We start from the raw sequence: 57671 nt of genomic DNA, 5'->3' as shown, positions 1-57671 counted from the left end.
CGGATCGAAGGCATGACCTATGTCGAGATCGCCGAAAGGCTCGGCATATCGCCGAAAACGGTCTTCAGCCACATGGTTGTCGCACTTGAGCGCCTCGAAGCATTCCAGCAAGACGAGCCATAATTTATTCTTCCGGGCACTTTCGACCCCGGTTTTTGGTGTCGCCACTCGTTTACTCACATGACTGGCTATCGGGATATGCGATGAACGATCTTCCGGACAAAGGCAAAGACGCCGAAAGGACACACGAGGCTGCGACCTGGTTCGCTCTTCTCCTTGATGAGAACGCGTCGACAGCGGACTACGAGCGGTTCCGCACTTGGCTTCTCGCCGATGAGAGAAATGCGCGCGCCTATGCGCGCATTGAAAGGGTTTGGGGCCATGCGGCGGTGGAGCAGGCACGGCCAGATGATGCTGTCTCGCGCCGCGGCTTCTTAAAGATCACGAGTGGCATCGTGCTGTTGGCTGGAACCGGCGGAACGGCTTGGCATATCGCGACACGCCCTGATTCCTCCACAGGCACGGGTGAGATTCGCAGCCTGACTCTCGCGGACGGATCGACAGTCGAACTTGGCGCTGCGAGCGCGATCTCGGTGGACTTCACAGCATCCATACGTCGCATCGTGCTGCACGGCGGCGAAGCCTTTTTCTCCGTTGTGCCCGACAGTCGGCGTCCTTTCAGGGTCGAAGCCGGCAGCCTTGCCGCGACGGCCCTCGGCACCGCCTACGCCGTAGCGATTGCGCCCGAGCGCACGAGTGTCGCGGTTACTGAACACAATGTGAGAGTGGAAGCAGGCGGCAGAAGCGTCGATCTCTCGCAGGGCGACGCTATCGACTGGCAAGACGGGGTACTTGGCAGCCCGATCATCGGAGATGCGGAAAGCCGCGTGAGATGGCGCGAACGGCAACTGGTCTTCCTCGCAAGACCCCTGGGCGAAGTTATCGCGGAGGTGAACCGCTGGCGCAAGGGACGGCTCTTCATTCCCGACGCCGCACTCGCCGCCAGAAGAGTGACCGCCATTCTCGACGTCAACGACATTGACGGCATCGATGCGACGCTTGAGCAGGGATTGCCGATCTCGCTGCAGAACTACACATCGCTTCTGACCATCGTCACGACCCGAAAATAATTTTACCGCAACACTCAGGTTTTTGCGTCCGCCATTCGTAAAGCACGCAGCCGGTCTTGGGAGGAGCCGGGAAACAAGCATTTTGCGGGGGCAAAAGTCATGACGTATAAGATTGAATTTCATGGAAAGTCGCTGGCTCGGGGCACGGCGTTGGCAATGATCGGGTGGCTTGCGGCAGCAACCGCCGGCACTGCCCAGGATGCAGCCACATCACACACATTCAGTATTCCCAGCCAATCAGTGGCCTCCGCCCTCGTCCGTTACTCCGCCATAACCGGCTCCAATATTGTCTATGACGGAACCCTGCCTGCCGATGCGCGCAGCCGCGCCATCCAGGGTCAGCTTTCGGACCGCCAGGCACTGCAGCAGCTCCTTTCCGGCACGGACTTGCGCTACACATTCGGCGCCAATGATACGATCACGATCATCGCGTCCGGAACAGTTGCTACCGACACCAGCGGCGCAACGGCACTTCAGCCGATCTTGCTGAGCGGCGGCGCTGCACCGGGCAGCTACGATGCAACCGAGAGCTCTGTCGGAACCAAGACCGATACGCCGCTGCGTGACGTGCCGCAATCGATCCAGGTCGTCAAGCGTAGCGTTCTCGAAGACCAGCAGGCGACGAGCCTGACCGAAGCGCTCGAGAATGTGTCGAACGTCCGCGAGAGCTCAACAGCCGCCAACCGCGCGCCATCCTACGTGTTACGCGGCTTCACAGCGAACAGCTACGCCGTTGACGGCGTGATGCTTGATGGCGCGGTCAACAATCCGGAGAACAGCACCGAACCCGACATGGCCGGCATAGAGAGAGTGGAGGTCCTGAAAGGGCCAGCCTCTGTTCTATATGGCCGTGGCCAGCCCGGTGGCCTGATCAACATCGTCACCCGCCAGCCCACCGAAGAACTGACAGCGGAAGCCAAGACGCAAGTCGGCAGCTACGGCTTCCGACGCGCCGAGGCGACGGTCAGCGGTTCCCTCAATGCAGACGGCTCGCTAACAGGTCGCCTCACGGGTGCAGCGCAGCGCGATCAGGGCTTCGTCGAGGAACGGCAGGCCAGCGAAAGACAGTACATCGGCGGCGTACTGCAATGGTCTCCGGATGACGATACCCTTGTCAATCTCAGCGTCAGCCGGACTCATCAGGATCAGCCTTATGACCGCGGTTTGGTCGTAAGCCGCGACGGCGAGATTCATATCCCCTATGATCGGTTTCTCGGCGAAGACTGGTCCATGGTCGACAATCACAAAACACAGATTGCTCTCACTGCCGAGCACCAGGCTCTCGATTGGTTGAAGCTCCGAGGCTCCGTTCGCTATAATGGGTCGTTGTCGCGAGATACCGGGATCGATTTGCGAGACCTGGCAGCAGATGGGCGGACGCTCTCACGCCGCTACAACCATCGCACCCAAGATCTCAGCAATCTCGATCTGCAATTCGAGACGGTCTTGAATTTCGATACTGGCGATATCGGCCATACGGTTCTGGCCGGCGTCGAGCACACCCGCTCCAGTTTGGATTTCTGGCGCGAACGCGGTAACATCGCGTCGATCGACATTTACGACCCTGTCTACGGGGCGCCGATGACGCCCACGAGCGGCCTCCTGGATTACACGCAGGAAATGGTCGCCAGTTCAGTCTATCTGCAAGATCAGATCGACCTCAGCAATCAATGGAAATTGCTGGCGGGCCTGCGCTACGACTATTTCGACCAGGACAATACCGTGCGCGTGGGTGATCCCGAACCGTCGGTCAGTGACGGCGCTCTAACGTGGCGGACTGGTGTTGTCTATCAACCGACCGACGCGCTTTCCTTCTACACCAGCTACGCCACGAGCTTCATGCCGCAAAGCGGTCTTGGCGAGAACAACACGCCGCTCGATCCGGAAAAAGGCTGGCAGATCGAGGCCGGCGTCAAGGCTGACCTTATTCCCGATCGGCTTTCCGCAACGTTCTCCGTGTTCCACATCACCAAAAACAATGTTGCCGTCTCTGTGCCGGGCGAAGATTATTCGCGCCTGACGGGTCAGCAGCGTTCGCGCGGCGTTGAATTGGATGTGGCCGGCGAGATCATGCCTGGTTGGCAGATTATCGGCTCGCTCGGCTATCTCGACGCCCAAGTCAGCAGAGACAGCGATGCGTCCATCATTGGCAACCGCCTCACCGGTACGCCGCACTGGAGCGGCAGCCTGTGGACGACCTATGAGTTCCAGACCGGCAAGCTCGAAGGCCTGAAGCTGGGCACCGGTATCACCGCCACAGGCGAACGCCCCGGCGACCTGGAAAACAGCTTCTTCGTCGATGGCTACTACACCCTGGATGCGTCACTCGCCTACAAGATCAACGAGCATCTGGACTTCTCGCTTATCGGTCGTAACCTGACCGACCAGCGCTACATCGAAACCACGGCGGGCAGAACAGACAACTACGCGGGCAGGCCGATCAACGTCATGGCATCCCTGAAGGCGAGTTTCTGACGGCTTAAAGGGAGCCGTTCCTCCCCTCCCAACGGCTCCCTTTTATACGCCAACATTCCATGATCCGCCCGTTATCAGTCCGCCTGTGCGCGGACACGCAGCGATCTGCGGGACGAAAGACCTCAGCGACGAACGGGCGGCATCCCGGTGACACGTTCCCAGAACTCATCGGCCCGTTTTTCAAATGTCGATGCGCCGCGCGCGTCGCTCTGGTAGAAGGCTCCTCGGGGGATCCCTTCCGCGTAGATCTGCTCGACCCAGCCTCGGGCATCATCATGCGGAAACTGGTATCCGACATGGCCGAGCGAAGCAGCCCCCTTGTAATGCGCATCACGCAAATGCAGCGGGACGCTTTCCGGGGGCTGTGAGGCGACGTATTGGAGAGCAAGCCCCAGGCCTCGGGAAGCCGAACTCGACTTAGGCGCACGCGCCAGATGAAGGGCGGCATGTGCCAGAATTGTCTGCGCTTCCGGATATCCGATTTTCTCAACCGCCTGTGAGGCCGCCACCGCGGTTTGGAGCACCGAGTTATCGGCCAATCCGATATCTTCCGACGCATGAATCATGATGCGCCGGGCGATGTAGCGCGGATCCTCGCCGCCGTGGATCAGCCGTGCGAGCCAATAAAGGGTCGCGTCCGGATCCGAACCGCGCATGGATTTGATGAAAGCCGAGACGATGTCGTAATGGGCATCACCCGAACGATCGTGATTGATAGGGGCCGACGCGTAGGCTTCGTCGATCATGTCATCTGTGATGACGATGTCTTCCTCGCCAGCGTGACCGACGGCCAGGCTCTCCAATGTGGTGAGAGCCCGGCGGGCGTCTCCACCCGAACGGCCGGCAATCAGCCGGACCATATCGGGCGTCAGGACAATCGGAATGTCGGTCGCGTGCAGATGATCGACGCCGCGCCGGACGACCTGCTCCATCTCGCCAAGCGTCAAAGGCTCGAGCCTGATGATCGTCGAGCGAGAGACAAGAGCGGGTGTCAGGACATGGAACGGATTGCCAGTCGTGGCGCCGATGAAGTCGACGAGCCCCTCTTCGCAAAGCGCCAGAAGATCGTCCGTCTGGGTCGCCGAGAAGCGCTGAACCTCATCGACGAAAATCAGGGTTGGATGGATGCGGGCGTCGTCCGCGATACGGCGGATATCGGCAACGCCCGCCCGTGTCGCATTGAGAGGTCGGAACGTCTTGCCGAGCATGTTGCCGACGGCGCGGGCGATCGACGTCTTGCCGAGGCCGGGAGGACCGTAAAGTATGATGCTTCCCAGCCGGCCGGCCGCAATACGCCGGCGCAGGATGGAGCCAGGAGCAACAACGGCTTCCTGGCCAATGATGTCGTCGAGCGTCGCTGGCCTCAGCGCCGCGGCAAGAGGTTGCGGATTCATCCGCGCAGCAGTGTCAAACAGGTCGCTCATCAGGTCATCCGGCGGATCGGCAATCACTCATCCGTGGCTCGTCAGCCATTTTGCCGCTCACAACGAGCCGTGATTGGCAGATGCCCGGTTTAAGATGAAGATGCCGGATCCGCAAGGCATCTGGCGCAAGGCCGATATCGCGCAGCACCTGCCCGACACGCTTTTGCCTGCGATCCGGTCCGTGGACTTCCAACACTTCCAGCAAAAGCGCGACAGATGAGGCGAAGGCCTATCCTTGATCAGCAATCACGCACTTGCTGCCCCAACTGCTGCAGTAGCTTGAAGGCGTCATATCTCCGCATGTGAATATCGGCCGCCGGGCCCGCGGATGACGTGAACGTTCCGTCGACCATCGTCAGCATGCTCATCGCTTCGCGAACATCGCGATAACTGCCACTGGCGACCGCGCCAAGAATGGCTGCGCCCAGCAACACCGGTTCATCAGCCGTTGTCGCGACAATGGGCTTGCCACAGGCATCCGCCAGAAGCTGACGAACAAAGGCCTGCTGCCCGGCCCCGCCGCTGATGACGACCGTATCGATATCGACACCCGCCTGCGCCTGCGCGTCAATGATCTGCCTGAGCCCATAACCGATGCCATAGAGTCCCGCCACATAGAGCCGGACGAGGCTGTCGATCTCGCGTTCCATGCCGAGGCCGGCGATCAGCGCGCGTGCGTGCGGATCGGCCAGCGGTGCGCGGTTGCCCAGAAATTCAGGGACGACGTGAAGACCTGTAACCAGCGAGGTGGCATTGGTCCCCGCCGCACCGGCCGCGAGGTCGGCAAGCATGACGGGGAGCGGTTGGCCTTTGTCTTTTGCGATCCGCGTCGCTTCCGCCGCGGCAGGATGAAAGGAGAGAAGCTGCTCGATCGCAGCACCCGCAGCACTCTGGCCGCCTTCATTGAGCCAAAGCCCGGGAACCATCGCAGAGTAATAGGGTCCCCAAACGCCCTGCACGAAGGCCGGTTCGACAGTCGATGTCATCGTGCAAGATGAGGTGCCGAAGACATAGCCAAGGTTCGCCGTCGGCCCATCGCCAAAGCCGACGGTCCCGATCCCGCCGGCATGGGCATCGATCAGTCCAGCAGCGACCGCTGTCCCCGGCAACAGCCCGAGCTCCGCTGCCGCAGCCGGCGTCAGACCGCCGCCAAGCGCCGAGCCCGGCTCGACAATCGTCTGGCCGATGCGGGCAAACCCTTCGTCGGCCAGTGAGCCGAGGCCGATCTCTTCGAAGTATGTCGGATCCCAGCGCTTCTCGTGAGCGAGATAGGTCCACTTGCAGGTCACCGTGCAGGTGGATCGCGAGAGGTCACCGGTGGCACGCCAGGTCAGGAAATCGGCGAGGTCGAAGAACTGCCACGCCGCGTCGAACACGTCAGGCCGGTTCTCCTTCAGCCAGAGCAGCTTGGGCGTTTCCATCTCCGGCGAGATGCGGCCGCCGACATAGCGCAGGACCTCGTGGCCGAGCGCATTGATCCGCTCCGCCTGAGAAACCGCCCGGTGATCCATCCAGACGATGATGTTGCGCTCCGGGTCTTCCGAAGGGCCGACCGGCAAGGGCTTGCCCTGGTCACCTAGAACGACGAGCGAGCAGGTCGCATCGAAACCCAGTCCGACGACGGCTTTAGCGTCTACGCCGGCATCTTGAACGGACTGGCGTACGGCCTCGCAAACCGCGCGCCAGATCTCGTTGCTCGACTGTTCGACGATCGATCCCGCCTCGCGATAAAGCGTGATGTCGCGCTTGGCGGAGGCCAGCATCCGCCCGCCGAGATCGAACACCCCCGCGCGAGCGCTTCCGGTGCCGACGTCAACGCCGATCACGTAGCGCGGTGTTTGGACTTCGTCGCTCATGGTCTCTCATCTTTCTGGCATGAATGGCTGATGCCCGCGCGTCGCGCGGAGATCACGGTCTTTAGAGGTCAACGCTATTCGGGAGGATCACGAGGTCGCGGATGGTGACGTTGCGCGGCCGCGACAGCATGAAGAGCACGCAGTCGGCGACTTCCTTGGGCTGCATCAGGCTGCCGTTGGCAAGCGCCTCTTCCATCTTCGCCTTCGGCCAATCATCAAGCAGGGCGGTGACAACAGGACCCGGCAGGACAGCGCCGACGCGAACGCCGTGCTGCGCCACCTGGCGGCGTGTCGAATGCACGAATGCCTGCACCGCGAATTTGGAAGCCGTATAGATCGGCTCCCAGACAACTGGCACGACACCGGCGATCGAGCTGGTGAACAGGATGTCGCCCGACTTCTGGGCGATCATGTGCGGCAAGACGGCATGAACGGAGCGGAAGGCGGCGTTGATGTTGAGGTTCAGCATCCGATCCCAGGCGTCCGGATCGCCCTCGGCGACCTGCCCACCGATATAGGCGCCGGCATTGGCGTGGAAGATGTCGAGCCTGCCGGCGATCTCCAGTATCCGGGGAAGGATGCCAGAGAGCTGCTTGCCGTCGAGAAGATCGACGACGAGAGGGAATGCGCGTTCGCCGAACTCCTCACAGATTTCATTCAGCTTGTCCTTGGCGCGGTCGATGAGAACGACGGTAGCACCTTCGGCGTGCAATGTGCGGGCGCATTCGAGGCCGATGCCGGAGGCCGAGCCGGTGATGGCGGCAACTTTGCCTTTCATGAGGTCGGTCATGAATTTACTCCTTGAAGTTTGATCAGGCGCGTCCGTGGCTGACGCGGGAACGGCGGGCGAGCGAGTCGACGATGACGGCAATGGCGAGAACGCCGCCAGTGATCATGTATCGCAACGAAGAACTGAGGTTGAGCAGCGTCAGACCGTTGGAGATCGCCTGGATGACGATGATCCCGAGCAGCGCGGAATAGGCGCTACCGCGACCGCCAAAGAGGCTCGTGCCGCCGATCACGGCTGCGGCGATGGCGTTGAGGTTGACGTCACCCGTGCCAGCCTGCTGGCTCGACGAGGCAAGACGCGATGCCGACAGGATGCCACCGATGGTCGCGAGCGTCGAGCAAAGCACGAAGGCGCTCAGATAGATGCGGCGAACGTTGATGCCGGCGCGCCGCGCGGCTTCGCGATTGCCGCCGACCGCGAACATCGAGCGTCCCCATTGGGTGCGCGTCAGCCCGTAGTTCAGGACCACCGCGATGGCGACGAACAGGCCGAACATCCACGGAATGCCGCGACCGAGGTTGAGATAATAGACCGCGAATTCGAGTGCCGCGGTCAGCACGACCGCCTTGATCGCGGTTGCGGCGAAGGGCTGCGAGGACAAGTTGACGGCAGCGCGCTGCCGGCGCGTCCGCAGGCCCTTGGCGATGATCACGGCGCCTGGGACCAAAGCGAGCAGATAAGACAGCCAATCGGGCATCACCAGAATCTGGCCGAAGCGGACCAGAGGGGACGCATAGGGAAGGTTGATGCTGCCGCTCGCGCCGAGAATGTAAAGCTGCATGCCGAGCAGCGCCAGGAGACCGGCAAGCGTCGCCACGAAGCTCGGCATTCCGAGGCGGTTGTAAAGCACGGCGTAAACGGTCCCGATGACCGCACCGGCGGCGATGGCAGCGATGATCGCAACCACGAACGGGACACCGTTGTTCACCCAGAGCACACCGAGGATGGCGGATGACAGGCCGCTCATCGAGCCCACGGAGAGATCGATCTCACCAAGCATGAGCACACAGACGATGCCGAGCGAGATGATGCCGACGGTCGCGCAGTCGAAGAGAAGGTTGACGAGGTTGTTCGGCGCGAGAAACACCGGGTTTAGCAGAGAGAAGACTGTCGAGATGACGATCAACCCGACCGCGACGGGCAGCATGCCGAGATCGCCGGATTTGACGCGATCGATGAAGGCCCCGACCATCGCCATCATGCTGTCGTCGTGGCGGACGCGTTCATCGCTGCGATCGAGCGTTGTGGCGGGTGCGATTGTGGTATCGGATGGTTTCTGGCTCATGCCGGTCTCCCGCTATTTTCCTGCGCCGTGCCTGTCTTGCGCTCGATGCGGCGCGAGACGGAATTTTCCGTGGCGCCGGTGATCGAGGCCACGAGTTCCTGGTTGGAGGCATCGGGCGTGAAGACGCCGTTGTTCCGGCCCAAGCGCAATACGATGATGCGATCGGCGACGGCGCGGACGTCTTCCATGTTGTGGCTGATGATGATGACGCCCAGGCCGCGATCACGAACCCGCTCGATGAGATTGAGCACCTCGGCGGTCTGCGCGACGCCGAGTGCGGCTGTCGGCTCGTCGAGCATGATGATCTTCGGATTGAGCAGCAGCGACCTTGCAATAGCCACCGTCTGGCGCTGGCCGCCTGATAGCGAGGCGATCGGCTCCCTGACGGATGGGATGCGCGCGGCCAGCTCCCGAAGCAGCGTCCAGGCGCGGACTTCCATCGCCACCTCGTCGAGCGCCCAGGGCGAGAGCTCATGCCCGAGGAACAGGTTGGCGACAACATCAAGATTTTCGCAGAGCGCCAGATCCTGGAAGACGGTAGCGATGCCGAGCTCCAGCGCCTTGCCGGGACTGTCGAGCGAGACGCTCTGGCCGCAGAATTCGATCGAGCCGGAAGAGGGTTGGTGAACGCCCGCCAGAACCTTGACCAAGGTCGACTTGCCGGCGCCGTTATCTCCCACCAGGGCCACGACTTCGCCCGCCTTGACGTCCAGTTCGATATCGGTCAGCGCCGAGACGGCACCGAAATTCTTCGACACATTTCGTAGTCGCAGGATTGCCTGCCCGCGCTCCGGTACATTGCTTGCTGTGGTGCTCATGGCTGAGGGCCTTTGTACGTCCTTGAGAAACCGGCCGCACGCGGTGCGGCCGGAATGGCGGATCGGCTTTTAGTTGCCGATGCCGAGCTTCTTGCAGCCTTCGGCATATTCGCCGGTGCAGATCTGCTCAGCCGTCTGGATCTTCTTGTCGAAGATTTCCGCCTTGATGTTCTCGGCGGTGACGACGGCCGGGATGAAGAGCTGCGACGGCGTGTTGTAGAGCGTCGTCTTGGCTTCCGGCTTCTCGCCCTTGATGAGCTGGACAGCCACCTGTGCGGCCGCGGCCGCTACGATCTCGGAAGGCTTGGAGATCGTGTTGTACTGATCGCCCGAAATGATGAGCTGCAGTGCCGCGATCGTCGCATCGTTGCCGGTAACAGGCGGAACGGGGTTGACGCCCGCCGCCTTGAACGCCGCGATCGCACCACCGCCGGTGCCGTCATTGGCGGCAACCACGCCCTTGATATCGGCGCCGAAGCGCGTGATCTGGCCGGCGGCCCACTCCTGCGCCTTCGGCGGCGCCCATTCCGGCGTGTCGAATTCGGCAAGCGTCTTGTACTTGGATTCCTTCAGGCCGCGATGGATGCCGTCGCGAATGAGGCCGGCGGCCGCGTCTGTCGGCGAACCGTTGATCTCAAGGACACCGGCGCCATCAGGCACACCGGCCTTCTTCAGATGCTCGACAAGCGACTTGGCAATCGCGTAGCCGATACCTTCATTGTCGAAGGAAACGTAGAAATCAGCCGGCTTGTCCGGGATCGGGCGATCATAGGCGATCACCTTGACGTCCTGGGACTGGGCAAGTTCCACAAGGCCTGCGGCTGCGGCGGAGTCGACCGGATCGAGGACCACGACCTTGGCGCCCTGCGCAATCACCGAGTTGAACTGTTGCTGCTGCAGCGATGCATCGCCATTGGCGTTCTGGTAGACGACGGTGCACTTGGCGCACAGCTTTTCCATCTCGGCCTTGAAGCCCGGAAAGTCGTGCTGCTCATAGCGGGTCGACGCCTGATCGGGCATCAGGAACGCCACCGTGGACGCTTCCTGGGCGAATGCTGCTCCGCCGAGCGCCATCAGCATGGTCGCCGACATCAGGGAAAGTTTGCGATAGGTCATGTTCTCCTCCTTAATTGACCAACGGCAAGGTTCGGCCATTGCCGCAACATCGGCCTGACGCGCGATGCGTCATTGCCCCAAGCCGCAACTCGACGAGAGCCGCACGGCAAAGAGGACCACCAATAGCTGCGAAATCACCTCCCGGTGCCAGCCTCCTAGCTGACACGTATCATCGATTGAGCGCATTTGCTCAATCGATGAAGCAAGATTTGCCACTTCTCTCGTTTGATGTCAAGTTAGCGCCCGATACAGGAGATGAGAATTTTGAGTCTGGACAGGCAGCAGAAGCGAACGACGATCTACGACCTTGCGGAACTTGCGGGCACATCTGCGAGCGCGGTCAGCGCTGTCTTGAACGGAAACTGGAAGAAGCGGCGCATCAGCAAGCAGCTTGCAGAGAAGATAACGCGCATAGCCGCGGAGCAGGGTTACGCGCTCAACATGCAGGCAAGTCTCCTGCGTCGCGAGAAGTCGCACATCATCGGCATGATCGTCCCCAAATATGACAACCGGTATTTCGGCTCTATCGTTGAGCTCTTCGAGACGATGGCGCGTGACAAGGGCCTCTTCCCGCTCATCACATGCACGCGACGCGACCCCGCGCTTGAGATCGAGGCCGCTCGAACGATGCTCTCGTATCAGGTGGATTGCGTGATCGCGACAGGTGCCACGGACCCTGACAGGATCACCGAGCTTTGTGCCGCCGCCGGCGTGCGCACGATCAACCTCGACCTACCGGGCAAACTCGCTCCATCCGTCATTTCCGACAATTTCGCAGGCGCCCGGGAGCTGACGCGGAGAATTCTCGTCAGCTGCCATCAACGATTTGGCGCCATGGAGCCGCTGATGTTCGTTGGCGGACGCGGTGGCGATCACAACACGATGGAGCGTTTGAGGGGCTTTCGCCAGGCACATGCGGATCACGGGATCGACCTTGAGGACAACATGGTCATCGCCTGTGGTTACGCCCCCGAAAAGGCGCAGACCGCACTTCAGGAGCGCGCCGCCAGCGACTTGCCCTTTTCGAGAGGCATGTTCGTCAATTCGACGATTACACTCGAAGGCGTGCTGCGCTGGGTGCGGCTCGCCGGACCAGTCAGCGAACAGGAGTTCGCTCTCGGTTGCTTCGACTACGACCCTCTCGTCGCCCTCCTCGGCGACAACATCGAGATGGTCCGCCAGGATGTGCCGGCAATGCTGACACGGATGTTCGAGCTCATTGAGCTCGGAAACTTTGAGCCAAACGTGTCCGAAATCCCGCCCGTTCTGAGGTAAGTGTTACCGTGCGGCCCAGAGAGCACCGCGTCTGAAGATTTCGTACATCTGCGGCACATCGAATTCCCTGGCAGCATGGCCAAGCGACGAGTAGAAAACGCGGCCTTTGCCATACATGCGCTTCCAGACAACAGGCATCGTGACGCCATCGATCCAATAAGCATGTTCACCGGTAAAGGTCGTCGTCGCCAGCACATCGTTCGACGGGTCGACATGCATGTAATACTGCTCGGAACTGTAGCGAAAATCAGCAATCCCCGCCATCAGCGGATCGTCCGGCCTGGTGATATTGACGGTGTAGTCGATAATGTTGCCGGGATGGGCAACCCACTGCCCTCCCACGATAAACTGGTAATCGGTTGAATCGCGAAAGCTGTCGCCGGCGCCTCCATGATAGCCGGCAAAACCAACGCCACTTTCGATCGCCTGCGCCAGACCTTTGACTTCCTCCTTTTCGATCTTCGACATGGTCACGATCGGTATGATGAGGCTGAAGTCCTTCAGGTCAGGGCTCGCAAACATGCTTGTCGTCGGCTCCACCAGAACGTCAAACCCCTCCTTCTCAAGGAGATCCTTGACGATAACCGAGCATTGCTCTGGCTCGTGGCCTTCCCAGCCACCCCAGACGATCAGCGCTTTACGCATCCTGTTTTCCTCCTGAATGTTACCTGCCGAGCATTCCGTCGACGAGAAATTGAGAAAGGGAAGCGGGTCGATCCGTCTGTCCGCTCCGGATCAACCGCGCTCAAGCCACTGAACCTCCGCCGGCGTCAGGCTTATCTGCGCGGCGTTGAGGCTATGACGCAGCTCGGAAAGAGTGGCAGGACCGATCAACGGGATCACCGGCCACGGCTGGTTGAGCACGTAGGCAAGCGCGATCTGGATCGGGTCTTTACCAAGGCGCCGGCCGAGCTCCTCAGCTCTCGCCTTGCGCTCGAAGTTGAGATCGGAGTACCAGGCGCGGGCGAGCTCCGGGTCCGACATATTCCCCGGTGCGGACCGATCGGTGAAAAAGCCTCTGGCCTGGCTGGACCATGCGAAGTTGATGACCTTCTTCTCCTTCAGCCAGCTCTTCCAATCCGCATCGGACGAAGCAATGCATCCGGACCACACCGGATTGACCATCTCGGCGAGCGAGAAATTATTGGAGAGCACGCTCGGTCTCGTTTTTCCCGTGCGCTCGGCATACTCGATCGCCTGGTCCATGCGCTCGCGCGTCCAGTTCGACCCGCCGATCGGGCCACGGATGCGCCCTGCCCGCACCTCCTCATCCATGGCATCTACGAATTCGCCGACAGGAATGTCGGGATTGTCGCGGTGCATGAAATAGACGTCGACATAATCGGTCTGCATGCGTTCGAGGCTGGTGGTCAGCTGCTTGGCGATCACGTCGGGATAGCAGAGCGGCGAATGCGCGCCCTTTTCGATAATCACCACATCGTCGCGCACGCCGCGACTGCGGACCCACTCACCAATCAGCCGGTCCTGCGTCCCGCCGCCATACTGGAACGCGGAATCGATCAGGTTGCCACCCGCCTCGTAGAATTCGTCGAGAGCGATCGATGCGCCAGGAAAGGTCGAAAACAGCATCATGCCGAGTGCCAGCATGGACGTTTCCTTTTCGACACCTGGGATGTGTGCTCTCGGCACCATCAGCTGCTTGCGGGTGAGCGCTTCGCCGGTCAACGTCCGGGTGCGGACATCAGGCGTTTCCAGCCTGTATTCCAGGCCGATCGCCGCACGCCACTTGTCCATGACCTTGAGGTTGCCGAGCGTGTCGGCGGCTGTCATGCCGGGATAGGCAAACTCGCGCCGTTCTTCCCGGATCGCCGCTGCGGCCGCATCGACCTCGAAACTGTAGACATGGCGCGGTTCGTCAACGGCGATGTCCTGCCGCTTGCCGGTCGCGTCGAACAGCCTGATGATAGCGGTCCCACCCTGCTTGCCGGCGGCAAACCAGAAATGGTCGATCTCGATAGAACCCGCCGTGCCGAAGATGCGCAGCACATTGTCCTGTGCCAGCGACACCGAGCAGGCGACTTCGGCGATGATGCCGTTCGGGAAGCGCAGGATGGCGGCGCTCCATTCGTCGACACCGGTCGAGCCGAGATGACCGACGCCGAAAACCTGGTCCGGCTCGATGATGCCGTGCGGTTCGGCAATGCCGGCGACGAGCCGCGCCATCGAGACCGGATAACCGCCGACATCGAGAATACCACCACCGGCAAGATCATTGGCAAACAGCCGATGATCCTTCTCGAAAGGCTTTGCGAAACCGAAGCTCGACTTGATCATACGGACGTCGCCGATCGCCTTGTCCTTCAAGAGCGCGATCAGCTTCAAGGTCAGCGGATGGAGCCTGTACATATAGGCTTCGCCGAGAAAGGTGCCGGCTTCGCGGGCGGCAGTCTGCATGGCCTCCGCTTCGGCTGCGGAAAGGCCGAGCGGCTTTTCGCATAGCACATGCTTGCCGGCCTTCGCCGCCTTGATCGCCCATTCGGCATGGGTCGGATGCGGCGTTGCGATGTAGATCGCATCAACATCGGGGTCGGCAAGCAGCGCCTCGTAGCCCTTGATGACGCGCGCGCCGGGGAAGCGCTCGGCAAGGCCCGGCCGTGATGGATCACGCGTTGCGATCGCCTCGACGCGTCCGGTTTTCGATTGGGCGACGCCTGCAAAGAAGTCAGCCGCGATCCGGCCGGGGCCAAGGATGCCCCAGCGAAGTCTATCCGTATCGGTCATGTCGTGTTCCTAATCTGCCAAGCCGCCGGCCTTTCCGGCGCCCGGTCGTTTCAAGAAAGTCGAACGACGGCGCAGCCGTAGCCGTCGAGGGTCAGCGTGCCGTTCACCGGCGTGTTCGCGTCGAGCAGATTGATGCCAACAGGAACGCGCTCGATCCGGGCGGGCTTGTCCAGGTAGTTCTGGATGAAAAGCAGGCGGCGATCGTCATTCATGCGCATCGCCACCTCGACCCCCTCAGGCAGATCCGCCACCAGCGGCGCGACGCCTGCATCGGTGAACAGCCGCTCGGAAAGCGCCTCCGTCAGATCCGGCGTGAGGTAGGTGCCGAGATAGACCACGCGGCCCTTGCCCACCGCACGGGATGTCGCCATCGGCGTTCCCTCGGCGTAACGGTTGGACCAGATGGCGATGGGCTCGACATCGGCATCGATCGCAAGGTTCTCGTAGAAATGGCCGGCCGTGATTTCGCGGTTGCCGATCTTGAAACGACGTTCACGCCGATGCGATTCCGCCGGGCGGTTTGGCGGCACGACGAGACCGCCGGAGCGTTCCATCACCTCGAACAAGCCTTTGGCGCCAGGCGCGGTCAGCCGGCCGAAATCCTCAACACGCACGCCGGTCAGCCGCGAGAGCGAGGATCCGGGCGCCGTCTCGCGGATGACATGGTTGTTCTCATCGCGCGTTCCCGTGCGAGCGCCGATCACCACCGTGCCACCCTGCTCGGCAAAGGCCCGCAGCCGCTCGGTCCATTCATCCTTCCACATGACCCAATGCGGCACGTAGAGAAGCTTCAGCCTCGAAAGATCGTCCTCGGGATGAATGAAGCCGCAGGCAATGCCACGGTCATAGCAATACTGATGCAGCAGCACCGCATCGTCCTGCGGGCTCGGAAGGCCGATCGAATAGGTCTTGTGCGCCTCCTGATTGTCGAAATCGGAGCCGGCGATACCGACATCCATGCGCACGTAGGTGCCGAGGATCGTGTCCTTAAGCGCCGTCATCTCGGTGGCGAATTGTTTCGCCTCCTCGTAGCGATGGCGACCGATGTCATCGTGATCGATGATGCCCATCCAGTAGATCTCGGCGCCGAAATGGGCCGGGCGCCAGCGGAAGAACATCAGCCCGTCGGCGCCACGCGCCACCGACGACATGGCCATGCGCCGCATCTCGCCCGGCTCCGGCGTCAGAGTGCAGAAGCCTGGTTGGCTGCCGAAACCGGATTGCTGTTCCGGCACGATGTAGTTGCCGGAGAACCCGCGGCAGATATCGAGATGCAGCGCCTGCACCTTGGCGTGGTTGCCGATGCGTTGGAACTCGTCGTAAAGCATCGGATAAAGATCGTAGCCGACGAAATCGAGATCGGTGGTGAACTGGCCGCGAAAGTCGATGTCGCGCAGGCCGCCGAGATTGTGAAAGACGAACCAGCGGGCGTTGACGCTGCGCAGGATCTCGACCTGATCGTGCTGGAAGCGCGCCGTCGAGAAGGCCAGGAAACGGTGATAGTCCTGCAGATGCCCGGGGCTCGGGAAGGTCGGTCCAAAATCGATGGGCAGCACGATCTGGTCGAAGCTCTGGTAAGCCGTTGCCCAGAAGTCTCCGCCCCAAGCATGATTCAGCTTGCCGATCTCACCGTATCTGTCGGCGAGATAAAGCTGGAATTCGCTAAGGGTCGCGTCTGAAAAACTCTCCGGCATGCTCGTATTGAGCTCGTTGTCCGTCTGCCAGCCGATGACGCTTTCATTGTCGCGGTAATGCTCGGCCATGGCCCTGGTAATGCGCCGACTATGCTCGCGAAAGACGGGGCTTGCCGTGTCGCAATGCTGGCGCGAGCCGTGGCTCATCGGCCTGCCCTTGCCATCGACGCGCAGGATCTCGGGATGCGCCACCGTCAGCCATCGCGGCGGCGTGGCCGTCGGCCTGCACATGATCGTGTCGATGCCGTGCCTGGCAAGAACCGCGATTGCCCGGTCGAAGAGATCGAAATCGAAGCGGTCGAGTTCCGGCTCGAGAATGTGCCAGGCGAATTCCGCCATGCGCACGACGTTGAAGCCGGCCTTGGCCATGCGCTCGGCATCGCGCTCCCAGTAGCTCTCGTCGACATGCTCGGGATAATGCGGCGCGCCTACGAGGAAGCGATCGGTCTTCACCGGATTCCAGACGGAGATTTTTGCGGATTTCTGTTCAGACACGATCGTCGATCCCAATCTTTTACTTGTCGAGGATTGTCTTGCGGGCGCTGATCGTGCGTCCGCCATCCGATGCGAAGAGATAGAGTTCGGAAGGGTCGAGCTTCAGCGTCACCGGCTGGTCGGCCTTGAAGGGCGCGACATAGCTGAGTTGGACGGTGATATTGCCGGTGCCGCTTTCCGAGGCGACGGTGCGAAGATTGCCGGCGTCGACATAGAGGATGGTCTCCCGGCCGAGATGTTCGACGAGACGGATGGTGCCGCTGACGACACCGGTCGACGATCCGTCCTGCACCACCGAGATGTTTTCCGGGCGAACGCCAAGCGTCAGGCTGGCCCCCTGTTGCAGCGCCGTCGGATTGGCGAGCGTGACCGTCACCGGCGCGAGGCCAGGAGCCGAAACGCGGACCTCATGCCCCGAGACATCATCGACCGTGACCGAGAGGAAGTTCATCCGCGGCGCCCCAAGGAAACCGGCCACGAAGAGATTGTCGGGATTTCGGTAAAGCTCGAGCGGCGAGCCGACCTGCTCGATATTGCCCTGGTTGAGAACGACGATGCGGCTTGCCATCGTCATGGCCTCCACCTGGTCATGCGTCACGTAGACCATGGTCGCGCCGAGCTCGGCATGCAGGCTGGAGAGTTCGACGCGCATCTGCGTGCGCAGCGCCGCATCGAGGTTCGACAACGGTTCGTCGAACAGGAAGACATCGGGCGAGCGGGTGATTGCCCGGCCGATCGCTACGCGCTGGCGCTGGCCGCCGGAGAGCTGCTTCGGTCGTTTCTCCAGCTGGTCGGTGATCCGCAGGATCCTGGCTGCGCGGGCAACGGCCGCGTCTATCTCCGCCTTCGGCCGTTTCGCCATGCGCAAGCCGAAACCCATGTTTTCGGCAACCGTCATGTGCGGGTAAAGCGCGTAGGACTGGAAGACCATGGCGATGCCGCGATCACCAGGCTCCTCGCGACTGACATCACGCCCGTTGATGAGGATCTGTCCGGAGCTGATCCCTTCGAGACCGGCAATGGTTTTCAGGAGCGTGGACTTGCCGCAGCCGGACGGGCCGACCATGACGATGAACTCGCCTTCGGCCACCGAGAGATCGATCCCTCTCAGCGCGTGATAGGCACCATAGCTCTTGTTAATCTGTCGCAGTTCGAGGCTGGTCATGCTTCCTGGCTCTCTGCTTTGAAAAATCGGATAGTCGGATGGTTGCGCGTGATCATCCCTTCACCGCTCCCATCGTCAGGCCGGCGATGAAGTGGCGTTGCATCAGGAAGAACATCACGACGGGCGGGACGGCGACGACGATCGTGCCGGCCGAGATCAGGTTCCATGCGGACACCCATTCGCCGCGCAGGTTGGCAAGGCCAGCCGTGACCGGCTTGACGGAATCGCTCACCGTCAGCACCACCGCCCAGAAATAGTCGTTCCAGATGAAGGTGAAGAGAAGGATGGCGAGCGCGGCAAGTGCTGGACGAACAAGCGGAACGGCAACGTGGATCAACGTCTGGAATGGCGTCGCTCCCTCGGCTCGCGCCGCCTGGAACAGCTCATCGGGCAAAGCCGCGATGAAGTTGCGCATGAAGAGCGTGGCAAAGCCGGTCTGGAAGGCGATATGGAAGATGATCAGCGCTGTCGTCGTATCGATGAGATCAAGCCGGACCATGAGGTCGCGAACCGGGATCATCATGATCTGGTGCGGCAGGAAATTGCCGCCGACGAAGAGCGCGAAGATCAGCATGTTGCCTGGAAAGCGATATCGCGAGAGGACGTAGCCGGACAGCGTGCTCAACACCAAGACACCGATCACCGAAGGGATGGTGATCGTCAGACTGTTGATGAAATACTGGCCCATCGGCGTCTGCGTGAAGACCGCCTTGTAGTTGTCGATCAGGCCAAACTCGGTCGGCCAGCCCCACAGGTTCCCGCCCATGACGTCAGCCGTCGAACGGAAGGAGGTCAATATGATCGCGAAGAGTGGGCAGAGCCAGAGAAGCAGAACGACCAGCACCAGAAGAAAATAGAACCGGCGATGCCAGACGGCGGTCTCGGGAATAGGACGAGGATACATCAGCCACCCCTCTCTTCGGTGCGGATGATCCGCGACAAGTACCAGACGATGAACGCCGCCATGATCAGGAACAGGATCGATGCGATGGCTGCGCCATATCCGAACCGGTACGAGAAGATCGACTGTTCGAACATCTGGTAGGCAAGCACCGACGAGGAACCGAACGGACCGCCGCGTGTCATCACCGACACCATGTCGAAGGAGCGAAGCGCGCCGACGACGGTGACCGCAATCGCGATGAAGGAGACCTGCGTGAGCTGCGGAAGGACGATGTGCCAGAGCATGCTCCATCCCCGCGCGCCATCAACACGTCCTGCCCCGATCAACTCCTCGCTGAGATTATTGAGGCCGGCGAGGTAGAGGACCATGCAGAAGGTGACCTGAGGCCAGAGCGCCGCGATCACGATCGCGAATGTCACGAAGTGCTCATCCGAAAGCACCGCGGGCGCGACGGCTCCGAATGCCTTGAATATCAACGCCAGAAGTCCGAACTCCGGTGTGTAGACCCAGGTGAAGACCACACCGACGGTGACGGATGCGAGCACCAGCGGGATGAAGAACAGCGACTTCAGGAAGCGCATGCCGCGGATCTTCTGATTGACGAGCAGCGCGATGGCGAGCCCGAGCGGCGGTGCTGCCATGAACATGACGAGCCAGATCAGATTGTTCTTCAGCGACGTATAGAACTGCGGATCGTTGTAGAGCTCCAGATAGTTGCCGAAGCCAATCCAGGTCATCGGCCCCATTCCGTCCCAGTCGTGCAGGCTGATCCACAGACTGCGGACGGCCGACAGAAGAATGACCGTGAAAAACAGAATAATCGCGGGAGCGATCAGCAAAGTGGGGGTGAGCCACCATCGCTGGCGGCGCCATAACATCAACATTGTTCAGAACCTCTGGAGGAAGTGAGGGAGCGGAACCGCAACTCCGCCCCCTGGTCGTCGGGAGGAGAACTAGATCTTGTAGATACGCTTGCGGGTGCCTTCGAGGCGCTGCAGGATCGCCTGGCGACGATCGGGCTTGGCCATGAATTCCTGGAAGCCGACGAGACCAGCCTGCGCCATATCAGGATCGCTGTCGCGGTCGTAATATTGCGAGGTTCCCTTGACCTGCTTCAAGGATTCCACTGCCGCGTTGACCAGCGGATCCTTGCTTGGCGGCAGGTCGTTGCGCGGCGGCACGTTGCCGCCGGGCTCCAGATAGGTGGCAAGGTTTTCCGGCTTGTAGAAATAAGCCAGGAACTCGCGCGCGCCCTGCTTGTTTTTGCCATTCGTCGGTATGTGCACCGAATTGAGCGAGAACTCCTCGAAGCGAGGGACGTTGGCATCCAGCGTCGGGAACGGCGCGAAGGTGAGCTGAGGCAAATCGGCCTCGGTGAAGGCTGCCCGCAGGAAGGCGCCGAGGTTCATCATCCCGGCCTTCTTCTGGGCGAGCAAGGCCGCGGCCTCCTGCCAGCCGAACGAGGTGTGGTTCTGCGTGAACACCTCGTTCTTGATCATGGCTTCCCACTGATCGAAGACAGGGGTCAGCGCCGGATCGAGATAGCTCATCTGGCCGTCCATCAAGGCCATGTGCTTGTCGAGACCGTTGATGCGAAGGTTCATCTGATCGAACCAGCCGGCGGCGGGCCAAAGTTCCTTCGTCCCCATTGCAACAGGCGTCAGGCCGGCAGCCTTCGCCTTGTCGCAATAGGCCGAGAACTCCTCGGCCGAGGTCGGCATCGTCAGACCATTCTGTTCGAACACGTCCTTGCGATAGAACATGCCCCAGAGTGTGCCGCCGGTCGGCAGGCCGTATTGCTTGTTGTCGACGGTAACGGCACCGGCGCTCGCACCGAGCACATCCTTGTACTTTTCCTTCTCGAAGAGATCAGAGATGTCGTCGAAGAGGCCGCGCTTGACGAAGGCGCGCATGCGGTTGCCGGAAAACCAGAAGCAGACGTCGGGGGCGCCGGCCGTCAGATAATTGCGGATCGCGGTCTTGTGGGCCTCGTGGTCCATATTGTTGACCACGACCTTGGTGCCTGCCTGCTTGCCGAAATCCTCGGCGATCTTCTTCAGCGCTTCGAGCGCCTTGCCGTTGCTTTCAGCGGAAATCACATTGACTTCCTGAGCCTGCGCAATTGCTGGGATCGGGAAGCTGCCTGCCATCGCAGCCACGGATGCCAGTCCTGTTCCCTTCAGAAAGGTTCGGCGCGTGGTCGATGAAAAATGCTTGGAAAATGCCATTGAATTCCTCCCAGTTGAACTGATCAACACGCCCCGGCGGCCGTCCTCCACAACGAGACACCGGGTATTCAACGTGCCGACCACATCATTCCGAGTTGATCGACGGGGCAAATTTATGCATAGATCATCCAGCGTCGCAATAGTTAATTTACAAAATTAAGGAACTCGCATCGTGAAGCTCAAGGGCGACCCGACAACGACCAGAGCCCTCAATCGCCGCCTGATCCTCAATCTTTTGCGGCAGGAGGGGCCGAGAAGCCGCGCCGAATTGGCGACCTTGTCGGGCCTCAGCCCGGCTGCTGTGACCTTCGTGGTCGCCGATCTTGTCGAGGAAGGCATCGTCAAGGAGGGCGAGGCGATTTCGGGCATGACCGGCCGCCGGCCAATTCCTGTCCAGATCGACTATGACCACGGCATCGCGATCGGGTTTAAATTGATGCTTGGGGCCGTGGAGTGTGTGGCGACGGATCTCGCAACGAACCCGATCGCGACCATGCGACTGGGGCTCGGAGACCATGCGCCCGACGCTATCGCGGATGTCCTGGCCAGAGCCGTGCCCAGGCTTGTCGCGCTTGCCCAGCGTCCTGAGGCGACGCTTGCCGGTATTGGCATCTCGATGCCTGGGGTCATCAGCAATGATCAGACGTCGTGCGTCCGAAGCAATCGTTTCGACTGGAACGACGTGCCGCTCGCCCAGATGCTTGCGGAGCGCGTCAGCGTACCGGTCTGGCTCGAGGACGACACCAATGCCTACGCAATTGCGCAACAATTGTTCGGTCTGGGTCGTCAACACAGGAATATGGCGGTGCTGGCGGTCGGTGTCGGCATCGCCTGCGCGCAGATCATTGAAGGCAAGCTGTACCGCGGGGCCAATGGTGCGGCCGGCAAGATGGGTCATACTCTTTTCGAGCCGAATGGCAGACCATGCGAATGCGGCAAGCGCGGATGCCTTATGGCCTACCACTCCGAAGCGGCGGTCGTGCAGCGTTGGCGCGAGGCGACTGGAGGGCGCGACAAAGGGCCGACGGAGTTGCGCAGCGCGCTCGCCGCGGAAGACCCGGTGGTCGTGGGCCTGGTCGAGGAAGCTGGCCGGTGCATCGGAACTACATTGGCCAATATCACAAACGTCACGGATCCGGAGGTGGTTGTTGCTGGTGGAGAGGCCGTCTCGCTGGGGGAGCATTTTCTGCGTCCCCTTCGAAAAGCGCTCGCCGACGGTGCTTTCCGAGCACCGCCTCCCCTTCTACTGGATTGGAAGGACAATTCCTGGGCGCGGGGTGCTGCAGCCCTCGTCACTCAACGCATGTTCGATTTTGAACTGTCCGGAGGGGTGACCGGCAGACACTGAGGCTCTCGTAACGAATTGAGATGGATAGGGCTGCAACGCAGCCACGCTGCACAGAACTCGGCGAATGAATACCAGCTTCCGGCGACTAAAGCTGCCGAGCGCTAAGCCTCACTCACCGCAGCCAGCAGCCAGTCGCGAAATGCGCGTACCACGGGCCTTGCCTCGTTGCGCTGGGGATAGACCAGGAAGTGGTTGGCCTCGGTCAGCGCCACCGCCCGGCCGGCGAACGGCTGCACGAGGCGGCCGCTCGACAGTTCGCGCTCGGCGAGCTTGACGGCCTCGAGGCATACGCCCATGCCATCAGCCGCTGCCGCGATCGCCATGAAGCTACGATCGAAGCGAAGCGCGGGCTGTCGCGGCATCGTGGATCCGTTGGCGTGAAACCAGTCCGACCAGCTGACATTCTTGATCATGCTGCGGATCAACGGCACACGATGCAAATCCTCGACCGTCTGAAGCTGCAGCGCCATTTCAGGCGTGCACATCGGCTGGACCTCCACCGGGCCAAGCGAATGGGTGACCAGCCCCTCGTGGTGATCGTTCAGACCATAGACGATATCGACGTCGAACTGGTCCTGGGCGAAGTGCACGGGCTTCGTGTCCGCCGAGATCGTCACCTCGAAACCCGGATTGTCGATCAGAAACCTGTTGAGGCGCGGCGCCAGCCACTGCGCCGCGAAGCTGGGGGATGAATGCAGGCGCAGCACCAGCGACTGACGGGCGGATAGCGTCTCCATCGCGCCGCGCAGCAACGCCATGGCCTCGACGACGGGTCGCTGGAACATCAGCCCATCGGCGGTCAGTCGCAGCTCGCCATGGCTGCGGTCAAAGAGAAGCGTGCCGATCTCCCGCTCCAGCTTGGTAATCGCATGGCTGACGGCGCTGGGCGAGAGGTTCAGATCCTTGGCGGCGAGCTTGAATGAGAGATGCCGCGCCGCAGCCTCGAAAGCCGGCAGCCCGCCGATTGGAATCCGCTTCATCAGTTGTCGATCCGTCCGTTTCGCAGTCGCGGCAGGGCTATGACATTTTGTCACCTTGCGAAAGCGAAATGAGAAAATTTCACCCGGCCGGATATGTTTTCACCTGCGGCCATCATTGCTTGTCCAGACAATGTCAACGGCGCAAAACGCGGCGTCACTTTGACCCGCGTCAATTTGCGCGGGCCTTCCAATCACGCCGACCTTTGCCGCAAGGCATCGTCTTTCTGTGAGGCAATCTTGTTATCTAATAGAGGCGCGAAGATCGCGCAGATCATATTCGGAGCGGTGTTATCGCTCCTGGGCTTGTACTTTGCCGCGAATGGCGGCTGGTTGGTGACCTTAGGCGGCACCTTCTATTATCTCATCGTCGGTCTCCTGATGGTCGCCAGCGGCGTCCAAGTGGCGCGCGGTCGCAATTCCGGCTTTGTCATCTATTTCGTGGCCTGGGCCCTGACGCTGGTTTGGAGCTTCGTCGAATCCGGGCTCGACCCGTGGAAGCTCGAGGTACGCCTCTTTGCGCCAAGCGTTCTGCTTGCCGCCTTCCTGTTGCCGGGCCTTGGCCGTGGCGTGAAAGCCGCAAGCCCGCGTTTCTGGCGTGGCTTCCAGGCAGCGACGGGTGTCGTTGCCGTGCTCCTGGTGGGCGCGATCCTCTACGCCGCATATGGCCCCGCTTCGGGCGAGACCACGCAGATGACAGCCCAGGCTGCACCGATGCCCCCGACCGACTGGCAGCATTACGGCAATGACGCCGGCCAGAGCCGCTTTGCCGACCTGGCTCAGATCACGCCTGATAACGTAGGCAAGTTGCAGGTGGCCTGGAGCTCGCATTCGGGCGACCTGCCTGACGACATCGAAGTGCATCGCAAAGGCCGTGAATATCACTCGGAATCGACGCCTATCAAGGTCGGCAACACGCTCTACAGCTGCACACCGCATTCCTGGGTCATTGCCACCGACGCCACGACCGGTAAGGTGAAATGGACCTTCGATCCCAAGCTGCCGCGCACCAACCCGTACATCGTGTGCCGGGGCGTCAGCTATTACGAAGCCCCTCAGGCCGATACCTGCAAGACCCGCGTCTTCGCGCCGACCATGGACGGACGCATGTATGCGCTTGATGCCGAAAACGGCCAGATTTGCCAAGGCTTCGGCAACGGCGGCTTCATCGACCTCAAGGACCAGACCGGCAAGGACGACAATGGCAAGTCCTGGGGCGGTGGCTGGCAGGTCTCAACCTCCACCCCGCTGGTCATGAATGACCGCCTTGTGGTCGGTAGCCGCGTGATCGACAACATGTCCACGGACGAGCCCTCGGGCGTCGTACGCGCCTTCGATCCGCTCGACGGACATCAAGTCTGGGCCTGGGACGTCGGCCGCTCGGAAGACGCCCTGCCCGGCCGCCTGCCGGAGGGTGAACTCTACACCAAGGGCACACCGAATGTCTGGGGCACCATCACCGGTGATGCCAAGCTGAACATGGTGTATCTGGGTACCGGCAACGCCGCCCCCGACTACTACACCGCCTTCCGCCGTCCGTTCGACAACAAGTTCGGCACCTCGCTTGTCGCGCTTGATGTGACGACCGGCAAGCTGCGCTGGCACTATCAGCTCGTGCACAACGACATGTGGGACTTTGACGTGCCGGTCGGCCCGTCGCTCTTCGACATGCCCGACGGCACGCCGGCCCTGATCCAGACCACCAAGATGGGCGAGGTCTTCATGTTCAACCGCGCGACAGGCGAGCCCTTGGTCGAGACCAAGGAAATGCCCTTTGCGCAGAACGGCGCAGCACCCAACGTTCCCGTCTCACCCACCCAGCCGGTTCCGGTTGGCATGCCCTCGCTGGTCCCGGAAAAATTGACCGAGCAGGACATGTGGGGCGCGACGCCGATCGATCAGCTCGCATGCCGCATCGATTTTGCCCGCGCGCGCAGCGAAGGCATCTTCACGCCGATCGGCCCGACCCGTTCGATCGGCAACCCGGCCTTCGACGGCGTGACGGACTGGGGCGGCGCCTCGGTCGATCCGGTGAACAAGGTCATGTACGTCAACACGATGAACATGCCCTTCTATTTCCAGCTGGTCGACCGCAACACGCCTTATGGCAAGGAACTGCTGAAGCAGAAGAGCAGCGGCGGCGAGAATGCGCAGAAGCTCGATGTGCGCCTGCAGGAAAACACGCCCTACCTGGCGACCCTGCGCGCATGGCTCAGCCCCTTCATGGTGCCTTGCGTCCCACCGCCATGGGGTCAGATGGTGGCGATCGACCTGAAGACGCAGAGGGTGCTTTGGCGCAAAACGCTCGGCAATGCTCGTAAGAACAACGCCTTCGGTCTGACGCAGAACCTGCCGCTGCCCACAGGCACGCCGAACCTTGGCGGTTCGCTGGCAACCGCGGGCGGCCTGGTGTTCATCGGCGCAACTACGGACAACTACGTGCGCGCATTCGATGCCCACACAGGCAAGGAAGTCTGGCGCTACAGCCTGCCCGCCGGCGGACAGGCGAACCCGATGAGCTACGTGGGCGAGGATGGCCGGCAGTATGTCGTCATCACCGCTGGTGGCCATGGCGCACTCGGCACGTCCTATGGCGACGAAACGATCGCATTCGCCCTGCCGAAGTAACCTCGAAAACCTCCGCCCGCTCGATCAACGTGGGGCGGGTAGATGTGCCTGTGCAATGAATGCATGTGCATGAGCCGCTGCGGCAAGACAGAGCGTCTTGCCGTCGCATTGTGACCACCGCTCGCAGGATCGGCGGCGCCTGAAATCAAACACGAAAGGAATACCACCATGAAATGGTCTGCACCAAAGTTCATCGAAGTCAGCTGCGGAATGGAAATCAATCGCTACGCCCCGGCTGATGGCGGTGAGCCAATCCTGTTCTAAGCAATTGGACATGCGATCTTGCTAAGTCTGCCGGCGACGGCGTTGCGCGTTTCGATGACGTGCATCGACGCCTCCGCCGGCAGCTCGCCACTATCCGGCTTTTGGACGATATCTTTCACGGAAGCCGCGACCATGTTTCCCATCGACAACATGGCAGCCGTCGATCAGCCCATGCGCTCGGACTTGTAAGAACCGGGGCTCGGCGGGAAGACGATGGTCTTGTTGCCGTTCATGAAGACGCGGTGGTGGATATGGGCATGCACCGCGCGGGCGAGCACCTGGCTCTCCACGTCCCGGCCGATCGAGACATAGTCGTCGGCGGATTGCGCATGTGTGATCCGGGCCACGTCCTGCTCGATGATCGGACCTTCGTCCAGATCTTCCGTGACATAGTGTGCCGTCGCGCCGATAAGCTTCACACCACGCTCGAAGGCCTGCTTGTAGGGATTGGCTCCCTTGAAGCTGGGCAGGAACGAGTGGTGGATGTTGATGATGCGGCCGGACATCTTCTTGCAGACCGCGTCGGAAAGTACCTGCATGTAGCGGGCAAGCACGATCAGCTCCGCGCCGGAGGAGGTGACAATCTCCATCAGCCTCGCTTCAGCCTCAGGCTTGTTTTCCCTGGTCACCTTGATGTGGTGGAACGGGATGTCGTGGTTGACGATCACCTTCTGATAATCGAAATGATTGGACACGACACCAACGATGTCGATCGGCAAGGCGCCGATCTTCCAGCGGTAGAGCAGATCGTTGAGGCAATGCCCAAAGCGCGAGACCATGAGCAGCACCTTCATGCGCTCGTCGCTGTCATTGAACCGGTATGTCATCGCAAAAGCTTTGGCGACCGGACCAAAGCCTGATCTGATCTCCTCTTCCGAAACGTCTTCCTGTGACAGGAAGGTCAGGCGCATGAAGAACAGATCGGTCTCCTGGTCGTCGAACTGTGAGGAGTCGGAGATGTAGCAGCCCTTTTCGGCCAGATAGCCGGTGATGGCTGCGACGATGCCGCGGCTCGATTGACAGGAAACGGTCAGGACGTGACTTTTCATTGGTGGCTCTCGTGGACAGGGATGTCAAAGAAGTGGCGTGGCCGTTCAGGCCAAGCCAAGTGATGCATTAAGGCAAGCTCATGCGGCGAGCAGCGCCTTGAGCCTGATGTCAGGTGATGCAAGCGCCGCGGGGTCGACGGACCTGCCTGACGCGATGAGCATTTCGGCAAGCCGGATGTCGCGGGCAACAGCATTGCCGGGACCTATGCCGCTGGCTGAGAGCAACAGGCCGGCATCATCCATTTCGAAGACGATGAAGGCGCCGTTGCCGAGGTCACGCCGAACGGATCGGGTGCTGCCCGTGGAAAGGCCAGCGACCTGGAGCGTGAGGTCGAACTGATCGGACCAAAACCATGGCACGGCGGCAATCGTTTCGCTTGCGCCAACAAGATTGGCGGCGGCGATCAGGGCATGTTCCTGGGCGCTGCGCCATGATTCCAGACGAACGCGCCGGCCACCGTAATGAGCAAGTGGGAACGAACAGCAATCCCCGGCCGCCCATATATCCGGCTCGCTCGTCTGCAAATGCCGATCAACGGCGATGCCGTTGTCGATGGCAAGGCCTGCTTCCGCCGCTAGTTCGACATTCGGGAGCGAGCCGATGCCGACCACGAGCATATCCGCCTCGATGACGCGGCCATCCGACAACGTCAAACGAACCTCCTCGTCCGAGGCGCGTAAAGTCTCGACACGAGCATTGCAGACGATATCGATACCTTCGGCCTCATGTCGCGCCGCCACTGCGGCGGCGATCTCGGCGGGCACGCCGCGAGACAGGATACGTGGCAGACCTTCCAGCAAGACAACATGGGCCCCAACACGTCGAGCGCTTGCCGCCAGCTCCAAACCGATGAAGCCACCGCCCAGGATAGCGAGCCGACTGTCGTGCGTCAGGTGCTCCCGGATGTGGAGAGCATCGGCGTGTGTGCGCAGCGACAGGACGCGCGGGCATTCAGCCTGATCGCCCGGCAGGCCTCGCGCGCGGGCACCCGTTGCCAAAAGCAGCTTCGTATAAGGCAAACACTCGCCATTATCGAGTTCCACCGCCCTGTTCACGCGATCGAGACGTGTCGCGGATGCGCCAAGCCGCAGCGCGATGCGCTTATCGGCATAATCGCCAAGATTTGCGATGAAGCGCGGGGCGGCACCGGCGACGATGCCGTCCTTGGACAGAGGCGGCCGCTCATAGGGCGGATGATCCTCGGCTCCGACAAGCGTAATCGCTCCGTCGAAGCCGCGATCGCGCAGGCTGAGCGCGGCGCGGCCACCGCATTCTCCCGCACCGATGATAACGATGGAAGTCATTTAAGAGGCCCTTGATGTTGGACGATCGGATCAAGCGGCCCGGCGAGCGAGACGCGGCGCAGCTGGAGCCTCCGGTCGAGGTCAGCCAATCATGCTTTCAAGCAGGACCGGAGCACCCGTTTTTACCGACAGCGTGGCTGCTTCCGCCATGGCGAGCGCGGCAACGCCATCATCAAGCGTCACCGGCAAAGACTTGCCGCCGTTGACCGCATCCACGAAGGCTGCCCACTCGGCCGCATAGGCAGGCATGTAACGCTCAAGGAAGAAATAGGTGGGCTTGGCGCCGGTCACGCCCTGCGTTGTTGATTTCACCACGGTGTTCTCGAGCATGTTCTGCGCCTGCAGCAGCCCCTCTGAGCCCAACAGTTCCAACCGCTGATCATAACCATAGACCGCGCGTCGGCTGTTCTTGATGACGGCGATGCGACCGTCGGCATAGGTCAAGGTTACGACGGCGGTATCGACATCGCCGGCGCTCCCGATCTCGGGATCGACGATCGACGAACCGACCGCCGTCACGGTTGCGGGCGCCGCACCCATGATAAAATTCGCCATGTCGAAGTCGTGGATCATCATGTCCCGGAAAAGACCGCCCGAAACCTTGATATAGGCGACCGGCGGCGGCGCCGGATCAAAGGAGGTGATCGACAGCAGTTCGGGCTTGCCGATCTCGCCGGCATCGACGGCCTTCTTCAGCGCGGCGAAATTCGGGTCAAAGCGGCGGTTGAAGCCGATCATCACCGGGCGGCCCGCCTTTGCGACGACCTTCTGGCAAGCCCGCGCACGCTCAAGGCTTAGATCGACAGGCTTTTCGCACAGCACTGCCTTGCCGGCCGCCGTTGCTCGCTCGATGAGGTCGGAGTGAGTGTCGGTGGAGGTGGCGATCAGGACCGCATCGATCGTGCCGTCACCCAAAATAGCATCCGTGCTGCGCACTTCGGCACCATACTGCGCCGCTATCTTTTCCGCAGCGGACATATTGATATCGGAAACAGCGGCGAGCGTGCTGCCGGGATGGCCGGAGATAGCGGTGGCGTGGACGCCAGCAATACGGCCGGCGCCGAGAAGGCCAACTTTAAGCATCGGATATTCCTTTTCGTTAGAGACCGAGTTCGGTCTTGAAGGCGTTGAACTCGTTGTCGCCAATCGCGACATTGTGCTGGGGCTGCGGGTAGGCGCCGCTATTCACATCCGCGATGAACTCGCGGAATGCGGCGACGCGTTCCCTTTGCAGCCGCTCAAATTCGGCGGCGAAGTTGCGATAGGTCTTGGCATGACGCGGACGATGGCCGTCTGTATGGCCAAGCACGTCCTCGGCGAACAGATACTGCGCATCCGCGCCTGGCCCGGCGCCCATGCCGAGCATGATCATCGAGGTGTTATTGGAAATCAGCTCGCCAACGCGATCCGGTACCACTTCCAGTTCCGCGCCGAAGCAGCCGATCGCCTCCAATTGCTTGACGTGACGAAAGACGTCGACAGCCTCCCGCGCCGTTTTGCCAACGGCGCGAAAGCCGGTCCAGGTAATGTAGGACGGGATGAGCCCGACATGCGCGACAATGGGAACGTGATTGTCGCAGAGCACCTTCTGGATATCGAGCGAGGCGGTGCAATAGAAGCAATCCCCACCCATGGCGGAGAAGTGGTAGGCGGCGCGCAGATAGTCTTCGGCGGTCGCCAGCGGCCGCCCCTCGAATTTGCCCCAGCCACCATAGGGAAGACCGACCTGGACGAAGCAACGGCCTGCAGCCTCGCGCATCTCCGGCGAGAAGAAGCGGCCCTCGATCGACAACATATGGATGCCCGCCGCATCGGCAGCCGCGGCCTCCTCCGGCGTTGTCACATAGAGCATGGAAATCTTCTCGCCCCGCGCCTTCATGGCGCGTATGTCGGCGACAGTCGGTCGGGTATTCTTGTGAACCATTGGACTACACCATGAAAGCGTTGCGGAAAGCTGTGAGTGCGGCTTCCGGGTCACCGGAAGCAAAGGCCTCCATGCCGACCGGACCGGTGTAACCCATGGCCTTCAGCGCCTTGGCGATACCGTGCCAGTTCACTTCGCCCGTTCCCGGCTCGCAGCGACCAGGCACATCTGCGACCTGGATTTCGCCTATCCAGGGCAAGGATTTGCGGCAGAGTTCGATAAGGTTCCCCTCGCCGATCTGCGCGTGATAGAGGTCGAGATTGAGCCGCAGGCGCGGATGGTCGATGCTGGAGACGAGCGCCAGCGTATCCTCGGCGCGAGCGAAGGGGACACCCGGATGATCGACCGGCAGGTTGAGGTTCTCGAGCGTGAAGGTCACGTTCTCCTCCTCGGCCATGTCGGCGATACGACGCAGCGTGTCACTCGCCTTCAGCCACATGGCGCCGGTAACCACCTCTATCGGCTCGACCGGCAGACCGCCCTCTCCGAGCCCTGTTCCGTGGAGGTTGAGACGCTGGACACCGAGCCGCTTTCCGACCTTAGCCGTTTCGCGTGCACTGCGTAGAAGCTCGTCGGCTCCTTCGTCATCCGTCAGCCGCCCCGTGAGGTAGCCGTTCATGATGGTGAAGGAGGCGCCTGTCGCCTCGAGTTTGGCAAGATCATGGTCCGGCCAGTTCCAAAGGCCGACGCCGAAGCCCATATCCTTGAGACGGGAGGCGCGCCATTCGATGGGGCGGTCCCGCCAGATCATTTCGGCGCAAGCCGCTAAAGCAAACTGTGTCATGTGATCAGATCTCTATAAAAACGTCGCCATTCTCGACCTTCACCGGCCAAGTCTTCAGATTGATGCAGGCAGGCGCGCGCTTGGCCTCGCCGGTCTTGTAATCGAAATGCGCGCTGTGCTTCGGGCACTCGATGGTGCCGTCCATCACCAGCCCCTCGGCAAGATGTACATGCTCGTGCGTGCAGATGCCGTCGATGCAGAAGAACTCGTCCTCGGGGCTGCGGTTCACCAGAAAGGTGCGTCCTCCCTGATCGAAACGGATCTGCTCTTCGAGTTCGACATCGTCGGTTGCGCAGGCGCGGGTCCAAGTCCCCATCATCTCATCCTTCGGTATTTCAGTTCATGAATAGTCGACATCAGCCGGCCGCGCTGGAAAGCTGCGCGTGGCCATCATGCGTGGTGCGGTAGCCGTCGATCTGGGCCTCGAGCTCCGCCATGGTCTCGCCACCCGCCATCAGGTCGGTGATTTCCTCGCGGGTCTTCTCGCCCTTGCGGAAATCCGCCGCGATCGCGCCGCGGATCAGCACCGCGAAATGATCGCCCACGGCCATGGCATGCATGACCTGATGGGTGATGAAGACAACCGCCAGGCCCCGGCGTTTCGCCTCGTTGACGATCCTGAGCACATGGGTCGCCTGCTTCACCCCGAGCGCCGCCGTCGGCTCGTCCAGGATGAGCACCTTGGCACCGAAGTGGACAGCGCGGGCGATCGCGAGCGACTGCCGCTCCCCTCCCGACAGCCCACCCACCAGCCGGTCGCCGTCATCGATACGGGTGATGCCGAAATCCCTGATCGCCTTGACGGCGATCTCATTGGCCTTCTTACGGTCGAAGATCTTGAACGGCCCCCACCCCTTGGTCGGTTCGACGCCGACGAAGAAGCTGCGGCCGATCGACATCAGCGGAAACGTGCCGCCGAATTGGTGAACCGTCGCTATGCCGCGGCTGCTCGCATCGCGTGGGCCGTTGAACTCGATGGGCTTGCCGTCCATTTCCATCGTGCCCGAGTTCGGGCGATAGACGCCGGAGAGCGTCTTGATGAGTGTCGATTTGCCGGCGCCGTTGTCACCGAGCAGACAGAGCACTTCGCCGGGACAGATATCCAGCGAGATGTCGTTGAGGACATCGATCGGGCCAAAGGACTTGCAGATATTTCTAAGCGTCAGGATGGGTGTGGACATGACCAACCTCACTTCTTCTTTGGCGCGTAGGACAGCGCCATGCTGCGGAAGGTGTTGTTCATCAGCACCGCAAGCAGCAGCATCACGCCGATGATCAGGCTCGACCAGTTACGGTCGAAGGACGTGAAGTAGATGCCCTGGTTGACGACCGCAAAGGTGATCGTGCCGAAGAAGATGCCGATGATGGAACCAAACCCGCCTGTCAGAAGCACGCCGCCCACGACCACCGAGATGATCGAGTTGAAGATGAAGGACATGCCGGCGGAGACCTGGGCGGAGTTGAACAGGATTGCCTGACACATGCCGACGAAGGCGGCACTGGTCGAGGAGAGCACGAAGAGCGCGACCGTGAGTTTGGTGGTGGGAATGCCGGCGTTGCGGGCGCTGATCCTGTCTCCACCCATGGCGAAGATCCAGTTGCCGAATGGGGACAAATGAATGAAGAACACATAAATCGCCGTCAGTGCCAGCCACCAGAAGATGATCACCTGGAACGTGTTCCCGACGAACTGGCCAAAGAAGAACTTAGCCAGTTCCGGCGCCTTGAGCGCGACGCTGGTGGTGCCGGTCAGTAGGACGGATAGACCGAGCACGAAGCCCGCGACCGCAAAGAGCGTTCCAAGCGTGACGATCAGCGACGGCACATTGGTGCGGATGACGAGGTAGCCGTTGATCAGGCCGACCAGCACTCCGAGGCCCAGTGAGGCCGCGATCCCTAGCCAGATGGGCATTCCGTAATAGCCCGAGATGATCGCGACGGTCATGGAGCCGGCCGGAATCATCGAGCCGATGGAGATATCGAGTTCGCCGGCAATCATCAGCAGTCCGATCGGAAATGCGACGATGCCGAGATTGGCAGCGACGTTCAGCCAACTCGCGGCCCCCGCCGGCTTCAGGAAGTCCATGCTTCCGAAGACGAGGAAAAAGGCGAAGACGCCGACGAGGCCGAGAAAGGCCCCGGCTTCGGGCCTGCGGAACAGGCCGCCAACGGAGAAGCTGGTGACGGACGTTACTTTCGGTGTCTGCGCCATGGCGATTGGCTGGCTTGCGGTTTTCAAACTCATGATGGTTCCCCTTCCCGGCTTGCGGGTTGTCGTAAGGCCGCTCCCTGGGAGGTGCAGGGAGCGGCCGGCGAGCGCGCGTTCTTAGCGGGCGCCCTTCGATACGCCCTGCAGCGTCGATTCGATGTTGGAGGCATCGACGATACCCGGTCCGGTCAGAACGGGCTTCACCGGAAGGTCCGTGCCGAAATCGATGTGAGAAGCAAGCAGCGTGACGGAGAGGAGCGACTGCAGGTAGGGCTGCTGGTCGATGGCGAAGAACTGCGCCTTGTTCTTGATGCGGTCGAGCGCTGCCTCGTTGAAGTCGAAGGAGCCGAGCTTGACGCTCTCGACCTTGCCGGCCTGCTGAATGCCGCTTGCGGCCGCATCCGCATCACCGGCGCCGATGGTGATCACGCCGTCAATCGTGCCGTCCTGCGTCAGCGTCGCCTTGACGGCCTCGGCAATGGCGGTCGGATCGCCAAAGCTCGTCGCCGGGAGCGGCAATTGCTTGCCGGTGCCGCCCGCCTTGGTGATGCCGTCGATCACGCCTTTGCAGCGGGCTTCCTGGTTAGCGCTGCCCGGCAGAGTGTTGACGCAGAGCACATTCTTCTGACCACCCTTGCCGAAGTAGTCGCCGCCCGCAACGCCAGCGATATATTCATCCGAGCCGACATAGTTGATTGCCCCGAGCTCCTTCGCTTTTTCGAGCGAGCCGGCATTCATGAGGATGACCTTGATGCCGGCGCTGGTCGCGGCCTTGATCGCCTCGTCCTCGGCCTCCGGAACCCAGTTCGGGACGACCAGCCCGGTCACGCCCTGGCTGATCGCGGTGCGCACCAGACCGGCAGCGTCGGGGCCGAGATTGTCGTAGGTCTGCAGCTGAAGATAAGTCACCTTGCCGCCATTGGCCTCGATGACGAAGCGGCTGTCATCGACGCCTTTCTTGATCTTGGTCCAGAAGGCATCGTCCGTCTTGCCACCGACCACGGCGACATTGGCGGCCAGCGCCACGCCTGCGGTGAGACAGATAGCAACCGTAGCCGCAAGGGCCTTGGTGATGGTGGTCAGCATTGTCATCGGGTTTCCTCCCCCAGTTTCCGCCGGATGGCGGGTTCAAAGATGTGATGCTTCCCCTTCAAGCACCCGCCTCCTCGCGGGTACCTTGGGTCGTTGTCTGCTCAAGAGTTCGCGCGAGCCGCCTTGGCATTCACACGCGCCTTCTTCTTCTCGAAGCGCGCCTCCATCTGCACGTCGCCCTCCTTGGTGCCGTCGTGCCAGGTGCCAAACCACTTATCGAGCGGGATCAGACCGTCGCCGCCGTAGTTCACCTCGAAATACTTGTGGTGCAGGTAATGGGCATAGGCATGCGTATCGAGCGGCGTATCCTCGGTGACTTCAAGCTTGTCGAAGCCGATATGCCCGTTGACCGCGCCGAAGCCGGCAATGTGAAGCTGAAACAGCGCAATGATCGGGTTCGACGGGATCACGAGGTGCCACAGGGCGACGGCGTGGTAGAGAAAGCCTTCGACCGGATGCATCGACAGCGACGACCAAGGCGACGGGTTCACCGAGTTGTGGTGCACCGAATGAACCCAGCGATAGAGCGGTCCCCAGTGGATCAGCCGGTGGATGATGAAGAAGTGCACTTCATGGATCATCGGCGCGGCGACGACGAGAAACGCCAGATAGTAGGGATTGTTCGCCCAGGTGAGCCACGGCACCCAGCCATTGGCAAAGACCCAGAGAAAGGCCACTTCGACGACTGTCCAGAGCGGGATCGACAGGAAGAACGAACGCAGGAAATTGTCGATGTTCTGGCTTTTGAACCAGAACACATCTGACGGCTGCTCGCCGGGGAATTTGGCGTTGTACTTGAACCGGTTGCCTTGCCTGCGCTTGACGTAGAAGAAGAATTCCACGGAGCCGTAGAAGACGAAGATGGCGGTGGCATTGACCGCGTAGAGCCAAAGCGCCCAGCCCCAGCTCAGCGTCTTCATCACTTCCACGTCGGGCACGACGTAAAACCAGTAGAGAAGAGCCGTCGCCATGTGGAAGGCATTCCACGGCCAGATATATTCCGGCAGCCACTTCAGGATGGATGGAATTTTCGGTGGCCACGACCAGAACGGCGCTATCTCGATGCGCCCGTTCGGCGCCCAGTCTCCGCGCTTGTTGCGCTTTCCATATTTGAGATCATCCATCCTCATACCTCCCGGACGCCGCTTGTCCAATGTTCTTCATGGCGGGAGGCCGCCCGACATCGGGGCAAAGTTCCACCGTCTTCGGGCACGTGCCCAAAGCGATCAAACCAACGATGTCGAGACCATTTCCTCCCGAGCCAAGCGATCGCTACCGCGCTCACCCGCCTTCCTCTGACCGGTACAATGCCAACTTGACGCCCGCCAAATCAAGGCGCATTTCTTTCGCAAGATACGTTCGTATCATTCATCTCAGAAAACTCGAACAATGATACATTTCGTATCACGGAGCCATGATGAAGAGACCGACAATCCGCGACGTCGCCGAAAAGGCCGGCGTCTCCGTGGCGACGACCAACCGGGTATTGTCGGGCGCAGAAAGCGTCAGCGCGAAGACGCGCGAGAAGGTGCGCGAGGCGGCTGAAGCGATCGGCTTTTACGGGCTGGGAGCGATTGCGGCGCGCAACAACGCTGCGCGGCCGCGATATCGCTTCGGGGTCATCCTTCTTCAACCACACCGCCCGTTTTATCAGCTGGTGGCACGCGCGCTTACGGAGGCAGCGCAGGCACAAGAGGCTTTCGATATCGAACTCCGGATCGAACATCTGGAGGATTTGTCTCCCCAGAACACGGCGGAGCGCGCCTTGGCCCTCGCAAACGAATGCGACGCAGTGTGCGTGACGACTGCCGTGCATCCCGTTGTTACCAAGGCGATGGAGGAAATCCAGGCGCGCGGCATTCCCGTCTTCGCGCTGATCTCTCAGCTCGCCGCCACCGGCCAAATCCACTACATCGGCCTTGATCACTGGAAGGTAGGAAGGACCGCCGCCTGGGCTTTTCACCACATCTGCAAGTCTCCGGGAAAAATCGCGCTCCTCGTGGGCAATCCGCGCTTTCGGAACCAGGAAATGAACGAGACCGGCTTCCGATCCTATTTTCGCGAGCATGCCAGGGACTTCACGCTGCTTGAACCGTTATCGACATTCGAATCCTCCGCGGTCGCCGAGGAGATGACGGAGAGGGTATTGAGCGACCATCCGGATCTTGCGGGGCTCTATGTGGCCGGCGGCGGGATTAGCGGCGTGCTCGCCGCGCTGCGCACGACAGGGCGTGCCGGCACGCTTGTGGTGGTGGGATACGAACTGATGGACAATGTGCGGTCGGCCCTGCTCGACGGCGCGCTGACCCTATCGATCTCGCATCCGCTCGCGCAGCTCGCCGGCGAGGCGATCACCGGGATGATCAGCGCGGTCGCTTCAAAGGAAGCGAATGCCAGTTATACGAAAATCGTCCCCTTCAACCTCTATACGCGAGAGAACGTGTGAGATTTCGCAGCGCGCTCCAGTCGTCATTGCGCAAGACGTTCATGCCGCAATGCGTTCGCCAGGTGAAGCGCAAAGACATTCTCACTGCAATATAATATATAGATTTTATCGTCTTTTATTCTGACGAGACTTCTTGCACCCCTATTGCTTCAATCCGGAGCGAAGGAAACGGCATGGCACGACATCAGATAGATCGAATTGAACAACGGTCAGCACGCCTGACAAATGAGGAAGAAGCGATTTCGGCGGCTCGCGTGTTGGCAGACCGCTTCAAAATTGAAGCGTCGTTGCGCGACCAGGAGCGCTTGCTTCCTCATCACGAGCTGGATGCCTTATCGCGGGCAGGTCTTCTGGCGATTACGGTTCCTCACGAATATGGCGGGATCGATGTTTCCAACAGCGTGCTTGCCGAGGTGACCGCCATTCTTGCCGAGGCAGATGCATCGATCGGCCAGATCCCACAGAACCATTTCTACATTCTCGAAGCGCTTAGAACGGATGGCACGGAAGAACAGAAGCGCTTCTTCTTCGCACGCGCGCTGGCCGGCGACCGGTTCGGCAACGCACTTTCCGAACGCGGCACCAAGACCGTCGGGCACTACAACACCCGAATTGTCCGTGATGGGCTCGGCTATCGCATCAATGGCCGCAAGTTCTATTCGACCGGCGTCATATTTGCCGACTGGATCACGGTTTTCGCATTGGACGAGAACGATCGATTGACCATGTCTTTCGTCCAGAAAGGGAGCGATGGCGTAGAGATCCTTGATGACTGGGATGGCTTCGGGCAACGCACGACCGGCAGCGGCACGACCATTCTGGACAATGTCTACGTCCCGGCCGATGCCGTCGTACACCATCACAAAGGTTTCGAGCGACCGACGACGATTGGCTCGGTGGGGCAGATCATCCATGCGGGGATCGACCTCGGCATTGCCCGCGCGGCTTTTAAAGAAATGGTCGAGTTCGTGAAGACCCGATCGCGGCCGTGGACCAACAGTGGCGTTGAGCGGGCATCCGAGGACCCGCTGACCATCGCCAAGGCCGGCGAAATTGCGATCAGATTGGAAGCGGCGTCCGCGCTGGTCGAACGAGCCGGAAACAAGGTGGACATCCCCCAGATCGACACCACCGAGGAAAACGTCGTTGCGGCAACGCTCGCCGTGGCGGCAGCGAAAGTGCTGACATCGGAAATCGCCCTCGACGCCTCCAGCGCCCTCTTCGAACTTGCCGGTACGGCCTCCACGAGCACAGGCCTCAACCTCGACCGCCACTGGCGTAATGCACGGACGCACACGCTGCACGATCCGGTGCGCTGGAAATACCATGTGGTTGGCAACTATCATCTCAACGGCGCAGTACCGCCGAGAAGCGGTGCCCTCTGAGAGACGAAAATAGCCCCGCCGCATGCGACGGGGCTATCTAGGGTCGGGAGGACCACTGTTTAACTATAGAGGCTGACTTCGGGGATCTTGTCGTTGAGAACGAACTCGCCGACTTCCTTGGCCTTGTAGAAGACGGGATCGTGCAGCGTGTGCGTTCGAACGTTTCTCCAGTAGCGGTCGAAACGATAGGATTGCGCCGTCGAACGGGCACCTGTCAGCTCGAAGACACGGGAAGTGATGTCGAGCGACACATTCGTGGCGTGCACCTTGGCGGCATAGGCTTCAGCGGCCGCTTCCCCGCGCTCGCGCGCCGTGACGTCAACACCTCGATACAGCGCAGCCTGAACCGCACCGGCCGCCTGATCCGCCAAGGCAGCGGCGGCCTTCACCGACGCCGTAAACTCTCCGACACGCTCGAGGATGTAGGGATCGTCCTGCGCGCGGGCGACACCCGACGTGACCCAGGGGCGCGTGGTCGTCCTGACATAGTCGACCGCCTGCGCAAGAGCGCCTTCGGTGGTGCCGAGGTAGAAGTTCACGAAAACAAGCTGGATCAGCGGTGTGTTGAAGCTCGCCAGCACCGGGGGTGCTGCTCCCTCGTCCGCTGGTGCGCCAATCAAATCCTCCTCATAAACGGGGAAGTCCCGGAACTCGACGCTGCCGCTGTCGGAGAGACGCTGGCCGATGTTGTCCCAGTCGTCGTTGGCGATATAGCCCGGCCGATCGGTGGGAACCGCGAAACTCGCGATCTTTCCGTCCAGCGTGGCATTGGCGTTGATATAATCGGAGATCCGCGCCGCGGTGGAGAAGGACTTGCGGCCGTTCAGCACATAGCCGTTGCCACGCCTCGTCAGTGTGAGGCCCGGATCGCGAGGATTGACGGCGGCACCCCAGTAAAGGCCCTTGGCGACCGTTTCGGTGCCAAGCGCATTGGCACGAGCCGCGTCCTCGATCGCCCAGTAGATGTACTGGCTATTGACGAAGTGATAGCCGAGCAGCTGCCCGATCGAGCTTTCTCCACGGGCCAGGATGCGAACGAGCTTCAAGCCATCGACCCAGTCGAGGCCGCCTCCGCCGATCGCCGAAGCATGCAGCGCGTTGAGCAGCCCGGCATTCTTGAGCTTGACGATCTCACTGAGCGGCGGGCGGCCGTCACGGTCGAGTTCGGCGCCTCGGCTTGCGAGGTCAGCTGAAATCTCCTCCGCCCGCGCGAAAAGCTCGGCCCTTGTCGCGCCTCGTGCCGCGACATGAATGACATTGGATTGGCTCATCGAAAACTCCCATTGAAAATAGAGCAGTCCGGCAGGTGATCCGCCGGACTGGTGTGCCTGCGGTCAGAAAAGCTTTGCCGGGATCCAGGGAGCGGTCACCACATCGCTGGTGTTGAACTCGGGCAGCTTCTTCGCGAGATCCTCGATCGTCTTGACGTTCGCCGACCTCAGCGCCGCCTGTGTCAGCAGCGTTGGCTTCACCGTGATGTTGCGGGGAACTTCTTCGCCGGCGATCTGCAGGGCCGCGGCGCGAATGGATACGGCGCCGACGACGGCAGGATTGGTCGCGACGGTCGCCACCCAGGGGCTTCCCTCCTCGGTGATCTCCTGAATATCGGCCGTGGAGACATCGGCGGAATAGATCTTCAGCTTGGATGCGATGCCGAGGTCGTTAGCCGCCAGTTTCACGCCGCGGGCGAACTCGTCATAGGGAGCGAAGACGACGCTGATGTCGGGATTCGCCGTCAGCGCCGCCTTCGCCTGGTCCGCCGTCGATGTCGCGGTCGTGTCGCTCACATTGCCAAAGCGTGCCTTCTCGACAACGCCCTTGTTATCGGCCTTGAATTTTTCCCAGACCTCGTTGCGGCGGTCGAGCGGCGCGAAACCGGCGACATAGACATAACCGGCATTGAAGCTCGCTCCGTTTTCCTTCACCGCCTGCTCAAGCGCCTGCTTGGCAAGCTCATGATCGCTCTGCTCGACCTGCGGTATCTTGGGATTGTTCAAATTGACGTCGAAGGCGACGACCTTCACGCCCTTGTCGAGCGCCTGCTGCACGACGTCGCCAAGCGATTCCGGCAGACCGTGGTCAACGACGATCCCCTGAACGCCAAGATTGACGGCTTGCAGGATCTGCTCGCGCTGTTCGGCGGCGTTCTGGCGGCCTGGGAAGATGCGAAGGTCGATACCGAGCGCCTTTGCCTGCGCCTCCGCGCCGGCCTGATAGGCCTGGAAGAAATCTCCGGCCGAAATGTAGCTGATCAGGGCAAGCTTGACGCCGCCCTTGTCGAATGGCGCAGGCGCACCGGCGAGCCCTTCGGCATGAACACCACTCAAGGCAACGAATGAAATCGCGGCGGCAGAAAGCGCCAGGCGGCTGAAGGTCTTCATGATGCGCTCCTAAAAAGATCCAAGTTATCCGCGGCTTTTCACCCGCATTTTCATTAGGGTATATTTTCTACGTTTTTAGTAGACAAATTGCTCCGATATTTCCGCTGAACGGGAAAAACTTTGTGCGGTTTGCGTGCAGGGCGGGAAACGCTTTGCCTGTCGCGACACCGGGTTCCGGTGCAACTTGTCGTCAATGAAACCGGTTTCGTTGAGGGCAAATCAAGACGAATAGCTCGCGTAAAAGACATCTAAATCAAGGCGATGCCTCCCAACCGTCACCTCTCGATCCTCCTCACTCGTAGTTCGCCCATGCCGCTGCTCTCCGTTGAAAATCTATCCCGCAGTTTTGACTCAACGCGTGCGCTGTCGGGTGCCTCGCTATCGATCGCCCGCGGCGAGATCGTCGCGCTTATGGGCGCGAACGGCGCGGGCAAATCGACACTCGTGAAAATCCTCTCCGGCGTGCTCTCCGCCGATGGCGGTATCGTCGCCCTTGATGGCCGGCCCTTTGCGCCGCGAACGCCGGCGGAAGCGGCGGCGCGGGGCATCGTGACCGTGCATCAATCAACCGATCTGGTCGGCGCACCGGGGCTGACGGTCGCCGATGTCTTGCTCCTCAATCGCTTCACCGACCGCAGCCAGCCGTTCTTCGTCTCAAGACGGGCGGTCCGCGCGCAGGCAAAGGCCATGCTAGACGCCGCAGGCTTTGAACTCCCGCTCGATCGCGATTTCGCGGACCTCGGCGCCGCCGATCGGCAACTGGTGGCGATTGCGCGCGCGCTTGCCAACAAGGCGGACCTGCTGATCCTCGATGAGCCAACAGCCAGCCTGTCGATCGAGGAAAGCCAGCGGCTGTTCGATATCCTGCTACGCTTGCGCGCGCAGGGTCTCGCCGTTCTCTATATCTCGCACCGGACCGCCGACCTGCAGGCCATCGCCGATCGGGCACTGGTCATGCGCGGCGGCCGTGTGGTCGGCGCCTTCGAAAGACCGATCGACTTCAGCGCTGCGATCGAGACGATGATCGGTCGCAAGCTGGAGAAAGCCCGGCCGGATACGCGCGCTGAAACGGGCCGCGTCATTTTCGAGATGGCGAATATCAAGCTTCTCGCCAACAGTGTGCCATTCGACCTTTCCATCCGCGAGGGCGAAGTCGTCGCCATCACCGGCGTGCTCGGCGCCGGCAAGAGCCGGCTGCTGTCCGCCATTTTTGGGACGGGAGCGCTGGCCTCAGGCACCATGACACTCGAAGGCCAAGTCTACCGACCCAGCGGTCCCGCTGCTGCGATTGCGGCCGGTGTCGTGATGGCCGCCGAGGATCGCCACCATTCTTCCCTGATGCCGCCGTCGTGGCCAGGAAACAGCGTGGCGGCGACAATCAGCCTTCCGCACCTGCGCAAATGGTACCCGCGGGGTTTCCTGTGGGGCAACCGCGAACGACGCGAGGCGAAACAGGCGATCAAGAGGCTACGCATCAAGGCCTCCGGTCCCGACGCATCGATCTGGACCCTTTCCGGTGGCAACCAGCAGAAGACGGTTCTAGCCCGCTGGGAAGCGGAGCCGAGCCGACTGCTGTTGCTCGACGAGCCGTTCCAGGGCGTTGATGTCGGCGCCCGTCAGGACATCATCGAAGCCATCAGGGGGCGGGGCGATCGCGCCACGCTGATCGCAACCTCCGATCCCGAAGAGGCCTTCGAGGTCGCCGATCGCATCCTCGTCATCGATCACCACAGCGTCCGCCCCGCGCAAGAACACGAAGACCAAACCGCTGCCGAAGGAATTCCAGCATGAGCTCCATCCAAGATGAAACCATTGGCGCGACGCCTTCGCCGCAGGGCACAGGCGCGTTTCTGAGCCGCGTGGCTGCGGTGATCCGCTCCGGCGCGGTCTTCCTGCTCCTCATCGCGCTGGTGATCGGCTTCACCGCCGCGCAGCCGGCCTTCATCAACATCAACAACCTGATGAGTATCCTGCAGGCGGTATCGGTTGTCGCCATTCTCGGCGCCGGGGTCACGGTCACCCTTGCCGTCGGCGGCTTCGATCTCTCGATCGGTGCGGTGGCCGCCTCCAGCGTCATGGCCGCCAGCTATGCGATGATCGTGCTCGGGCTCGACGCTTTCGCAACCGTCCCGCTGGTGCTCGCCTTCGGCGCGCTCATCGGCCTCATCAACGCCTTCGTCATCGTTCGGTTGAAGGTGCCCGATCTCTTGGCGACGCTCTCGATGATGTTCCTGCTATCGGGACTGCAGCTGATCCCGACCGCGGGTCGCTCGATCTCGGCCGGCCTCATCCTGCCTGATGGCTCGACGGCGCCCGGCGTCTACGATCCACGCTTCCTGCTGATCGGCCGCTACAGCATCGCCGGCACCGTTCCGGTGGCCGTCGTCCTGATGATCCTGGTCGCGATTGTTCTCTACGTCCTGACGGAGCGTACGCGCATCGGTAGGCTGCTGTTTGCCACCGGCGGAAACGAGGTCGCCACCCGCCTCGCCGGCGCCTCCACCACGCGTCTCAAGACGCTGGCCTACGTGATCTCGGGAACGCTGGCCTCGCTCGGCGGCATCATCGTTGCCGCCCGCGTCGGGCGTGGCGACGTGTCATCGGGCGGCTCGCTGCTCATGGATGCCGTCGCGGCCTCGCTGATCGGCTTTACCGTCATGGGCCTTCGCCGCCCGAACGTTCTCGGCACGATCGTAGGCGCCGTCTTCGTCGGCGTGCTGCTCAACGGCCTGACGATGCTGAATGCACCCTACTACACCCAGGATTTCGTCAAGGGCGCCGTGCTGGCGGGCGCGCTCGCGCTCACTTACGGCCTCGGTCGAGCCAACCCATGAACGAACAACAATGACACGCCATAGCCCAAGGAGAGGCTGACCTATGAAGACGACACTGAAATCCTTTGCCGCCGCGCTCATCTCGGGCGCGCTGCTTGCAAGCTCCAGCCTCGCAGCCGGCATCGAAGGCGCGCCGGCGCCGTTCGACAAGCGCCAGGTCAATATCGCGGTTGTCAGCTATCTCGGCGGCGGTGACTGGCTGCAGGCCTTCGAGGCCGGCATCAAGCGGCAGGCCGACGCGCTCGGGATCAAGACGACGATCTCCCAGGCCCGCAACGACAATGACACGGAACGCACGCTGATCGAGCAGGCGATCAACCTTGGCGTCGATGGCATCATCATCAACAACGGCCGCCCCGAGGTGCTCAAGGACGTCGCGCAGAAGGCACTCGATGCCGGCATCAAGGTCGTGGCCTATGACGTCGACCTCGACAACCCGGCGATCCCGCAGATCGAACAGAGCGACAAGGACATGGCAAGCCTCGTGCTCGAGCAGGCGGTCAAGGACAAGGGCGACGGCTTCGTCGGCGGCGCCGTCTATGTCGCCGGCTTCGCGCCGCTCGATCGCCGCTATGCCGTTTGGAAGGATTTCGTCGCCAAGCACAAGCTGACGGAAAAAGCAGTGTGGGGCGTGGTCAACGATACGGTTCCAGCCTCCGTGGCCGACCAGACGAAGGCGGTGCTTCGCGCCAATCCCGATATCTCGGTGATCTTCACGCCCTGGGACGAATTCGCCAAGGGAGCCAAGCTCGCTATCGACGAGCTCGGCGTAGCCGACAAGGTGAAGATTTACGGCGTCGACACCTCGACCGCCGATATCCAGCTGATGATCGAACCCGACAGCGCCTGGGTTGCCACCGCCGCCACCAACGCCGCCGTCGTCGGTGAAGTCTCGGTCCGCGCCGTATCGCTCGATATCGCCGGCCAGTTCCCGGGCCGCTCCGTGCTCCTGAAGCCGACGCTGGTGACCCGTGACGATCTCATCAACAACAAGATCACCAAGATCGAAGACCTGCAGCAGAAATTCCCGGCCTTCCTGAAGAGCGATGCGGCGACCGCGCCGTGGATCCAGCCGCTGAACTAAGCATTCGAGACAATCAAGCGCCGCCCGTCGAGGCGGCGCTTTTCTATGTTCAATTCATATTTTACAGGTGACCACATGGCTGACAGCCTCGACCTCCCACACCCGGATTTCGCCCGCAACATGAAGCTGATCGGGCACTCCGACATTGGTGGACGTGGCGACGGATTGCAGCTGATGGTGCATCGGGGACATGCTTATGTCGCCCATCCCTGGTCGCAGGGCTTCTCGATCGTCGATGTACGCGATCCCAAGCGGCCCAGCGCGGTTACCTACATCCCAGCTCCCGCAAACACCTGGAACATTCATCTGCAGACGCATGACGATCTGCTACTCGTTATCAACGCGCTCGATCTCTTCGCCGACGTCGAGACGTTTTCCAGCGAGAAGGACTACTACACCAAATCGATCGGCGAGACCGTCGCTGGTCGCAAGACAGGTCGATCCTGGACGGCCGGCATGACGGTCTACGATATCTCGACGCCGGACAAGCCGCGCAAGATCGGCCAGCTGGATGTCGAGGGCATCGGTTTCCATCGCCTCTGGTATGTCGGCGGCCGCTATGCCTATGCATCGGCGCTCCTCGACGGCTTCTCCGACTACATTTTCGTGACCATCGATCTCGCCGATCCGACACGCCCCGAAATCGTCGGGCGCTGGTGGCTGCCGGGCATGAACCGCGCGGCCGGCGAAACCTCTACCGCGCCGGAGGGCAAACGCTATGCGCTGCATCACGCGCTGGTTTCCGGCAACACGGCTTACGCCTGCTGGCGCGACGGCGGGTTGACGCTGCTCGACATATCCGACCACGCCGCGCCCAAGCTGATAGCGCACCGCAACTGGTCTCCGCCCTATGGCGGTGGCACCCACTCGCCTTTGCCGTTGCCGGGACGCGATCTGCTCGTCGTCGCCGACGAGGCTGTGGCCGACAATGAAGAAGACGGCCGCAAGCACACCTGGATCTTCGATATCCGCGAGCCGTCGAACCCGATCAGCATCTCCACCTTCCCCATCCCCGATGAAGTCGACTACACCAAGAAGGGCGGCCATTTCGGGCCGCATAACCTTCATGAGAACCGTCCAGGTTCGTTCGTGTCCGAGACGCTGATTTTCGCGACCTGGCAGAATGCCGGCATCCGCGCCTTCGACATCTCCGATCCGTACCGCCCCGTCGAGACCGGCGCGCTCGTGCCCGCCGCACCGAAAGCCATGACCGACAAGCGCCCCGGACGCCCGCAAGTCATCCAGTCCGCCGACGTCTTCGTCGATGCCTCAGGCCTTATCTACGCGACCGACTACAATGCCGGCCTGGAGATCATCGAGTACGGCGGCTGAGCTTCGGGACAGTACCCGCACCGTTGGAGGCCGATCCGGAATCGGCCGCCAACTCTTCGGCTCCAATGCTTTTGAAACCCTCTCCTAACGCCACTGAAAACGCCTATCCGTACCCCTTCTTCCCTCCGGTTCATTTCCTCCCGACGCCGCCTTTTGGAAAAGCGTTTCTCTCAATTCCATTTAATCTACATATTCTATGGATATTGATCATTGAGGGACATCGAGATGACTGAACCAATCTTTTCCGGCCTCGGCCGCCGCGAAATCCTGAAATTCGCCGCCGTGGCTGGCGCGACCTTCGCAGGCACCAGCCTTCTCGCCAGCGCCGGCACCGCTGCTGCTGCAGACGACGAGGGGCTTTCCCTGAAGGGCAAGCGCATCGCCATAAGCGCCACCGGCACCGACCACTATTTCGACCTGCAGGCCTATAACGCCCAGATCGAGGAAGTGAAACGCCTTGGCGGTGAGCCGATCGCGGTGGATGCCGGCCGTAACGACGGCAAGCTCGTCGCGCAGCTGCAGACGCTGGTGGCGCAGAAGCCCGATGCGATCGTCCAGATTCTCGGCACGCTCAGCGTCATCGATCCCTGGCTGAAGAAGGCGCGCGACGCCGGCATTCCAGTTCTCACCGTCGATGTCGGCTCGACCAACTCGATCAACAACACGACTTCCGATAACTGGGGCATCGGCAAGGATCTGGCGCTGCAGCTGGTCTCCGACATCGGCGCCGAAGGCAACATCGTCGTGTTCAACGGCTTCTACGGCGTCACGCCCTGCGCGATCCGCTACGACCAGCTGGTCAATGTCGTGAAGTATTTCCCGAAGGTGAAGATCATCCAGCCGGAACTGCGCGACGTGATCCCGAACACCGTTCAGGACGCCTTCACGCAGATCACCGCGATCCTCAACAAGTACCCGGAAAAGGGTTCGATCAAGGCTATCTGGTCGGCCTGGGATATTCCCCAGCTCGGCGCGACGCAGGCGCTTTCCGCCGCCGGCCGCACCGAGATCCGCACCTACGGCGTGGATGGGAGCCCCGAGGTCCTGCAGCTCGTCGCCGACCCGAATTCGCCGGCCGGCGCCAACGCCGCCCAGCAGCCCGCCGAGATCGGCCGCACGGCGATCCGCAATGTCGCCAGGCTGCTCGCCGGCCAGACGCTGCCGCGCGAGACTTACGTGCCGGCGCTGCTCGCCAACAAGGCCAACGTCAACAACGTCACCAAGAAGCTCGGCATCGGCTGATTGCGGACGGGTGATGCGGCAGCCGCCGCGTCACCCTCGTCTCCACTGGGGTTCCCGACATGACGGCAATACTTCCTCCGCAGCCCGCCAAGCGGTCTGACGACATCATCCGCTTCGACCGCATCGTGAAGCGCTTCGGCGGCTCTCAGGCGCTGGCCGGCGCATCGCTGGCGATCAGGCGCGGCACGATCCACGGGCTCGTCGGACAAAACGGCGCGGGGAAATCGACGCTGATCAAGATCCTCGCCGGCCTGCACCAGCAGGATGAGGGCACGATCGAGATCGAGGGACAGCGGATCGATCACCTGACGCCGCATCTCGCCGAAACCCATGGCATCCATTTCATCCACCAGGACCGCCTGCTCGTTCCGACCTTCACCGTCGGCGAGGCGCTGTTTCTCGGCCGCGAACCGCGCCTTCCGGGAACACCATTCCTCGATCGCCGCAAGATGCAGCGGCAGGCGAACGAGACGCTGGCCGACTATTTCGGGATCAAGCTTCCCACGCACGCCCTCATCGGGGAGCTCTCGACCGCGGAGAAGCAGATCGTCCAGATCACGCGCGCATTGCTCGATCATCCTAAGGTGCTGGTTTTCGACGAGCCGACCGCGGCGCTTGTGCGGCGCGAGGCCGATATCCTCTTCCGCCTGATCCGCCGCCTGCGCGACGAGGGCGTCACCATCATCTACATCTCGCACTATCTGAACGAAATCGAAGAGCTCTGCGACCACGTCACCGTGCTTCGCAACGGCATCGACGTCGCCTCGACGCCGATTGCCGAGACATCGGCGAACGACATCGCGCGACTGATGGTCGAGCGCGATATCGCCGACATGTTTCCCAAGCGACGCGTAGAAATCGGCGAAGAACTTCTCAAGGTCGAGGGACTGACCGCCACAAACCGCTTTTCCGACGTGAGCTTCACGGTCCGGCGGGGCGAGGTGCTCGGGATTACCGGCTTGCTCGGCTCGGGCGCCAAGGATCTCGTGCGCACGCTGTTCGGACTGGAACGCGCGCAGTCGGGCCACATCGAGGTCGCAGGCGCAGCGGATCGGGCGCGCACGCCGGAGGCCGCTGTCGTCAGGCAGATCGCACTGGTGCCGGAAGATCGCCGCGGCCACGGCGTCGCGCTCGATCTCAGCGTCGCGGAAAACATCACGCTCGCGAGCCTCGATCGCTACACCAATCTGGGCGTGCTGAACGGGAAGCGCGAGAGGCGCGACAGCGACGATGTGATCAAGCGCCTGCAGATCAAGACCGCTAGCCGCGATGCGCTAGTGCGCACGCTGTCGGGCGGCAACCAGCAGAAGGTGGCGATCGCCAAGTGGCTGAGCCGCCACTCTGAAATCTATCTCCTCGACGAGCCGACCGTCGGGGTCGACATCGGCTCGAAGGTCGAGATCTACACGCTGATCGGCGAGCTTGCCGAACGCGGCGCCGGCATCATCGTTCTATCCTCGGACCTGCCGGAGCTGATTGGGATCACTGACCGGATCCTGGTGCTGTTTCGCGGCCGTGTGACGCGCGAATTCATCTCTTCGGAAACCACAACGGATGAAGTGCTGGCGGAATCGACCGGCGCCTCGGAAAGATTGCGCCATGTCGGCTGATATCCACATCGGCGATCTGGCCGACTTTACCGCTGAACAGAGCAAGGAACGCTCCGCCCGCAATCTGGCGGCAGCATCGCTGCGCTTCGGTTCGCTGATCGCCTTCGCGGTCATCCTCACCGTTTTCTCGCTGACCGCACCCTACTTCCTGAGCATCGGCAATATCGGCAACGTGCTCGGCCAGTCGGCGATCTCGGGCGTGCTGGCGATCGGCCTGACCATCGTTCTGGTCGCCGGCGGCGCCAATGTCGTGACGGGAGGTATCGACCTCTCGCTCGCCGCCAATATGGGCCTCAGCGCCGCCGTCTATGCGACCGTCACGCAACTTGGCTACGGCGATCAGGTGGCGGTTGCAGCAAGTCTGTTGACGGGACTGGCGATCGGCGCGGTCAATGCCGCCGCCGTCGTCTTCGCCGGCATCGTGCCGCTGCTTGCAACGCTTGCCGTGATGAATGTCGTGGCGGGTCTCGAACTGGTGCTTACGCAGAATACCGTCGTTCCAGCGTCCACCGATTTCCTGACGGCATTATCGGCTTCCGATGCGCTCGGCATTCCCGTGCTCGCCTATGTGCTGCTCGGCTTCACCGCCGTGGTGACCGCGATCGTGCAATACACGCCTCTTGGCCTCCGGCTTTATGCGATCGGCGAATTCCCCGATGCCGCGCGCGCTGCTGGCCTGCCGCTGAAGCGTCTGCTCGCCGGCGCCTTCCTGGCGAGTGGCCTGTGCGGCGGTATCGCCGGCATATTGTCGGTGTCCTATCTGAGCGGCAGCACGACAGGCTCGAGCGAGATGCTGCTTCCTGTTGTCGTAACGGCGCTTCTTGGCGCGGTGTTCTCCCGCAGGCTCGTACCGACGATCACTGGCACGCTGCTCTCCGCGCTCCTCGTCGGCTTCCTCGTCAACGGCTTTCAGCTCCTCAACCTCTCCAGCACGCTGGTCAGCGGCGTCCAGGGAATTCTCATCCTCATCGTCGTCTCGGCGACGACATTGCTGCGCAAGCGGGAGATCTGACCATGTCGCTTTCGGCTTCCCATCCTTCGCTCGCGCCCTGGCATCACCGTGTACTCTCAGGTCTCGCGCGATACGGCCTCATCCTGGCGCTCGTCGCCGTCTTTGCCGCCTTCTCCCTGGCGACGCCGACATTCCTGACGGCAGGCAATCTGCAGAGCCTTCTCGTCAACAACTTCACGCTGCTTGCAATCGTTTCCGTGGCCATGACCTTTGCGGTATCGGCCGGCGGTATCGATCTCTCGGTCGGCACGGCGGTCGATTTCGCGAGCTTCGCCTTCGTCTCGCTGGTCCTCGCCGGGCAACCGGTTGCGATCGGCCTGCTGGGAGGCCTCGCCGCCGGCGCGGTCGTCGGCGCCTTCAACGCGGTGCTGATCTCGGGGATCGGCGTCTCGCCGTTTCTGGCGACGCTCGGAACCCTGTTCATCGGCCGAAGCGTCCAGCAGCTGCTGACCAATGGCGGGAACCCGGTCTATCTGCCGCCATCGGGCGTGCCCGACGCCTTCCGCTTCATCGGCCATGGCACGATATCAGGCTTTCCGCTGGCGCTTTTGATCGCGATCGTCGTCATCGCCGCCGCCGCATTCATCTTCGCCCGGACGCGCTTCGGCCGCGTGGTTCTCGCGATCGGCATCCAGCCGAGCGTGGTGCGCTATTCCGGCATCGGCCTTGGCCGGCATGTCGCCGTGACATTCATTCTGACCGCAATTATCGCCGCCATCGCCGGCCTGATCCTGACGGCCACCGTCACCGTCTACATCCCCTCCTCCGGCAACGCGTTTCTCTTGAACGCGATCGGCGCGACCTTCATTGGCACGACGCTCTCGCCGCTCGGCCGGCCCAATATCGCCGGCACCGTGCTCGGCGTACTGCTGCTGAGCATCGTCGCCAACGGGCTGCTGCTTACCGGGCTGAATTTCTACTGGCAACAGGTCGGCACCGGCACGCTCATCTTCGCCGTGCTCGCCTTCAGCTTCATCAACCGAAAGACCAGCGGCGCCTGATTGGCGCGCGCCCAGACAATACGCAGGAAGAATGACATGAGCCGTAAAATCAGATTGAACGCCTTCGACATGAACTGTGTCGGACACCAGTCGCCGGGCCTCTGGCGCCATCCGCGCGACAAGTCCTGGACCTACAAGGACATGGACTACTGGGTGCATCTGGCAAAAACGCTGGAGCGCGGCAAGTTCGACGGCCTGTTCATCGCGGACGTGCTCGGCGTCTACGATGTGCTCCACGGCAATGTCGATGCGGCGTTGCGCCATTCCGCGCAGGTGCCGGTCAACGACCCGCTGCAGCTGATCCCGACCATGGCCTATGTCACGGAAAACCTCGGCTTCGGGCTGACGGCGTCGCTCTCCTTCGAGCATCCCTACACCTTCGCCCGCCGCATCTCGACGCTCGACCATCTCACCAAAGGCCGCGTCGGGTGGAATATCGTTACCTCCTATCTCAACAGCGGCGCGCTCAATATCGGGCAATCCGCCCAGACCAAGCACGACGACCGCTACGATCTGGCGGAGGAATATCTCGAAGTCTGCTACAAGCTTTGGGAGGGTAGCTGGGAAGATGACGCGGTCGTTCGTGATCGCGCCGCCGGCATCTTCACGCATCCGGAGAAAGTCCACCCGATCGGCCATTCCGGCAAGCATTTCACGGTGCCGGGCATTCACCTCAGTGAACCCTCCCCGCAGCGCACGCCGGTGCTCTACCAGGCCGGCGCCTCCAGCCGCGGCAAGGATTTCGCTGGCGAGCATGCCGAGTGCATCTTCGTCGCAGCCCCCTCCAAGCCGGTGCTGAAGCGCTATGTCGCCAATGTCCGCGAGGCAGCCGAGCGCGCCGGCCGCAACCCGCGCGAGATCCTCGCCTTCAATCTTCAGACCGTCATCCTCGGCGAGACCGATGCGGAAGCGAAGAAGAAGTTCGACGACTATCGCCGCTACGCCTCCTTCGAGGGCGCGCAGGCGCTGATCTCCGGCTGGACGGGCATCGATTTCGGCCAGTTCTCGCCCGACGAGCCGCTCCGCCACCGCTACACCAACGCGGTGCAATCCGCCGTCGAGACCTTCACGACGATTGATCCTGATAAGGTCTGGTCGGTGCGTGAAATGGCCGATTGGGTTGGAGTCGGCGGCTTCGGCCCTGTTTTTGTCGGCTCGCCGCAGACGGTCGCCGACCTGTTGCAGGAATGGGTCGAGGATACCGATGTCGACGGCTTCAACCTCGCCTATGCCATCACGCCCGAAAGCTTTGAGGACGCGGTTGACCTGCTCGTGCCCGAATTGCAGAAGCGCGGTGTCTACAAGAAGGATTATCGCCAGGGCACCTTGCGCGAAAAGCTGTTCGGCCATGGCCCGCGATTGCAGGCACCGCATCCGGGCGCGAACTATCGTCGGTTCGACAGACAGAGAACGCTGGAACGACGAACAGGCTAACCTCCCATCGCCATCTCGAAATGCTGCGACAATCCGATCGCGATGGGGAGGATGTTGTTCACGCAGGCAAAGACATGGATCGCCCCAGCCAATAAGTCCGCCGCCTGGAAGATGCTTCGCAAATCTCCTTCGGAGCGCGGCCAGCCTCTATTTCAGAGACACTGGCTCGCCCAGCGTATGCATCAGCCGGTTCGCCCAGCCGAAGATCGAGGTTGACAGGATCAGGTCGAGGATTTCCACCTCGTCGAGACCGACGGCCTTGAGGCGCGCCATGTCTTCATCCGTTGCAGCCGGTGGAAAGGCGGAGAGCTTGACGGCGAAATCGAAGATCGCCTGCTCGCGCTCCGGCAGCTTTGCCGCCGTCTCGTTGGCGAAAATTTCCTCGACGACCTCGGTCGTCTTGGTCGCCTGGTTGTAGTGACGGGCATGGACTGCAATGCAATAGATGCAGCGATTGACGATAGACGAGCCGATTGCTCCGAGTTCGCGGCTGCCGCGATCGAGCCCGTCGCGGCCGTACATGATGCCGTTGAACAGCGGCGAGCGATGCAGCAGCGATTCCGGATCATGCGCGAGCGTCAGCACGTAATCAGAGATCTTCTTGTTCGCCGGCGTGATCTTCATCGCCTCCATCTGCTCCGGCGTCGCCTCGTCGAGCCTGACGGGGGTGACGAAGGGGCGCCAATCGAGAACTTCGGTCGTGTATTCGTGGACAGCATCGCTCATCGGCTCATCTCCATCAGGCGAAGGCCGGCGACAAGGCGGGCCTGGTATCCGAGGAAGGCGGCAAGTTCGGCAATCCGAACGATATCAGCATCGCTGACGCCGGCGGAAAGAAGCCTGTCTATGTCGGCCTTGGTCGCCGTGCGCGGACGGCAGGTCAGCATGTCGGCATGATCGAGAACCGCCTGTAGCCATGGATCGCCCGATGTTGCATCCGCATCGACCAGGCCGACGAAATCATAGAAATCCTCGCACTGGGTGAAATGCTCGTAATAGTGATCCTTCATCCTGATGTCGCCGAGGCGCTCGGACGCGCGCACGGCAATCAGCGCCCGCAGTGCATGCGACAGGCCGCCGGCTTCCGCCGGCGTCAGCACCGCCTTGCGGCTGGCCTCCGTCAAGGCCATCAGCTCGGCGCGGCGCGCAAGAAGCTGTTTCAACCGGTCATCGGAGGCATCGCCGACCAGGGTTTCGATCAATTCAGTCATCGTCAACTTTCAAGAAAGAAGGGGCACGGGGGAAGAAAGGTTAGCCTTGGCTGGAAGGTCGGCCGGTGTCGAAAGCCATCACACCTCGCGTCCGTCCTTGTAGCGGTACCAGGGTAGGATGAGCCGGGCGAAGCGGGAGACGAAGGCGTGAAAAGGCACCGGCGGCGGCGCGGTAGGCTTAAGCGCCAGTGCCTCGTCCGGCACGCCCTCGATGGCGTCTGCCAGAACCGGCGCCATGGCGCAGGCCAGCGCTAGACCGCGGCCATTGCAGCCGATCCAGGCGCAAAGCCCGTCATCGCGCCTGTGAAGCCGTGGCAAGCGGTCGACCGTCATGGCGATGCGCCCACCCCAGAATGAGGTCATCGGGTTGTCCGGCAACACCGGGAACATCTCTTTCAGCCGCTTGCCGACCATCTTCGGCAGGCGGCGCGACGCGGCAAGCTGGATCGCCAGCGCCCCGCCGGAAACAAGCCGACCGTCTCGGGTCTTGCGGAAATAGCGCAGGTCCATGCGGGTGTCGGACGACGCCTCGTCATTCGGCAGGATCGTATCTGCGAGTGTTCCGAGCGGCTCCGTACCGGCCTGATAGGAGGTGACGGGCACGATGGACCGGGCAAGTTCCGGCCAGAGATCTCCGGTACAGGCCGCCGTCGCCAGCCCCACTTTTGCCGCACGAACACGGCCCTGCGGCGTTTCGACGATCCAGCCCTCGGCATCACGCACAAGCGCCAAGGCCGGGCTGTTTTCGTGGATCACGACACCCTCCGACGCTGCACCACGAGCAAGACCGACGGTGAAGGCGTAGGGGTTTATATGGCCGCCACGACGATGTTCCCACCCGCCGCAATAAACGGCTGTGCCAAGGCGTTGCGCAACGTCATCGGCCGACAATGCGCCGGTCTCGGCACCGCTTGCCGCCCATTGCGCGGCAAGGCCTGCAACACGCTTGGCACGGCCCGGCGTATGTGCCGGCTGAACCCATCCGTTTCGCCGCGCGTCGCAATCGATGCCGTAGCGCTCCACTAGGTCGTAGAGCTGGTCGGCGGCGCCTTTGACGAGAGTGATGAACCGTTCGCCCCGTTCGCCCGGCCAGACTTTCCTAACCCCATCCGGCCCATGGCGGGTGAGCGCGGATATGACCTGGCCATTGGCACGGCCGGATGCGCCGTAACCGACACGGGTCGCTTCCAGCACAATGACGCGGCGGCCGCGGCGGGCCAGTTCCAGCGCCGTCGAAAGGCCCGAAATCCCCCCGCCAACAAAGACGACGTCAGCATCCGCTTCGCCCTGCAGGGCCGGCGCCTCGAATTTTTCACGCGACAGCGACATCCAGAGGGAAGAAGGTTTATCGGCAGGCCACGCACTCATTCTGCGAGGATCTCCAGTTCAACACCGCAGGTTTCGCGAAGATCATGATGTCCCGCCTGGGAACCCGATAGCAGAAGCTTGCTGCTGCCGGGCTCGATCGAGACGCCCTCCCCCGTGCCATCCTTCGGCAGGTCCGACAGCGATGCTGCCTGCGGCAGGATAACGGACGCCAGACGTGCGGTGCCATTGGGATGCACCAGTGTTTCCGGCAGCCACAAAAGCTCGGCCGTATGATGCTGGCAAACAAGGCATTGCAGACCGGGCGTGGATTTCGGGTCTATGCGGGCAACGGAGAAACGCAACTCGCCGACCGCCGTCAGACGTGAAAAATGTCGCACCGGCTCCGCGCCGATACCAGCTGACGCAAGCGCTGCGGCCGAGGCCTCTATATCCCGGCTGCCGAGCGCAATGCCGCGAATGCCGGCTCCTTGCGACAGGAGCTTTCTCCATGTCGTATTGGCGTCCGTCTCGGCAACGATGCCCATGATCTCGATATAGCTGCCATCCAGCATGACGCAGCGATTGGCGGTACCCATGGCGGCGCTGTGCAGCGTCTTCGGGGTCACATGGAAACCGGCCGCCTCGAATGCCTGCCCTGCTGCGTCGAGATCGGCCACAAGGACAACGACGTGATCGAGAGCAAGCGAAATCATCAGCCCGCCACCGTCATCTTTTCGATGCCGTAGACGCGGTCGACGATCAGGAGGGCGACGACGGCGAGCAGGAGTTGCAACGTGCTGAGCGCCGCGATCGTCGGATCGAACTGGTTTTCCATATAGCTCAGCATGACCACCGGCAGCGTATTGGTGCCGGCGCTGCCGAAGAAATAGCTGATCGGCAGGTTGTCGAAGGAGGTGAGGAAGGAAAACAGCGAGCCCGCCATGATGCCCGGCCGGATCAGCGGCAGCGTTACATGCCAGAAGGTCAAAAGCGGATTGGCGCCGAGGATGGCGGCGGCCTCCTCGTAGGAGCGCGGCATGCCCGCATAGACGCCCGCCACCGTGCGAACGATGTAGGGCAGGCAGACGACGGTATGGGTGATCAGCAGCGCGGTGAACGAGATGCCGACGCCGAGCCAGGAGAGGAAGAACAGCGAGGCGAAACCGATGACGATCATCGGCATGGACAGCGGCGACAAGAGAAACGTCATGACGGCGCTCGCCCAGGCGCTGCGCGAGCGCGCCAGATAGAGCGCCGCCGGAACGCCGATCAGGCAGGAAGCAAGCGTTGCGCCGATGGCGATCTGGAAACTGACGATCAGCGCATCGATGAACGGCTGGTACTCGAAAATCCGCGCAAACCACTTCATCGACCAGCCGGGGATCGGAAACGAGACGTAGCCGGCGGACGTGAAGGACACGACGACGACGATCAGGATCGGCGCCAGCATGAAGACGAAGAAGAGGACGACGAAGGCGGCAAGGCCGATATTGATCCAGTCGCGTTTCATCGCTCAGGCTCCCTTGCGGCGCACGAGGCGCAATTGCAGGAACAGGCACAAGACCGCGATGACGAGTAGAATGGTGCTCATGGCGCTCGCCATGCCGAAATCGCGCGTCGTGTTGAACTGCTGGTAGATCATCAAGGGCAGCGTCTGCATGCCACCGCCGAGCAGGACCAGCGTGACGAAACTGCCGTTGGCGATCATGAAGACGAGAATAGCGCCGGTGCCGATGCCATCGAGCGACAGCGGCAGGGTCACCTCGAAAAACGTGCGCAACCGGTTGGCGCCAAGGATCTTTGCCGACTCTTCCAGCCGCGTATCGATGCCCTGAAGTACCGTCGCGATCGACAGAACCATGAAGGGTACGAGAACGTGGACGAGCGCGGCAATGGCGATTTCCGGCGAGTTGGTCAGGCGCAGCGGCGCCGACAGAATACCGAGTTGATCGACCAGAAGATTGTTGACGAGGCCGCGGCGGGCAAACAGCACCTGCCAGCCGAAGGTGCGCATGATGATCGAGGTCAGAAGCGGGGCGATCAACAGGAAGATGATGAGACCTGCCCAGCGTCCGGCCTTGCGCACGAGGAAATAGGCGACCGGATAACCGATCAGGATCGAGATCACCGTGACGCCGGCCGACAGAGCCACGGTCTGGGCGATGATGCCGAGATAGAAACTGTCGGTCAGCAGAGAGACGTAGCGCGACAGGGTGAAGCTGCCATCTTCCGCCAGCACGCTGCGCATGCCGTTGTCGAAAAGCGGCAGGACGAAGAAGACAGCCAGGAACAGTAAGGCAGGCAGCGCCATGAGATGCGGCGTCAGCAGCCGCGGGCGGCGGCTTGTCGGGGCCTGTTCTATGCTGGTCTGGCTCATGTGTCCCTATCCGTTGGCGCGCGGCGGGGGGGGGGGG

51 protein-coding genes (1 of these 51 running past the window's edge) are annotated in these 57671 nt (G+C 61.7%); 19 read left to right on the top strand and 32 right to left on the bottom strand.

Going from position 1 to position 57671, the window contains the following annotated elements:
- The 3 genes from ACODTZ_RS16615 to ACODTZ_RS16605 form a co-directional block, all read left to right on the top strand.
- Positions 1-123: the 3' portion of an RNA polymerase sigma factor gene (locus tag ACODTZ_RS16615; protein ID WP_489026846.1), read on the top strand. 222 nt of this gene lie to the left of the window's left edge; the window shows 123 of its 345 coding nt (coding positions 223-345); its start codon lies beyond the left edge, outside the window; the stop codon is at positions 121-123.
- Positions 124-203: 80 nt separating this feature from the next.
- On the top strand, positions 204-1130 hold the full coding sequence (locus tag ACODTZ_RS16610) for a FecR family protein (protein ID WP_489026845.1): 927 nt from the start codon (positions 204-206) through the stop codon (positions 1128-1130).
- Between the two features lie 99 nt (positions 1131-1229).
- Entirely contained in the window at positions 1230-3605 is a 2376-nt protein-coding gene (locus tag ACODTZ_RS16605) for a TonB-dependent siderophore receptor (protein WP_489026844.1), read from the top strand.
- A gap of 122 nt (positions 3606-3727) precedes the next feature.
- Here ACODTZ_RS16605 and ACODTZ_RS16600 read toward each other — a convergent pair whose 3' ends face one another.
- Entirely contained in the window at positions 3728-5029 is a 1302-nt protein-coding gene (locus ACODTZ_RS16600) for a replication-associated recombination protein A (RefSeq protein ID WP_489026843.1), read from the bottom strand.
- Between the two features lie 73 nt (positions 5030-5102).
- Here ACODTZ_RS16600 and ACODTZ_RS16595 point away from each other — a divergent pair, with 73 nt between their 5' ends.
- On the top strand, positions 5103-5249 hold the full coding sequence (locus ACODTZ_RS16595; protein WP_209234106.1) for a hypothetical protein: 147 nt from the start codon (positions 5103-5105) through the stop codon (positions 5247-5249).
- Positions 5250-5268: 19 nt separating this feature from the next.
- Here ACODTZ_RS16595 and ACODTZ_RS16590 read toward each other — a convergent pair whose 3' ends face one another.
- From ACODTZ_RS16590 to ACODTZ_RS16570, 5 genes are all read right to left on the bottom strand, one after another.
- Entirely contained in the window at positions 5269-6885 is a 1617-nt protein-coding gene (locus tag ACODTZ_RS16590) for an FGGY-family carbohydrate kinase (protein ID WP_489026842.1), read from the bottom strand.
- 61 nt (positions 6886-6946) lie between these two features.
- Positions 6947-7675 (bottom strand): SDR family oxidoreductase, encoded by a 729-nt coding sequence (locus ACODTZ_RS16585; RefSeq protein WP_209234108.1) that lies wholly within the window; start codon positions 7673-7675, stop codon positions 6947-6949.
- Between the two features lie 22 nt (positions 7676-7697).
- The gene (locus tag ACODTZ_RS16580; protein ID WP_489026841.1) at positions 7698-8960 is read right to left on the bottom strand and encodes a sugar ABC transporter permease; all 1263 of its coding nucleotides are present in this window, start codon (positions 8958-8960) and stop codon (positions 7698-7700) included.
- Positions 8957-9778, bottom strand: a complete 822-nt coding sequence (locus ACODTZ_RS16575) for an ATP-binding cassette domain-containing protein (protein WP_489026840.1) — start codon at positions 9776-9778, stop codon at positions 8957-8959. Before ACODTZ_RS16575 ends, ACODTZ_RS16580 begins: the two co-directional genes overlap by 4 nt.
- A 69-nt stretch (positions 9779-9847) precedes the next feature.
- Entirely contained in the window at positions 9848-10894 is a 1047-nt protein-coding gene (locus tag ACODTZ_RS16570) for an ABC transporter substrate-binding protein (RefSeq protein WP_037179377.1), read from the bottom strand.
- Positions 10895-11158: 264 nt separating this feature from the next.
- On the opposite strand from ACODTZ_RS16570, the gene ACODTZ_RS16565 reads away from it, so the two are divergent.
- Positions 11159-12169: a LacI family DNA-binding transcriptional regulator gene (locus tag ACODTZ_RS16565; RefSeq protein ID WP_489026839.1), complete on the top strand. Its 1011-nt coding sequence runs from the start codon at positions 11159-11161 to the stop codon at positions 12167-12169.
- A gap of 3 nt (positions 12170-12172) precedes the next feature.
- On the opposite strand, the gene ACODTZ_RS16560 is transcribed toward ACODTZ_RS16565, so the two are convergent.
- From ACODTZ_RS16560 to ACODTZ_RS16530, 7 genes are all read right to left on the bottom strand, one after another.
- Complete coding sequence (locus ACODTZ_RS16560; protein WP_489026838.1) at positions 12173-12814, bottom strand: ThuA domain-containing protein; 642 nt, start codon at positions 12812-12814, stop codon at positions 12173-12175.
- A 90-nt stretch (positions 12815-12904) separates the two neighbouring features.
- Entirely contained in the window at positions 12905-14911 is a 2007-nt protein-coding gene (locus tag ACODTZ_RS16555) for an aldo/keto reductase (RefSeq protein ID WP_489026837.1), read from the bottom strand.
- A gap of 50 nt (positions 14912-14961) precedes the next feature.
- Positions 14962-17100 (bottom strand): beta-galactosidase, encoded by a 2139-nt coding sequence (locus tag ACODTZ_RS16550; RefSeq protein ID WP_489026836.1) that lies wholly within the window; start codon positions 17098-17100, stop codon positions 14962-14964.
- A 19-nt stretch (positions 17101-17119) separates the two neighbouring features.
- A complete protein-coding gene (locus ACODTZ_RS16545) occupies positions 17120-18265 on the bottom strand; it encodes an ABC transporter ATP-binding protein (protein ID WP_489026835.1) in 1146 nt (381 codons plus the stop codon).
- 52 nt (positions 18266-18317) lie between these two features.
- Complete coding sequence (locus tag ACODTZ_RS16540; protein ID WP_047510824.1) at positions 18318-19169, bottom strand: carbohydrate ABC transporter permease; 852 nt, start codon at positions 19167-19169, stop codon at positions 18318-18320.
- The gene (locus ACODTZ_RS16535; protein ID WP_209234115.1) at positions 19169-20053 is read right to left on the bottom strand and encodes a carbohydrate ABC transporter permease; all 885 of its coding nucleotides are present in this window, start codon (positions 20051-20053) and stop codon (positions 19169-19171) included. The genes ACODTZ_RS16540 and ACODTZ_RS16535 overlap by 1 nt, the downstream gene beginning before the upstream one ends.
- A gap of 69 nt (positions 20054-20122) precedes the next feature.
- Positions 20123-21397, bottom strand: a complete 1275-nt coding sequence (locus tag ACODTZ_RS16530) for an ABC transporter substrate-binding protein (protein WP_209234116.1) — start codon at positions 21395-21397, stop codon at positions 20123-20125.
- Between the two features lie 172 nt (positions 21398-21569).
- Between ACODTZ_RS16530 and ACODTZ_RS16525 the strand changes: the two genes are divergently transcribed.
- Positions 21570-22745 (top strand): ROK family protein, encoded by a 1176-nt coding sequence (locus tag ACODTZ_RS16525; protein ID WP_489026834.1) that lies wholly within the window; start codon positions 21570-21572, stop codon positions 22743-22745.
- 101 nt (positions 22746-22846) lie between these two features.
- Here the strand turns inward: ACODTZ_RS16525 and ACODTZ_RS16520 are convergent, their stop codons facing one another.
- Positions 22847-23725: a LysR substrate-binding domain-containing protein gene (locus ACODTZ_RS16520; protein WP_489026833.1), complete on the bottom strand. Its 879-nt coding sequence runs from the start codon at positions 23723-23725 to the stop codon at positions 22847-22849.
- 93 nt (positions 23726-23818) lie between these two features.
- Between ACODTZ_RS16520 and ACODTZ_RS16515 the strand changes: the two genes are divergently transcribed.
- A complete protein-coding gene (locus tag ACODTZ_RS16515; protein ID WP_489026832.1) occupies positions 23819-26350 on the top strand; it encodes a membrane-bound PQQ-dependent dehydrogenase, glucose/quinate/shikimate family in 2532 nt (843 codons plus the stop codon).
- A gap of 168 nt (positions 26351-26518) precedes the next feature.
- Positions 26519-26614, top strand: a complete 96-nt coding sequence (gene pqqA, locus ACODTZ_RS16510; protein WP_047510835.1) for a pyrroloquinoline quinone precursor peptide PqqA — start codon at positions 26519-26521, stop codon at positions 26612-26614.
- Between the two features lie 164 nt (positions 26615-26778).
- On the opposite strand, the gene purU is transcribed toward pqqA, so the two are convergent.
- The 10 genes from purU to ACODTZ_RS16460 all read right to left on the bottom strand — a co-directional run bounded on the left by purU (position 26779) and on the right by ACODTZ_RS16460 (position 36101).
- A complete protein-coding gene (gene purU / locus ACODTZ_RS16505) occupies positions 26779-27663 on the bottom strand; it encodes a formyltetrahydrofolate deformylase (protein WP_489026831.1) in 885 nt (294 codons plus the stop codon).
- A 78-nt stretch (positions 27664-27741) separates the two neighbouring features.
- Entirely contained in the window at positions 27742-28968 is a 1227-nt protein-coding gene (locus ACODTZ_RS16500) for an NAD(P)/FAD-dependent oxidoreductase (RefSeq protein WP_489026830.1), read from the bottom strand.
- Positions 28969-29049: 81 nt separating this feature from the next.
- Positions 29050-30051: an inositol 2-dehydrogenase gene (gene iolG, locus ACODTZ_RS16495; RefSeq protein ID WP_489026829.1), complete on the bottom strand. Its 1002-nt coding sequence runs from the start codon at positions 30049-30051 to the stop codon at positions 29050-29052.
- A 16-nt stretch (positions 30052-30067) separates the two neighbouring features.
- A complete protein-coding gene (locus tag ACODTZ_RS16490; protein ID WP_489026828.1) occupies positions 30068-30892 on the bottom strand; it encodes a 3-methyl-2-oxobutanoate hydroxymethyltransferase in 825 nt (274 codons plus the stop codon).
- Positions 30893-30896: 4 nt separating this feature from the next.
- On the bottom strand, positions 30897-31676 hold the full coding sequence (locus ACODTZ_RS16485) for a TIM barrel protein (RefSeq protein WP_489026827.1): 780 nt from the start codon (positions 31674-31676) through the stop codon (positions 30897-30899).
- Positions 31677-31680: 4 nt separating this feature from the next.
- Complete coding sequence (locus ACODTZ_RS16480; protein ID WP_489026826.1) at positions 31681-31992, bottom strand: MocE family 2Fe-2S type ferredoxin; 312 nt, start codon at positions 31990-31992, stop codon at positions 31681-31683.
- Between the two features lie 40 nt (positions 31993-32032).
- Complete coding sequence (locus tag ACODTZ_RS16475; RefSeq protein ID WP_489026825.1) at positions 32033-32857, bottom strand: ATP-binding cassette domain-containing protein; 825 nt, start codon at positions 32855-32857, stop codon at positions 32033-32035.
- A gap of 8 nt (positions 32858-32865) precedes the next feature.
- Positions 32866-33888 carry an ABC transporter permease gene (locus ACODTZ_RS16470; RefSeq protein WP_489027021.1) on the bottom strand — a complete coding sequence of 341 codons (1023 nt, stop codon included), beginning with the start codon at positions 33886-33888 and terminating at the stop codon, positions 32866-32868.
- 114 nt (positions 33889-34002) lie between these two features.
- Entirely contained in the window at positions 34003-34971 is a 969-nt protein-coding gene (locus ACODTZ_RS16465; protein ID WP_489027020.1) for a substrate-binding domain-containing protein, read from the bottom strand.
- A gap of 107 nt (positions 34972-35078) precedes the next feature.
- Complete coding sequence (locus ACODTZ_RS16460; protein WP_489026824.1) at positions 35079-36101, bottom strand: sterol desaturase family protein; 1023 nt, start codon at positions 36099-36101, stop codon at positions 35079-35081.
- A gap of 290 nt (positions 36102-36391) precedes the next feature.
- On the opposite strand from ACODTZ_RS16460, the gene ACODTZ_RS16455 reads away from it, so the two are divergent.
- Entirely contained in the window at positions 36392-37423 is a 1032-nt protein-coding gene (locus ACODTZ_RS16455; protein WP_489026823.1) for a LacI family DNA-binding transcriptional regulator, read from the top strand.
- 173 nt (positions 37424-37596) lie between these two features.
- Positions 37597-38808: an SfnB family sulfur acquisition oxidoreductase gene (locus ACODTZ_RS16450; RefSeq protein ID WP_489026822.1), complete on the top strand. Its 1212-nt coding sequence runs from the start codon at positions 37597-37599 to the stop codon at positions 38806-38808.
- A gap of 59 nt (positions 38809-38867) precedes the next feature.
- Here the strand turns inward: ACODTZ_RS16450 and ACODTZ_RS16445 are convergent, their stop codons facing one another.
- Positions 38868-40079 carry an acyl-CoA dehydrogenase family protein gene (locus ACODTZ_RS16445; RefSeq protein ID WP_489026821.1) on the bottom strand — a complete coding sequence of 404 codons (1212 nt, stop codon included), beginning with the start codon at positions 40077-40079 and terminating at the stop codon, positions 38868-38870.
- A 63-nt stretch (positions 40080-40142) separates the two neighbouring features.
- On the bottom strand, positions 40143-41189 hold the full coding sequence (locus ACODTZ_RS16440; protein WP_489026820.1) for a substrate-binding domain-containing protein: 1047 nt from the start codon (positions 41187-41189) through the stop codon (positions 40143-40145).
- Between the two features lie 309 nt (positions 41190-41498).
- Between ACODTZ_RS16440 and ACODTZ_RS16435 the strand changes: the two genes are divergently transcribed.
- The 9 genes from ACODTZ_RS16435 (at position 41499) to ACODTZ_RS16395 (ending at position 52738) form a co-directional block, all read left to right on the top strand.
- Entirely contained in the window at positions 41499-42980 is a 1482-nt protein-coding gene (locus tag ACODTZ_RS16435; RefSeq protein ID WP_489026819.1) for a sugar ABC transporter ATP-binding protein, read from the top strand.
- Positions 42977-44023, top strand: coding sequence for an ABC transporter permease (locus ACODTZ_RS16430; RefSeq protein ID WP_489026818.1), 1047 nt, complete (start codon positions 42977-42979; stop codon positions 44021-44023). The genes ACODTZ_RS16435 and ACODTZ_RS16430 overlap by 4 nt, the downstream gene beginning before the upstream one ends.
- Before the next feature lie 43 nt (positions 44024-44066).
- On the top strand, positions 44067-45107 hold the full coding sequence (locus ACODTZ_RS16425; protein WP_489026817.1) for a substrate-binding domain-containing protein: 1041 nt from the start codon (positions 44067-44069) through the stop codon (positions 45105-45107).
- A gap of 75 nt (positions 45108-45182) precedes the next feature.
- Positions 45183-46439: an LVIVD repeat-containing protein gene (locus ACODTZ_RS16420; RefSeq protein ID WP_489026816.1), complete on the top strand. Its 1257-nt coding sequence runs from the start codon at positions 45183-45185 to the stop codon at positions 46437-46439.
- A 225-nt stretch (positions 46440-46664) separates the two neighbouring features.
- A complete protein-coding gene (locus ACODTZ_RS16415) occupies positions 46665-47681 on the top strand; it encodes a sugar ABC transporter substrate-binding protein (RefSeq protein ID WP_489026815.1) in 1017 nt (338 codons plus the stop codon).
- A gap of 59 nt (positions 47682-47740) precedes the next feature.
- A complete protein-coding gene (locus ACODTZ_RS16410) occupies positions 47741-49291 on the top strand; it encodes a sugar ABC transporter ATP-binding protein (RefSeq protein WP_489026814.1) in 1551 nt (516 codons plus the stop codon).
- Positions 49281-50303, top strand: coding sequence for an ABC transporter permease (locus ACODTZ_RS16405; protein ID WP_489026813.1), 1023 nt, complete (start codon positions 49281-49283; stop codon positions 50301-50303). The genes ACODTZ_RS16410 and ACODTZ_RS16405 overlap by 11 nt, the downstream gene beginning before the upstream one ends.
- 2 nt (positions 50304-50305) lie before the next feature.
- Positions 50306-51304 (top strand): ABC transporter permease, encoded by a 999-nt coding sequence (locus tag ACODTZ_RS16400; protein ID WP_489026812.1) that lies wholly within the window; start codon positions 50306-50308, stop codon positions 51302-51304.
- Between the two features lie 36 nt (positions 51305-51340).
- The gene (locus ACODTZ_RS16395) at positions 51341-52738 is read left to right on the top strand and encodes an LLM class flavin-dependent oxidoreductase (RefSeq protein WP_489026811.1); all 1398 of its coding nucleotides are present in this window, start codon (positions 51341-51343) and stop codon (positions 52736-52738) included.
- 147 nt (positions 52739-52885) lie between these two features.
- On the opposite strand, the gene ACODTZ_RS16390 is transcribed toward ACODTZ_RS16395, so the two are convergent.
- The 6 genes from ACODTZ_RS16390 to ACODTZ_RS16365 form a co-directional block, all read right to left on the bottom strand.
- Positions 52886-53464 carry a peroxidase-related enzyme gene (locus tag ACODTZ_RS16390; protein WP_489026810.1) on the bottom strand — a complete coding sequence of 193 codons (579 nt, stop codon included), beginning with the start codon at positions 53462-53464 and terminating at the stop codon, positions 52886-52888.
- The gene (locus ACODTZ_RS16385; RefSeq protein ID WP_489026809.1) at positions 53461-53949 is read right to left on the bottom strand and encodes a CMD domain-containing protein; all 489 of its coding nucleotides are present in this window, start codon (positions 53947-53949) and stop codon (positions 53461-53463) included. The genes ACODTZ_RS16390 and ACODTZ_RS16385 overlap by 4 nt, the downstream gene beginning before the upstream one ends.
- Positions 53950-54027: 78 nt before the next feature.
- Positions 54028-55317 (bottom strand): NAD(P)/FAD-dependent oxidoreductase, encoded by a 1290-nt coding sequence (locus tag ACODTZ_RS16380; protein WP_489026808.1) that lies wholly within the window; start codon positions 55315-55317, stop codon positions 54028-54030.
- A complete protein-coding gene (locus ACODTZ_RS16375) occupies positions 55314-55970 on the bottom strand; it encodes a VOC family protein (RefSeq protein WP_489026807.1) in 657 nt (218 codons plus the stop codon). Before ACODTZ_RS16375 ends, ACODTZ_RS16380 begins: the two co-directional genes overlap by 4 nt.
- Positions 55970-56767, bottom strand: a complete 798-nt coding sequence (locus tag ACODTZ_RS16370) for an ABC transporter permease (RefSeq protein ID WP_489026806.1) — start codon at positions 56765-56767, stop codon at positions 55970-55972. The genes ACODTZ_RS16375 and ACODTZ_RS16370 overlap by 1 nt, the downstream gene beginning before the upstream one ends.
- Positions 56768-56770: 3 nt before the next feature.
- The gene (locus ACODTZ_RS16365) at positions 56771-57634 is read right to left on the bottom strand and encodes an ABC transporter permease (RefSeq protein WP_209234144.1); all 864 of its coding nucleotides are present in this window, start codon (positions 57632-57634) and stop codon (positions 56771-56773) included.
- Positions 57635-57671: the final 37 nt, after the last annotated feature.

This window comes from Rhizobium sp. FG113 (genome assembly GCF_057809895.1).
Note: the sequence above shows the minus strand (reverse complement) of the source record. Positions and strands in the feature narration are given on the sequence as shown.

Excerpts from the sequence above, each read along its gene's own strand:
- ACODTZ_RS16610 (WP_489026845.1), top strand. The coding sequence starts at position 204 with ATGAACGATCTTCCGGACAAAGGCAAAGACGCCGAAAGGACACACGAG.
- ACODTZ_RS16605 (WP_489026844.1), top strand. The coding sequence starts at position 1,230 with ATGACGTATAAGATTGAATTTCATGGAAAGTCGCTGGCTCGGGGCACG.
- ACODTZ_RS16600 (WP_489026843.1), bottom strand. The coding sequence starts at position 5,029 with ATGAGCGACCTGTTTGACACTGCTGCGCGGATGAATCCGCAACCTCTT.
- ACODTZ_RS16590 (WP_489026842.1), bottom strand. The coding sequence starts at position 6,885 with ATGAGCGACGAAGTCCAAACACCGCGCTACGTGATCGGCGTTGACGTC.
- ACODTZ_RS16585 (WP_209234108.1), bottom strand. The coding sequence starts at position 7,675 with ATGACCGACCTCATGAAAGGCAAAGTTGCCGCCATCACCGGCTCGGCC.
- ACODTZ_RS16580 (WP_489026841.1), bottom strand. The coding sequence starts at position 8,960 with ATGAGCCAGAAACCATCCGATACCACAATCGCACCCGCCACAACGCTC.
- ACODTZ_RS16575 (WP_489026840.1), bottom strand. The coding sequence starts at position 9,778 with ATGAGCACCACAGCAAGCAATGTACCGGAGCGCGGGCAGGCAATCCTG.
- ACODTZ_RS16570 (WP_037179377.1), bottom strand. The coding sequence starts at position 10,894 with ATGACCTATCGCAAACTTTCCCTGATGTCGGCGACCATGCTGATGGCG.
- ACODTZ_RS16560 (WP_489026838.1), bottom strand. The coding sequence starts at position 12,814 with ATGCGTAAAGCGCTGATCGTCTGGGGTGGCTGGGAAGGCCACGAGCCA.
- ACODTZ_RS16555 (WP_489026837.1), bottom strand. The coding sequence starts at position 14,911 with ATGACCGATACGGATAGACTTCGCTGGGGCATCCTTGGCCCCGGCCGG.
- ACODTZ_RS16545 (WP_489026835.1), bottom strand. The coding sequence starts at position 18,265 with ATGACCAGCCTCGAACTGCGACAGATTAACAAGAGCTATGGTGCCTAT.
- ACODTZ_RS16540 (WP_047510824.1), bottom strand. The coding sequence starts at position 19,169 with ATGTATCCTCGTCCTATTCCCGAGACCGCCGTCTGGCATCGCCGGTTC.
- ACODTZ_RS16535 (WP_209234115.1), bottom strand. The coding sequence starts at position 20,053 with ATGTTGATGTTATGGCGCCGCCAGCGATGGTGGCTCACCCCCACTTTG.
- ACODTZ_RS16530 (WP_209234116.1), bottom strand. The coding sequence starts at position 21,397 with ATGGCATTTTCCAAGCATTTTTCATCGACCACGCGCCGAACCTTTCTG.
- ACODTZ_RS16520 (WP_489026833.1), bottom strand. The coding sequence starts at position 23,725 with ATGAAGCGGATTCCAATCGGCGGGCTGCCGGCTTTCGAGGCTGCGGCG.
- ACODTZ_RS16515 (WP_489026832.1), top strand. The coding sequence starts at position 23,819 with ATGTTTTCACCTGCGGCCATCATTGCTTGTCCAGACAATGTCAACGGC.
- pqqA (WP_047510835.1), top strand. The coding sequence starts at position 26,519 with ATGAAATGGTCTGCACCAAAGTTCATCGAAGTCAGCTGCGGAATGGAA.
- purU (WP_489026831.1), bottom strand. The coding sequence starts at position 27,663 with ATGAAAAGTCACGTCCTGACCGTTTCCTGTCAATCGAGCCGCGGCATC.
- ACODTZ_RS16500 (WP_489026830.1), bottom strand. The coding sequence starts at position 28,968 with ATGACTTCCATCGTTATCATCGGTGCGGGAGAATGCGGTGGCCGCGCC.
- iolG (WP_489026829.1), bottom strand. The coding sequence starts at position 30,051 with ATGCTTAAAGTTGGCCTTCTCGGCGCCGGCCGTATTGCTGGCGTCCAC.
- ACODTZ_RS16490 (WP_489026828.1), bottom strand. The coding sequence starts at position 30,892 with ATGGTTCACAAGAATACCCGACCGACTGTCGCCGACATACGCGCCATG.
- ACODTZ_RS16485 (WP_489026827.1), bottom strand. The coding sequence starts at position 31,676 with ATGACACAGTTTGCTTTAGCGGCTTGCGCCGAAATGATCTGGCGGGAC.
- ACODTZ_RS16480 (WP_489026826.1), bottom strand. The coding sequence starts at position 31,992 with ATGGGGACTTGGACCCGCGCCTGCGCAACCGACGATGTCGAACTCGAA.
- ACODTZ_RS16475 (WP_489026825.1), bottom strand. The coding sequence starts at position 32,857 with ATGTCCACACCCATCCTGACGCTTAGAAATATCTGCAAGTCCTTTGGC.
- ACODTZ_RS16470 (WP_489027021.1), bottom strand. The coding sequence starts at position 33,888 with ATGGCGCAGACACCGAAAGTAACGTCCGTCACCAGCTTCTCCGTTGGC.
- ACODTZ_RS16465 (WP_489027020.1), bottom strand. The coding sequence starts at position 34,971 with ATGCTGACCACCATCACCAAGGCCCTTGCGGCTACGGTTGCTATCTGT.
- ACODTZ_RS16460 (WP_489026824.1), bottom strand. The coding sequence starts at position 36,101 with ATGGATGATCTCAAATATGGAAAGCGCAACAAGCGCGGAGACTGGGCG.
- ACODTZ_RS16455 (WP_489026823.1), top strand. The coding sequence starts at position 36,392 with ATGATGAAGAGACCGACAATCCGCGACGTCGCCGAAAAGGCCGGCGTC.
- ACODTZ_RS16450 (WP_489026822.1), top strand. The coding sequence starts at position 37,597 with ATGGCACGACATCAGATAGATCGAATTGAACAACGGTCAGCACGCCTG.
- ACODTZ_RS16445 (WP_489026821.1), bottom strand. The coding sequence starts at position 40,079 with ATGAGCCAATCCAATGTCATTCATGTCGCGGCACGAGGCGCGACAAGG.
- ACODTZ_RS16440 (WP_489026820.1), bottom strand. The coding sequence starts at position 41,189 with ATGAAGACCTTCAGCCGCCTGGCGCTTTCTGCCGCCGCGATTTCATTC.
- ACODTZ_RS16435 (WP_489026819.1), top strand. The coding sequence starts at position 41,499 with ATGCCGCTGCTCTCCGTTGAAAATCTATCCCGCAGTTTTGACTCAACG.
- ACODTZ_RS16430 (WP_489026818.1), top strand. The coding sequence starts at position 42,977 with ATGAGCTCCATCCAAGATGAAACCATTGGCGCGACGCCTTCGCCGCAG.
- ACODTZ_RS16425 (WP_489026817.1), top strand. The coding sequence starts at position 44,067 with ATGAAGACGACACTGAAATCCTTTGCCGCCGCGCTCATCTCGGGCGCG.
- ACODTZ_RS16420 (WP_489026816.1), top strand. The coding sequence starts at position 45,183 with ATGGCTGACAGCCTCGACCTCCCACACCCGGATTTCGCCCGCAACATG.
- ACODTZ_RS16415 (WP_489026815.1), top strand. The coding sequence starts at position 46,665 with ATGACTGAACCAATCTTTTCCGGCCTCGGCCGCCGCGAAATCCTGAAA.
- ACODTZ_RS16410 (WP_489026814.1), top strand. The coding sequence starts at position 47,741 with ATGACGGCAATACTTCCTCCGCAGCCCGCCAAGCGGTCTGACGACATC.
- ACODTZ_RS16405 (WP_489026813.1), top strand. The coding sequence starts at position 49,281 with ATGTCGGCTGATATCCACATCGGCGATCTGGCCGACTTTACCGCTGAA.
- ACODTZ_RS16400 (WP_489026812.1), top strand. The coding sequence starts at position 50,306 with ATGTCGCTTTCGGCTTCCCATCCTTCGCTCGCGCCCTGGCATCACCGT.
- ACODTZ_RS16395 (WP_489026811.1), top strand. The coding sequence starts at position 51,341 with ATGAGCCGTAAAATCAGATTGAACGCCTTCGACATGAACTGTGTCGGA.
- ACODTZ_RS16390 (WP_489026810.1), bottom strand. The coding sequence starts at position 53,464 with ATGAGCGATGCTGTCCACGAATACACGACCGAAGTTCTCGATTGGCGC.
- ACODTZ_RS16385 (WP_489026809.1), bottom strand. The coding sequence starts at position 53,949 with ATGACTGAATTGATCGAAACCCTGGTCGGCGATGCCTCCGATGACCGG.
- ACODTZ_RS16380 (WP_489026808.1), bottom strand. The coding sequence starts at position 55,317 with ATGAGTGCGTGGCCTGCCGATAAACCTTCTTCCCTCTGGATGTCGCTG.
- ACODTZ_RS16375 (WP_489026807.1), bottom strand. The coding sequence starts at position 55,970 with ATGATTTCGCTTGCTCTCGATCACGTCGTTGTCCTTGTGGCCGATCTC.
- ACODTZ_RS16370 (WP_489026806.1), bottom strand. The coding sequence starts at position 56,767 with ATGAAACGCGACTGGATCAATATCGGCCTTGCCGCCTTCGTCGTCCTC.
- ACODTZ_RS16365 (WP_209234144.1), bottom strand. The coding sequence starts at position 57,634 with ATGAGCCAGACCAGCATAGAACAGGCCCCGACAAGCCGCCGCCCGCGG.